Origin of the sequence: Melghiribacillus thermohalophilus (assembly GCF_004342905.1) — a bacterium.
Lineage (GTDB): Bacteria > Bacillota > Bacilli > Bacillales > Alkalibacillaceae > Melghiribacillus > Melghiribacillus thermohalophilus.
The window spans coordinates 1-56210 of record NZ_SMAN01000014.1; the positions used below are offsets into that span (position 1 = coordinate 1).

Annotated in this window: 62 protein-coding genes and 2 riboswitches (1 of these 64 running past the window's edge); of the genes, 42 read left to right on the forward strand and 20 right to left on the reverse strand. The window is 42.2% G+C overall.

Annotated features, from left to right (window positions below):
• The first annotated feature begins 321 nt into the window (after positions 1-321).
• A complete protein-coding gene (gene coaA, locus EDD68_RS09930) occupies positions 322-1281 on the forward strand; it encodes a type I pantothenate kinase (RefSeq protein WP_132372206.1) in 960 nt (319 codons plus the stop codon).
• Positions 1282-1398: 117 nt separating this feature from the next.
• On the opposite strand, the gene EDD68_RS09935 is transcribed toward coaA, so the two are convergent.
• Entirely contained in the window at positions 1399-1860 is a 462-nt protein-coding gene (locus EDD68_RS09935) for a YndM family protein (protein ID WP_165902134.1), read from the reverse strand.
• Between the two features lie 136 nt (positions 1861-1996).
• Here EDD68_RS09935 and EDD68_RS09940 point away from each other — a divergent pair, with 136 nt between their 5' ends.
• Positions 1997-2212 (forward strand): YozQ family protein, encoded by a 216-nt coding sequence (locus tag EDD68_RS09940; RefSeq protein ID WP_132372101.1) that lies wholly within the window; start codon positions 1997-1999, stop codon positions 2210-2212.
• Positions 2213-2448: 236 nt separating this feature from the next.
• Here the strand turns inward: EDD68_RS09940 and EDD68_RS09945 are convergent, their stop codons facing one another.
• The 3 genes from EDD68_RS09945 to fosM all read right to left on the reverse strand — a co-directional run bounded on the left by EDD68_RS09945 (position 2449) and on the right by fosM (position 5040).
• Positions 2449-3210: an alpha/beta fold hydrolase gene (locus EDD68_RS09945; protein WP_132372102.1), complete on the reverse strand. Its 762-nt coding sequence runs from the start codon at positions 3208-3210 to the stop codon at positions 2449-2451.
• A gap of 318 nt (positions 3211-3528) precedes the next feature.
• Complete coding sequence (locus EDD68_RS09950; protein WP_132372103.1) at positions 3529-4341, reverse strand: DUF2935 domain-containing protein; 813 nt, start codon at positions 4339-4341, stop codon at positions 3529-3531.
• Positions 4342-4617: 276 nt separating this feature from the next.
• Positions 4618-5040: a FosM family fosfomycin resistance protein gene (gene fosM, locus EDD68_RS09955; RefSeq protein WP_132372104.1), complete on the reverse strand. Its 423-nt coding sequence runs from the start codon at positions 5038-5040 to the stop codon at positions 4618-4620.
• A 233-nt stretch (positions 5041-5273) separates the two neighbouring features.
• Between fosM and EDD68_RS09960 the strand changes: the two genes are divergently transcribed.
• The 7 genes from EDD68_RS09960 to EDD68_RS09990 all read left to right on the forward strand — a co-directional run bounded on the left by EDD68_RS09960 (position 5274) and on the right by EDD68_RS09990 (position 10778).
• Positions 5274-5963, forward strand: a complete 690-nt coding sequence (locus EDD68_RS09960; RefSeq protein ID WP_132372105.1) for a class I SAM-dependent methyltransferase — start codon at positions 5274-5276, stop codon at positions 5961-5963.
• Positions 5964-6075: 112 nt separating this feature from the next.
• Positions 6076-6288: a zinc ribbon domain-containing protein gene (locus EDD68_RS09965; RefSeq protein WP_132372106.1), complete on the forward strand. Its 213-nt coding sequence runs from the start codon at positions 6076-6078 to the stop codon at positions 6286-6288.
• A 597-nt stretch (positions 6289-6885) separates the two neighbouring features.
• Entirely contained in the window at positions 6886-7716 is an 831-nt protein-coding gene (locus tag EDD68_RS09970) for a basic amino acid ABC transporter substrate-binding protein (RefSeq protein WP_424399165.1), read from the forward strand.
• 71 nt (positions 7717-7787) lie between these two features.
• Positions 7788-8444: an amino acid ABC transporter permease gene (locus EDD68_RS09975; RefSeq protein WP_132372108.1), complete on the forward strand. Its 657-nt coding sequence runs from the start codon at positions 7788-7790 to the stop codon at positions 8442-8444.
• A complete protein-coding gene (locus EDD68_RS09980; protein WP_132372109.1) occupies positions 8441-9163 on the forward strand; it encodes an amino acid ABC transporter ATP-binding protein in 723 nt (240 codons plus the stop codon). Before EDD68_RS09975 ends, EDD68_RS09980 begins: the two co-directional genes overlap by 4 nt.
• A 135-nt stretch (positions 9164-9298) precedes the next feature.
• Positions 9299-9748: a GNAT family N-acetyltransferase gene (locus EDD68_RS09985; protein ID WP_132372110.1), complete on the forward strand. Its 450-nt coding sequence runs from the start codon at positions 9299-9301 to the stop codon at positions 9746-9748.
• Between the two features lie 220 nt (positions 9749-9968).
• Positions 9969-10778, forward strand: a complete 810-nt coding sequence (locus EDD68_RS09990; protein WP_132372111.1) for a ZIP family metal transporter — start codon at positions 9969-9971, stop codon at positions 10776-10778.
• A gap of 165 nt (positions 10779-10943) precedes the next feature.
• Here the strand turns inward: EDD68_RS09990 and EDD68_RS09995 are convergent, their stop codons facing one another.
• Complete coding sequence (locus EDD68_RS09995) at positions 10944-11237, reverse strand: 4a-hydroxytetrahydrobiopterin dehydratase (RefSeq protein WP_132372112.1); 294 nt, start codon at positions 11235-11237, stop codon at positions 10944-10946.
• Positions 11238-11368: 131 nt separating this feature from the next.
• Between EDD68_RS09995 and EDD68_RS10000 the strand changes: the two genes are divergently transcribed.
• Both EDD68_RS10000 and EDD68_RS15545 read left to right on the forward strand, forming a co-directional pair.
• A complete protein-coding gene (locus EDD68_RS10000) occupies positions 11369-11641 on the forward strand; it encodes a YkvA family protein (protein WP_132372113.1) in 273 nt (90 codons plus the stop codon).
• Positions 11642-12073: 432 nt separating this feature from the next.
• Complete coding sequence (locus tag EDD68_RS15545; protein ID WP_243646829.1) at positions 12074-12214, forward strand: aspartate/glutamate racemase family protein; 141 nt, start codon at positions 12074-12076, stop codon at positions 12212-12214.
• 113 nt (positions 12215-12327) lie between these two features.
• On the opposite strand, the gene EDD68_RS10010 is transcribed toward EDD68_RS15545, so the two are convergent.
• Complete coding sequence (locus EDD68_RS10010; RefSeq protein WP_132372114.1) at positions 12328-12924, reverse strand: hypothetical protein; 597 nt, start codon at positions 12922-12924, stop codon at positions 12328-12330.
• Between the two features lie 92 nt (positions 12925-13016).
• Between EDD68_RS10010 and EDD68_RS10015 the strand changes: the two genes are divergently transcribed.
• Positions 13017-13538, forward strand: a complete 522-nt coding sequence (locus EDD68_RS10015) for a DNA topology modulation protein (protein WP_132372115.1) — start codon at positions 13017-13019, stop codon at positions 13536-13538.
• Between the two features lie 199 nt (positions 13539-13737).
• A complete protein-coding gene (locus EDD68_RS10020; RefSeq protein ID WP_132372116.1) occupies positions 13738-14613 on the forward strand; it encodes a sulfite exporter TauE/SafE family protein in 876 nt (291 codons plus the stop codon).
• A gap of 65 nt (positions 14614-14678) precedes the next feature.
• Here the strand turns inward: EDD68_RS10020 and EDD68_RS10025 are convergent, their stop codons facing one another.
• Entirely contained in the window at positions 14679-15932 is a 1254-nt protein-coding gene (locus EDD68_RS10025) for a GNAT family N-acetyltransferase (RefSeq protein WP_165902135.1), read from the reverse strand.
• Between the two features lie 191 nt (positions 15933-16123).
• Between EDD68_RS10025 and EDD68_RS10030 the strand changes: the two genes are divergently transcribed.
• The 5 genes from EDD68_RS10030 (at position 16124) to EDD68_RS10045 (ending at position 20821) form a co-directional block, all read left to right on the forward strand.
• Positions 16124-16993 carry a GNAT family N-acetyltransferase gene (locus tag EDD68_RS10030; RefSeq protein ID WP_165902136.1) on the forward strand — a complete coding sequence of 290 codons (870 nt, stop codon included), beginning with the start codon at positions 16124-16126 and terminating at the stop codon, positions 16991-16993.
• A 245-nt stretch (positions 16994-17238) separates the two neighbouring features.
• Entirely contained in the window at positions 17239-17790 is a 552-nt protein-coding gene (locus EDD68_RS10035) for an NADPH-dependent FMN reductase (RefSeq protein ID WP_132372119.1), read from the forward strand.
• A 340-nt stretch (positions 17791-18130) separates the two neighbouring features.
• The gene (locus EDD68_RS15665; RefSeq protein ID WP_341540276.1) at positions 18131-18220 is read left to right on the forward strand and encodes a putative holin-like toxin; all 90 of its coding nucleotides are present in this window, start codon (positions 18131-18133) and stop codon (positions 18218-18220) included.
• 428 nt (positions 18221-18648) lie between these two features.
• Positions 18649-19569: a hypothetical protein gene (locus EDD68_RS10040; RefSeq protein WP_132372120.1), complete on the forward strand. Its 921-nt coding sequence runs from the start codon at positions 18649-18651 to the stop codon at positions 19567-19569.
• Positions 19570-19591: 22 nt separating this feature from the next.
• On the forward strand, positions 19592-20821 hold the full coding sequence (locus EDD68_RS10045) for a polysaccharide deacetylase family protein (protein ID WP_132372121.1): 1230 nt from the start codon (positions 19592-19594) through the stop codon (positions 20819-20821).
• A gap of 113 nt (positions 20822-20934) precedes the next feature.
• Here the strand turns inward: EDD68_RS10045 and EDD68_RS10050 are convergent, their stop codons facing one another.
• Positions 20935-21738 carry an aminoglycoside adenylyltransferase domain-containing protein gene (locus tag EDD68_RS10050; RefSeq protein WP_132372122.1) on the reverse strand — a complete coding sequence of 268 codons (804 nt, stop codon included), beginning with the start codon at positions 21736-21738 and terminating at the stop codon, positions 20935-20937.
• Between the two features lie 122 nt (positions 21739-21860).
• Between EDD68_RS10050 and EDD68_RS10055 the strand changes: the two genes are divergently transcribed.
• On the forward strand, positions 21861-22262 hold the full coding sequence (locus EDD68_RS10055) for a GNAT family N-acetyltransferase (RefSeq protein WP_243646830.1): 402 nt from the start codon (positions 21861-21863) through the stop codon (positions 22260-22262).
• Between the two features lie 30 nt (positions 22263-22292).
• Positions 22293-24131: a translational GTPase TypA gene (typA, locus tag EDD68_RS10060; RefSeq protein ID WP_132372124.1), complete on the forward strand. Its 1839-nt coding sequence runs from the start codon at positions 22293-22295 to the stop codon at positions 24129-24131.
• 84 nt (positions 24132-24215) lie between these two features.
• Here the strand turns inward: typA and EDD68_RS10065 are convergent, their stop codons facing one another.
• From EDD68_RS10065 to EDD68_RS10075, 3 genes are all read right to left on the reverse strand, one after another.
• Positions 24216-24989: an enoyl-CoA hydratase gene (locus tag EDD68_RS10065; RefSeq protein ID WP_132372125.1), complete on the reverse strand. Its 774-nt coding sequence runs from the start codon at positions 24987-24989 to the stop codon at positions 24216-24218.
• Positions 24990-25208: 219 nt separating this feature from the next.
• Positions 25209-26750, reverse strand: coding sequence for a fatty acid--CoA ligase (locus tag EDD68_RS10070; RefSeq protein ID WP_132372126.1), 1542 nt, complete (start codon positions 26748-26750; stop codon positions 25209-25211).
• A 681-nt stretch (positions 26751-27431) separates the two neighbouring features.
• Entirely contained in the window at positions 27432-28664 is a 1233-nt protein-coding gene (locus tag EDD68_RS10075; protein ID WP_165902138.1) for a helix-turn-helix domain-containing protein, read from the reverse strand.
• A gap of 485 nt (positions 28665-29149) precedes the next feature.
• Between EDD68_RS10075 and abc-f the strand changes: the two genes are divergently transcribed.
• The 10 genes from abc-f (at position 29150) to EDD68_RS10125 (ending at position 38079) form a co-directional block, all read left to right on the forward strand.
• The gene (gene abc-f / locus EDD68_RS10080; protein WP_165902139.1) at positions 29150-30766 is read left to right on the forward strand and encodes a ribosomal protection-like ABC-F family protein; all 1617 of its coding nucleotides are present in this window, start codon (positions 29150-29152) and stop codon (positions 30764-30766) included.
• A 31-nt stretch (positions 30767-30797) separates the two neighbouring features.
• Positions 30798-31268 (forward strand): GNAT family N-acetyltransferase, encoded by a 471-nt coding sequence (locus EDD68_RS10085; protein ID WP_132372131.1) that lies wholly within the window; start codon positions 30798-30800, stop codon positions 31266-31268.
• Between the two features lie 47 nt (positions 31269-31315).
• Positions 31316-31423: riboswitch (TPP riboswitch) on the forward strand.
• 88 nt (positions 31424-31511) lie between these two features.
• Positions 31512-32090, forward strand: a complete 579-nt coding sequence (thiT, locus tag EDD68_RS10090; protein ID WP_132372133.1) for an energy-coupled thiamine transporter ThiT — start codon at positions 31512-31514, stop codon at positions 32088-32090.
• A gap of 39 nt (positions 32091-32129) precedes the next feature.
• Positions 32130-32942, forward strand: coding sequence for a Cof-type HAD-IIB family hydrolase (locus EDD68_RS10095; protein ID WP_132372135.1), 813 nt, complete (start codon positions 32130-32132; stop codon positions 32940-32942).
• Positions 32899-33426 carry a hypothetical protein gene (locus tag EDD68_RS10100; protein ID WP_165902140.1) on the forward strand — a complete coding sequence of 176 codons (528 nt, stop codon included), beginning with the start codon at positions 32899-32901 and terminating at the stop codon, positions 33424-33426. Before EDD68_RS10095 ends, EDD68_RS10100 begins: the two co-directional genes overlap by 44 nt.
• 53 nt (positions 33427-33479) lie before the next feature.
• A riboswitch (cobalamin riboswitch) is annotated at positions 33480-33666 on the forward strand.
• Between the two features lie 159 nt (positions 33667-33825).
• The gene (locus EDD68_RS10105; protein ID WP_132372137.1) at positions 33826-34818 is read left to right on the forward strand and encodes an ABC transporter substrate-binding protein; all 993 of its coding nucleotides are present in this window, start codon (positions 33826-33828) and stop codon (positions 34816-34818) included.
• 14 nt (positions 34819-34832) lie between these two features.
• Positions 34833-35900, forward strand: a complete 1068-nt coding sequence (locus tag EDD68_RS10110; protein ID WP_132372139.1) for a FecCD family ABC transporter permease — start codon at positions 34833-34835, stop codon at positions 35898-35900.
• Positions 35901-35904: 4 nt separating this feature from the next.
• A complete protein-coding gene (locus EDD68_RS10115) occupies positions 35905-36675 on the forward strand; it encodes an ABC transporter ATP-binding protein (protein WP_132372141.1) in 771 nt (256 codons plus the stop codon).
• Positions 36676-36829: 154 nt separating this feature from the next.
• A complete protein-coding gene (locus EDD68_RS10120) occupies positions 36830-37180 on the forward strand; it encodes a hypothetical protein (RefSeq protein ID WP_132372142.1) in 351 nt (116 codons plus the stop codon).
• Positions 37181-37260: 80 nt separating this feature from the next.
• On the forward strand, positions 37261-38079 hold the full coding sequence (locus EDD68_RS10125; RefSeq protein WP_132372144.1) for a DUF368 domain-containing protein: 819 nt from the start codon (positions 37261-37263) through the stop codon (positions 38077-38079).
• Positions 38080-38534: 455 nt separating this feature from the next.
• Here EDD68_RS10125 and EDD68_RS10130 read toward each other — a convergent pair whose 3' ends face one another.
• Positions 38535-40328 (reverse strand): M3 family oligoendopeptidase, encoded by a 1794-nt coding sequence (locus EDD68_RS10130; protein ID WP_132372145.1) that lies wholly within the window; start codon positions 40326-40328, stop codon positions 38535-38537.
• A 407-nt stretch (positions 40329-40735) separates the two neighbouring features.
• On the opposite strand from EDD68_RS10130, the gene EDD68_RS10135 reads away from it, so the two are divergent.
• Positions 40736-41266, forward strand: coding sequence for a hypothetical protein (locus tag EDD68_RS10135; RefSeq protein WP_243646831.1), 531 nt, complete (start codon positions 40736-40738; stop codon positions 41264-41266).
• 148 nt (positions 41267-41414) lie between these two features.
• Here the strand turns inward: EDD68_RS10135 and EDD68_RS10140 are convergent, their stop codons facing one another.
• The 3 genes from EDD68_RS10140 to EDD68_RS10150 all read right to left on the reverse strand — a co-directional run bounded on the left by EDD68_RS10140 (position 41415) and on the right by EDD68_RS10150 (position 43965).
• Positions 41415-42131 (reverse strand): class I SAM-dependent methyltransferase, encoded by a 717-nt coding sequence (locus tag EDD68_RS10140; RefSeq protein ID WP_243646835.1) that lies wholly within the window; start codon positions 42129-42131, stop codon positions 41415-41417.
• 119 nt (positions 42132-42250) lie between these two features.
• Entirely contained in the window at positions 42251-42946 is a 696-nt protein-coding gene (locus EDD68_RS10145) for a VOC family protein (RefSeq protein ID WP_165902141.1), read from the reverse strand.
• A gap of 26 nt (positions 42947-42972) precedes the next feature.
• Entirely contained in the window at positions 42973-43965 is a 993-nt protein-coding gene (locus EDD68_RS10150; RefSeq protein ID WP_207902573.1) for an LLM class flavin-dependent oxidoreductase, read from the reverse strand.
• A gap of 175 nt (positions 43966-44140) precedes the next feature.
• Between EDD68_RS10150 and EDD68_RS10155 the strand changes: the two genes are divergently transcribed.
• On the forward strand, positions 44141-44395 hold the full coding sequence (locus EDD68_RS10155) for a stage VI sporulation protein F (RefSeq protein WP_132372152.1): 255 nt from the start codon (positions 44141-44143) through the stop codon (positions 44393-44395).
• 82 nt (positions 44396-44477) lie between these two features.
• Positions 44478-44606 (forward strand): hypothetical protein, encoded by a 129-nt coding sequence (locus EDD68_RS15600; RefSeq protein WP_279388254.1) that lies wholly within the window; start codon positions 44478-44480, stop codon positions 44604-44606.
• Between the two features lie 139 nt (positions 44607-44745).
• Here EDD68_RS15600 and EDD68_RS10160 read toward each other — a convergent pair whose 3' ends face one another.
• Complete coding sequence (locus tag EDD68_RS10160) at positions 44746-44844, reverse strand: YjcZ family sporulation protein (RefSeq protein ID WP_132372210.1); 99 nt, start codon at positions 44842-44844, stop codon at positions 44746-44748.
• A 246-nt stretch (positions 44845-45090) separates the two neighbouring features.
• Here EDD68_RS10160 and EDD68_RS10165 point away from each other — a divergent pair, with 246 nt between their 5' ends.
• The 5 genes from EDD68_RS10165 to EDD68_RS10185 all read left to right on the forward strand — a co-directional run bounded on the left by EDD68_RS10165 (position 45091) and on the right by EDD68_RS10185 (position 49475).
• Positions 45091-45645, forward strand: a complete 555-nt coding sequence (locus EDD68_RS10165) for a short-chain dehydrogenase (protein ID WP_132372154.1) — start codon at positions 45091-45093, stop codon at positions 45643-45645.
• A gap of 214 nt (positions 45646-45859) precedes the next feature.
• Positions 45860-46153 (forward strand): hypothetical protein, encoded by a 294-nt coding sequence (locus tag EDD68_RS10170; RefSeq protein WP_132372155.1) that lies wholly within the window; start codon positions 45860-45862, stop codon positions 46151-46153.
• Positions 46154-46247: 94 nt separating this feature from the next.
• On the forward strand, positions 46248-47147 hold the full coding sequence (locus EDD68_RS10175; RefSeq protein WP_424399166.1) for a cysteine hydrolase family protein: 900 nt from the start codon (positions 46248-46250) through the stop codon (positions 47145-47147).
• Between the two features lie 217 nt (positions 47148-47364).
• Positions 47365-48039 (forward strand): ABC transporter ATP-binding protein, encoded by a 675-nt coding sequence (locus EDD68_RS10180; protein ID WP_243646832.1) that lies wholly within the window; start codon positions 47365-47367, stop codon positions 48037-48039.
• Between the two features lie 35 nt (positions 48040-48074).
• Entirely contained in the window at positions 48075-49475 is a 1401-nt protein-coding gene (locus EDD68_RS10185) for a hypothetical protein (protein ID WP_207902571.1), read from the forward strand.
• 27 nt (positions 49476-49502) lie between these two features.
• Here the strand turns inward: EDD68_RS10185 and EDD68_RS10190 are convergent, their stop codons facing one another.
• Entirely contained in the window at positions 49503-50114 is a 612-nt protein-coding gene (locus tag EDD68_RS10190; RefSeq protein WP_132372162.1) for a class I SAM-dependent methyltransferase, read from the reverse strand.
• A gap of 138 nt (positions 50115-50252) precedes the next feature.
• Between EDD68_RS10190 and EDD68_RS10195 the strand changes: the two genes are divergently transcribed.
• Complete coding sequence (locus tag EDD68_RS10195; RefSeq protein ID WP_132372163.1) at positions 50253-50732, forward strand: MarR family winged helix-turn-helix transcriptional regulator; 480 nt, start codon at positions 50253-50255, stop codon at positions 50730-50732.
• A gap of 17 nt (positions 50733-50749) precedes the next feature.
• Here the strand turns inward: EDD68_RS10195 and EDD68_RS10200 are convergent, their stop codons facing one another.
• Positions 50750-51847 (reverse strand): SDR family oxidoreductase, encoded by a 1098-nt coding sequence (locus EDD68_RS10200; protein ID WP_132372165.1) that lies wholly within the window; start codon positions 51845-51847, stop codon positions 50750-50752.
• A gap of 205 nt (positions 51848-52052) precedes the next feature.
• Between EDD68_RS10200 and EDD68_RS10205 the strand changes: the two genes are divergently transcribed.
• The 3 genes from EDD68_RS10205 to EDD68_RS10215 all read left to right on the forward strand — a co-directional run bounded on the left by EDD68_RS10205 (position 52053) and on the right by EDD68_RS10215 (position 54420).
• Positions 52053-52301: a glutaredoxin family protein gene (locus EDD68_RS10205; RefSeq protein ID WP_132372167.1), complete on the forward strand. Its 249-nt coding sequence runs from the start codon at positions 52053-52055 to the stop codon at positions 52299-52301.
• Between the two features lie 81 nt (positions 52302-52382).
• Positions 52383-52859: a YppG family protein gene (locus EDD68_RS10210; protein WP_132372169.1), complete on the forward strand. Its 477-nt coding sequence runs from the start codon at positions 52383-52385 to the stop codon at positions 52857-52859.
• 274 nt (positions 52860-53133) lie between these two features.
• Positions 53134-54420, forward strand: a complete 1287-nt coding sequence (locus tag EDD68_RS10215) for an MFS transporter (protein WP_243646833.1) — start codon at positions 53134-53136, stop codon at positions 54418-54420.
• 216 nt (positions 54421-54636) lie between these two features.
• Here EDD68_RS10215 and EDD68_RS10220 read toward each other — a convergent pair whose 3' ends face one another.
• Positions 54637-55491 carry a DegV family protein gene (locus EDD68_RS10220; protein ID WP_132372171.1) on the reverse strand — a complete coding sequence of 285 codons (855 nt, stop codon included), beginning with the start codon at positions 55489-55491 and terminating at the stop codon, positions 54637-54639.
• Positions 55492-55510: 19 nt separating this feature from the next.
• On the reverse strand, positions 55511-56210 hold the 3' portion of the coding sequence (locus EDD68_RS10225; protein WP_132372172.1) for a DMT family transporter. The gene runs 227 nt beyond the window's last position; only the last 700 of its 927 coding nucleotides appear in the window; its start codon lies beyond the right edge, outside the window; the stop codon is at positions 55511-55513.

Here is a 56210-nt window from a genome sequence, read left to right on the forward strand (position 1 = left end):
TGCGTATTCGCATGGAATGTCAGCAACCAGCCTAGCATTTGAAAGCAATCATACGATAGAGGAAGAATCAAGCACATTTTGTTGCGGAGAACCAAATTTTACATAATACGACTAAATCTTTCAATAAATTGCGAATAATTTTACGATTTTGCATTCTGTCTTCAGCCTGTCTGTTAAAGGGTTTAAATCTTTAAGCCCAATACCTCCGGGTCGATAGGGTTTGATGAAAAGGCCATACATCAATGATTTTGTTATTATGTATTGGTAATCATAAAGGGAAGTGAATCAAGTATAATTGACCGGAAAGTTGAGGGAATCATCATGGAACAGAATCAGCCCAATTTAGAGCACTCACCGTTTATTACATATGTAAGGGATGAATGGGCGGAATTAAGCGGGAACATAAAAGTACCGATTACCCGTGAAGAATTTGAAGCATTAAAGGGAATAAATGAGAATATTTCGTTAGAAGAGGTATCTAAAATATATTTACCCCTCTCGAGACTATTGAATTTATATGTGACGGAAAAACAATCCCTTCATCGGGAAACGAATCAGTTTTTCCAGCGAAACCACCGAAAAGTGCCCTTTGTCATTGGAATTGCCGGCAGTGTTGCGGTCGGAAAAAGCACAACTGCTCGCTTGATTCAAACCCTGTTATCCAGGTGGCCGAACCATCCGAAAGTGGATTTAGTCACAACCGACGGCTTTTTATATCCCAATCAAATTTTAAAAGAACGAAATCTGATGAATCGGAAGGGGTTTCCGGAAAGCTACCGGACTGGGAAATTAATTCAATTTCTGGCGAAAATCAAAGCAGGAGCTGCCAGGGTAGAAGCACCGGTTTATTCGCATTTATATTACGATGTGTTGCCCTCAAAAAAGCAGATTGTTGATCGGCCGGATGTTTTAATTGTTGAGGGAATCAACGTTCTTCAAGTAGGGAAAAGCAAAAACAGCAGACATATTCCAAGTGTGTTTGTTTCAGATTTTTTTGATTTCTCCATTTATGTAGATGCGGATGAAACAGACATTCAGCGCTGGTATGTGGAACGGTTTATGATTTTGCGGGAAACCGCTTTTAAAAATCCCAACTCATATTTTCACCGCTATTCCCAACTGACCGATGAACAGGCAGTCGGTAAGGCAACGGAAATATGGAATGAAATCAACCGTAAAAATTTAGTCGAAAATATTTACCCCACAAAAAACCGGGCCGATTTAATCCTGCAGAAAGGAAAGGACCATTCGGTATCCAGGATCAAATTGCGCCGGGTATAAAGAAGATTGACTGTCCCGTTTTGTGGGCTGCACTGAATGAGTCGCTTCACGACAGAAGCGTTTTAAGGAAAGGCAAATGGTTAGTGACTAAGACCAAAAAAAGGAGTGAGATGGTCCTCACTCCTTTTTTTCGTTTTCATCTATATCCGGAACAACTTCATCCGCTGTTTCCATGGAATAGCTTTCTTTTAGATTTGCCCCCCTGTTGTCGGGTGTTTCCTCATTGTTGAAAAATTCATGATGATTGACTAAATATCTGTGAAAATAAATTTCGGTAATACTTAGGACTGTTGCAGCCAGAAGAGAAGACGTCACTGTAGGAGCGAAGGCTGGATCTACAAACGCTTCTTCCAGAAACCAGATGAGAAAGAAGGCGAGGGTAAAATCCATAATTGTGGCCCCCGTGTTGGTAGCCCGTTTTAAAATGATCAGGTCTCCGATTACATATGCAACTACCCCTGTGATAAGTGAAATAAGAACAACATTTTCCATGGAGACACCAAATGCTAAACCTAATGTCAGGTATATGGCTATAAAACCGATGACCAACTTCAAAAGCAAAGCTTTAATGTGGTCCATAACATCCCCCTTTAAAAGAAGTTTTTTTTTATTTTGAACCATTCAGGAAGAATTATTCTCTGGGCAAGAGGATTAGTCAGCATAATTCTTGGCAGCCGGCAAACAATAGATATAAACGAGGTCAGGAGGTAAACCAATGGATCAAAAGAAAAAGGGAAAACCTTCATTAGCCGAAAAAAATTATGATCCGGAGGACTATAACAGAAAAGACGAAATGTCCCGGGGCCTGGCTATAACCCATGAGCAGGCCAGTGACACATTAACGGAAGGAACCATTGATGGGAAAATTGAACGTTCAAGTGGAAAGAGAGAAGACCTTTCCCGGGAAGGATTTGAGCAAGAAAAAAAATAGATGGAAAACCCTTGCCTGTATACGGCAAGGGTTCTTTGGTACAAGATGCACTTCATGTTGATTAGCCAAATAGGGTGAAAATATTCTCAGTGAGGATAGATGCTTAATGTGACGCGCACGTTTGGTAAATACTGCCACATTTTTTAGCAGGTATACATGGAGCGGATAAGCAATTATCGGCATGACAAAGGGAAATTTTAAAGCAATGTATCTTTTACTGACTCCGGTAGAAAATGTTATACATATTCCTTCACAAATCTTCTGATTAGCTGATTAAAGGTATACCATTGTCTGGACGGAATCTGGTGGGAGACTCCTTTCAGAATGGTTTTATACAGATAAGGGCATCGTTCATTTAAATAATCGTGCTTTAAAATCCATGGGCTTCTTGTTCCGTAAATCGTTAACAGAGGGACTTTGATCAGATGAAGCAGATCATAACAGTCATACATTAACGATTTCTGGTAAAAATCACGCCAGATGGAAGGCTTTGTTTTAAGCATATGAAGATACAGTTTGTTTTGAATTTGTCTGTCACTTGTGTGACTTTTGGCCAGAACCTGTGCCAGATATTTATGAGACATCTGAAGCATTTTTATGCCCAGCTGAAAATGAAGTTTTAGCATCCTGGTATTTACCCGCGGAAATCCACCGGATAATATCACAGCCTTTGTATGTTCAGGATAGCTTAAGGCGAACTGCTGGGCCACTGTTCCTCCAGCAGAATATCCGCAAATAATTGCCCGCTGGATGTTTTCTTTGTCTAAGATGCTCTTAATTTCGTCAGCGTATCCCTGGATGGTAATTTCATTTTTCTGGGTGGCTGAATCTCCGTGACCGCTTAAATCTGGAATCAGCAGACGAAAGTCTTTCGATAAAGATTCCTGAGAGAGAAACACTTTTCTCCCCATGCCAGGCGGATGAATCAAGACGATTGACAGTCCTGTTCCCCGATCATCATAGATCAGCCTTTTATGTTCGAGTGATATTTGTCCCATAAAACAATCCCCGCTTTTTTAATTGATTCGTATTTTGTCTCGGCTACAATCGCTAGTATGGCTCAATTATTCCGTTTTTAGTCAGGGAAAACTTTGTTGGGACAAAAAAGCGGACTCCTTAAAATATCTGCATTCGGCTTACACGCTAAATGGGCAATTGCTCCTCCGTGTATTCATCTCTCAATCAGCTGTTCCATTTATTGAGTACATGTTTGATAAAGGAGTCCAGGGTTTTCTGGTATCTGCATGGATCAGGACGTTTAATCCTGATCTGTTGTCGTATTCTCTGGGTTCGACATTGATTGATGGTACCTGTATTTAATGGGGGTCGATTGTACGTGGTTTGGACGGGTCACATTCCGGAAGAGGACTGCCAGTGGATTCGGCAAGCTTGATTAAATAATAGCATTCTTCCCTTGACATGTGATCGGCCATTAAACCTGAAAAGGTGCCCAGGACAGTTTCATTTAATTCCATTTCTTCGATTTCATGCAAAAACCCCCTGAAAACCGCTATTTTCATTTCCACTTCATTGTTAAATCGCTTCAAAGCCGGAAATGTCTTCAAGCTGGTACGAAGATATCCCGTTAGTTCGGTTGCTTTCAAATAAAAGTTTTCAAAGTGTTTGACGAAGGATTGGCTTTTGTCCCGAAGACGTTTTTCCACGCCGTCGAGTTCATCATGTATCGCACCTGCATGACCGGCGGCATCCAGCAGCCAAACAAGATGATGATGGAGTTCATGAAAAACGGGGGGGATTTTTTTTTCCTTCAAATAGCGGATGATCAGTAAGTATTCATCCAGCTCATTCACCATATGATTAATAAAGGTGGGGGAGAGGTGAATACCAATTTTGCCCTGTAAGTGGCGTTCCATAATGGACAGTTTAAATTCCCGAAACTCCCTCGTGGCATGTTCTGTCTGGCGGGTTAAATGAGTCCATTCAGCAGGCTCTATTGTCTGTCGGGCCTGATCTAAATACGTGTCGTAAGTATTGACAAATGATTTTGCAATGTGAAGTTCTGCTGCTTCAGAGGGGAAAAGGGAATCCCGGATGAAACGGGCATGATCGCCCATAATCTGAAGCCAGAAAGTATGTTCAAAGGACGCACTTTCTTGAAAGGATTTCAAATGTCTAAACCTCCCTGCCAATTGTCTTCGCTCCCATTATATTCTTCACAGGGATTGTCTTAGTAAATATTTATGAAAAGGCAAGCAGGTATCTGGCACCTCAATGTGGACTGCGTTATTAAGCTGGTCGTCCTTTTCTCTTATCAGCAGCTGCTCTTCAGATGTCGTCCGGCAGATATACTTTTTCTGTTTTAATAAAAAAAGTGGTAATCCTTTAAAAATAAATTAGGGTGACGTCTATTCAGAATAAATCACATTGTTCAGATGGGTTGCTGTTTAATCGAAAAATTGAATATGTGGTTTTTCCTCTCTGTAATAATGTAAGCGGTCCTGGAGTGTACCGGTGTGGAATTCGAATTTATGTCCGTCCGGATCGGTAAAATAGATTGATTTTTTGTCCTTTTCATGTCTTTTTCGGCCAGGAAGGATATTTACGTTTAAGCTTTTTAAAGTCTGTAGAGCCTTTTCAAAATCTTTTTCGTCAATGGAAAAGGCGATGTGGGTGTAGGAATGGTTGATTTCATTTCTTGGGATATCTTTTTCTACATTCAGTGCAATCCACAGGCCATTGAGGTCAAAATAAGCAGTGTTCTTTCCTTTTAACAGCAATTTAGCCCCAAATACGTTTTGATAGAAATGAATGGAGCGTTGAAGGTCAGAAACAGAAAACAGCAAATGATTGATCCCTTTGATATTCATCATAACCTCCTATGGTTTACAAGATCATCTTATACATTCATTTTACCACGAGATCAGAAAAAGTGCCTGCCCTGTCGAATGAGAAAATGGGATGTCATAATCGAGGAATTGGTTGAGATATCCGTAAAATCAACAAGTTAAGGAAAAGATGTTTCGATAGGTGATAGGCACACCTTATGCATGTGGTATGATAGTGGAAATGAAAGAACTGGTTTTTCAAGGGGGATAGAATCATGACAAATACCTTTGACTGGCACCGGGAAGCGGAAAAAGCCTGGGATGAACGCGCCTCATACTGGAGTCAAAACAGCCAAAACATGTGGGATCATGGCAGCCGGAAAACGATTATTCCATTTGTTCAGCAATACGTTCAAAAAGGGAGTAAAGTAGCGGATATCGGCTGTGGAGACGGGTATGGTTCCTACAAACTGTTTAAGGCAGGCTATGAAGTGGTTGGTGTTGACATTTCTAAGGAAATGATTGAACGGGCCAATCAGCGAACAGGGGATGAAAAACTATCTTTTGTCCAGGGCGATCTAGTTGAACTACCCTTTGCAGCGGACACGTTCGATGGAGTAATGGCTGTTAATTCGCTGGAATGGATTGAAATACCCGTTCAAGCACTGCATGAACTGAAGCGGGTGATCAAACATGACGGACACCTCTGTGCTGGTATTCTTGGCCCAACGGCGAAACCACGCATCAACAGCTATCCGAGGCTGTACGGTGAGCCGGCTGTTTGTAATACCATGATGCCGTGGGAGTTTCAGCAGCTTGCGGAAGAAACCGGCTGGGAACTAATAGATGGGCACGGTATTTACAAGAGGGAAGTAAGAAATCAGCATTATCAGGATTTGCCCACAGAACTGAAACAATCCTTAACATTTATGTGGGTTTTTATGTTAAGAAATAAAAAACAATAAGGTGAAGCGGTATAAAATTTTTCAGGTTGAGCAAGTCTATTTTTCAATTGGTTTGAAACTTCAAGATTCCATTTTGCGTAGATGTTTTTATAAAAAAGAGGAGGGATTGATCATGGTAGATGATAACAGGGGATGTATAAAATGTGGGAGTACGAATGTGGGAACGAAAGAGGTGTCCATGACAGGTGCCGGATTATCCAAACTGTTCGATGTCCAGCATAACCAATTCACGGTCGTATACTGTAAAAACTGCGGTTATTCCGAGTTTTATAATAAAGATTCATCCACAGCCGGAAATATACTTGATCTCTTTTTTGGCGGATAGCATAAAAGCATGGGAGTTCAATTCCCGTGCTTTTTTTCGTGCGCCGGATGCCAGAAATTCATAATCAGAACCAAGCAATCCGAGGGTGCCGAATCTCCTGACAAAACCCTCAATATTCAGACAATTATATTTATGCACACCTTGATTTCTCCGGTATTTTTCGTCAACTATGGATCTATCCATCACAATATTCATATCAGATAGAGAGCGATTAGTACGAATATTATCGTATCAGCAATCGTAATATGAAAATATGAAATACCACCTTGTTATTTCTAAAAATTACCGCCAGATTAACCGGATAAAATATAAATTTGAAATTGCATTACTATACATTTTTATGTAAAATTAATATGAACTTTCGGTGCATGGAACAGAATGCTCCTGTGTTTTGATCCGTTCTTAACCGCCCCGTTTTCGCCATTTCTTTCAGCCGTTTTATATTCGAATAGATTCGATGTTTTTATTTTTTTCTTTATACTTTAATGCTGTGAAATTATAATTTGTCGAATTGTGCGAGCTGAAATATGTGGTGCAGGGAATAGGAGTTTGCACCTGTGACATTAAGTGAAAATAAGGAGGAACATTTACATGAAGATGAAAGGGAAGTTTTTATTTGGTTTTGCCATTCTTTTTGTAATTGGATTTTTGTCTGCATGCGGTACCGGGGGAGACAATAATGATGATAGCCAGAATGCAGATGGCAATGGGCAGAAAGAAACGTTAATCATCGGTACAGATGCGGCATTTGCTCCGTTTGAATATCTTGATAAAGGCGAAATCGTCGGTTTCGATGTCGATTTTATTGATGCTGTGATGACTGAAGCGGGTTATGATTATGAAATTAAAAATGTAGGCTGGGATCCTTTATTTCCATCGGTTGAAAATGGAGACGTAGATTTTGGTTTATCTGCTATTTCCATTACAGATGACCGTATGGAAACGTATGACTTTTCTGTACCATACTTTGAATCCAGATTGTTAATTATGGTTCCGGAAGGGTCAAACATTCAGAGTGCGGAAGATTTAGAAGGAAAATTAGTAGGCGTTCAAAATGGTACAACAGGCCAGACAGCCGTTGAAAAAATTCTTGGTGAAAACAATGAGAATATTAAAAAGTATGAAACAACTGCCGTTGCAATCATGGCGATGCAAAACGGTGATGTAGAGGCTGTTGTAACTGATAATACAGTAGCAGAAGAATATGTGAGCAATAATCCAAATGAAAAGTTTGAAGTAATCGAGGATCCAGAAAACTTTGCACCAGAATATTACGGCCTGATGTTTAAGAAAGGCAGCGATTTAAAGGCCGAGTTAGATGAAGCAATTAATGCGGTGCTTGACAGCGGGAAATATGCAGAAATCTATGAAGAATACTTCGGTTATGAGCCTGATGTAGAGGCACTTAAAGAGGCTGCACAGGAATAAAAAGTGAACAATTGCGTAACGTTTGATCTGCGTTACGCAATTTTCATTCCACTGAATAAAGGAGTAGAACGATGGATATTCGATTCGATGTCATACAGGATTATTTGCCCTATTTCCTTCAGGGAATGGGGTTGACAATCGGGTTATCTCTGATTGGAATTCTGATGGGATCCGTTATGGGCCTGTTTATCGCATTAGGTAAAATGACAAGGTTTAAGGTCATTCAATTCCCCTTTATCTGGTACATTAACTTTTTCAGAGGAACCCCCCTCTTTGTTCAAATCTTATTAATTCATTTCGGCGTTATGCCCATTTTTATGTCACCTGTTAATCCAATTGCCTCGGCAATTGTTTCATTATCTTTAAATGCGGCTGCATATATTGCTGAAATCTTTCGTGCGGGGATTCAGTCGATTGATCGGGGACAGATGGAAGCAGCACGTTCCCTGGGGATGAGTCACGTCCAGGCCATGCGATATGTGATTTTGCCGCAGGCCGTTAAACGGATGATTCCGCCGCTTGGAAATGAGTTTATTGTTCTGTTGAAGGATTCTTCCCTGGCTGCGGTCATCGCTGCTCCGGAATTAATGTACTGGGGGCGTGCCGCTTCAGGGGCCACTTTTAGGGTCTGGGAACCCTATTTAACGGTTGCGCTGATTTATTTAGTTCTTACCCTATCGTTGACTTATGTGCTGAACTATGTGGAAAGGAAGTTGGCGACAGAATGATCCAGGTACAAAATCTGAAAAAGTCGTTTGGAAGCCTTGAAGTACTAAAGGATATCAGTGTAAACATAAAGCCTCAGGAAGTGGTAGTCGTCATCGGACCATCCGGCTCTGGAAAATCTACCTTTCTGCGCTGCATTAACAAGCTGGAATCCTTTGAAGAGGGACATATTTATATCGACGGTGTGGATATTGCGGATAAAAAAACAAACATTAACAAAGTGCGTGAAGATGTCGGCATGGTGTTCCAGCAATTTAACCTGTTTCCTCACAAAACGGTTATTGAGAATATTATGCTATCACCGATGAAAGTCCGGAAGTGGTCTGAAGAAAAGGCTCGTCAAAAGGGAATGGAACTTCTGTCCAAAGTAGGACTGGGAGATAAAGCGGACGTTTATCCGGATTCTCTGTCAGGGGGCCAGAAGCAGCGTGTGGCAATAGCCCGTGCCCTGGCGATGGAACCGAAAGTCATGCTCTTCGATGAACCGACATCTGCTCTGGATCCGGAAATGGTCGGTGAGGTTCTCGGTGTTATGAAACAGCTGGCCAAAGAAGGAATGACCATGATTGTGGTTACCCATGAAATGGGATTTGCCCGGGAAGTGGGCGATCGGGTCCTTTTCATGGACGGGGGTTACATTGTGGAAGAGAACAAACCGAAGGAATTGTTCGGTAACCCTCAGCATGAGCGCACCAAAGCATTTTTAAGCAAAATTTTATAAGGATGTTTTGAATGGGTGTGACTGATATACGGTTGCATCCGTTATTACCTCACGTTGAAGAACATATATTCTGAATAAGCTTTGGAAGATAAAATCATTATTTAAAATATCCAAAAAAGAATGAGGCGACACAGTATGACCTGGAATTTTAAATCATTTGAAGAACTTTCAAAAGAGGAACTTTATGCAATTTTAAAAGAACGGGTGGATGTGTTCGTTGTAGAACAGGCCTGCCCCTATCCTGAAATTGACGGTTACGATGAACAGAGTTGGCATCTATATTATGAAGATCAAGGGGATATTGCCGCTTACTGCCGCTTGATTCCTGCAGGAGTCATGTATGACGAATCCTCGATCGGCAGAGTACTCGTTAAAAAAGAGTACCGGGGAAGCGGATTAGCAAGAGAAATGATGGGAAAAGCCATGGAGATTATGAAGAACGAATGGACTGTGTCAAGAATTAAACTCCATGCCCAGGAATATTTGAAGGATTTTTACGGATCCTTTGGATTTCTGCCGGTAACAGATGTATATCTTGAGGACGGCATTCCCCATATTGATATGATTTACGCCCAAAAGGAATAAGAATATAACTTTCTTCAAATATTAGACATATGGATGACCCCGGCACAGCAAGGTGTCGGGTTTTTTATATACAAAAGATTGGTCTAAAATTTTTAAAAACAAGTAAATTCTAATTGACATTTTTACAGATGATGCATATGATAGATGATAAAGTTGATCTTACGCAAAATAATTTGATATATAAAAAATAGATGAATCGGTCAAAGAAGGGAGCACAATCATGTTTAGCTGGTTTGCAGAATTAAACCCAATTATGCAGGCGTTTATCGGAACCCTGTTTACCTGGGGAATGACTGCTCTAGGAGCTGGGATTGTATTTTTTTCCAGGCGGGACCATCAAAAATTTTTAGATGCGATGCTTGCGTTTGCGGGCGGGGTCATGATTGCTGCCAGTTATTGGTCTCTCCTTGCACCAGCCATTGAAATGGCAGAAAGGGGCAGTCTTCCGGCGTTTGTTCCTGCTGTTGTAGGGTTTTTATTAGGCGGACTGTTTTTGCTGCTTGTGGATAAATTCCTGCCATTGCTCGAAAGCGACAAATATCTGAAGGAAATTAAAGATCGCAATGCGAAACATCGAACGGCCTTGCTGGTGTTTTCGGTTACCCTTCACAATATACCGGAGGGTCTTGCTATAGGGGTTGCATTCGGAGCGTTAGCTTCTGATTTTACATCGGCTACACTGGCTGGAGCCATCGCACTGGCTCTTGGGATAGGAATTCAGAACTTTCCTGAAGGTGTTGCCGTTTCCATGCCTCTTCGGAGGGAAGGACTTTCTAAACAAAAGAGCTTCTTTTATGGGCAATTTTCCGGAATGGTTGAACCGATATCAGCTGTGATCGGTGCACTGGCTGTTGTGTTCATTCAGCCCATTTTGCCGTACGCTCTAAGCTTTGCAGCCGGAGCCATGATCTTCGTCGTTGCAAAGGAAATTATTCCGGGATCTCTGGAAAAGGGCAATGTTCACCTGGCATCTATCAGTTTAATGATCGGTTTTGCCGTGATGATGACACTGGATGTGGCTCTGGGATAAAGGCTTGAGAAGATTTATATGGAAAACAGTTTGCATGCCGCTCAACGCATGTGCTCTGCATCAGAGCAATGGATATACTGGCCCGAATTATTTTCTATTCTTAAGAGGAAAGCCAGTCATGACAGGGGTCATGGCTGGCTTTATTCCATTTAGAAACAGCTAGCTCTATTTGAATTTCTGATAGATATCATCATACTGTTTAATTAAGTTCATATCCAGTTCTGTAATCCCTCCTGCCCGCCAGGATGTCAATTTTACCGTTATGACTTTATATTCAATGCTGATGAATGGGTGATGATTTACTTCTTCAGATAAATTCGCCAATTGATTCACAAAATCAATCCCTGTCAAAAATTCGGAAAAACGGAATCGTTTTACCAGCCAGCGGTCATCTTCCACCTTCCAGCCTTCCAGCTGCTTCAATTCCTCTTTGACCTGTTCGATTTGAAGTTTTTCCATTCCCGATCACCTCCTAATTCTGATTTCTACAAAGTACATCAAATCCCTCCCGTAAACAGGGGGATGTATTTGGCATCCGGGCAGAAGTATGATGTATTATAATAGGTACAGGAACCGATGAGGGGTGCAAAATGAATAGTTTTAGGAGACTGAAATTCATCCTTGCTTTTAGAAAATCACTGCCCTTTTTAAAAGACTTTTTTCTCTCAAGGGAAGTCAAAGTTTCGAAAAAAGCCATTTCTATATTATTGCTTGTCGGGTATCTCCTGTTGCCATTTGATGTTATTCCGGATTTTTTCACTGTAATTGGCATAGTGGATGATCTGACGGTTTTAACGTTGATTTTTAGTCAAATCGTGAAAATGGCTCCTGATACATTAAAAGAAAAATATCATCTGGAATAAAGACATTCAAACGTTGTCCATAACGGTAATGGGCGTGTTGATTTTTAAAAGGAGGTCTTCGATGTTTAATGGAATGTTTTTTGGCATTGTGTCTCTGGCCATTCTGATCTTTGCAGCTTTTTTTGGTTATGTGGCGTTTCTCGTTAAGCGAAGCAAAGATGAATAGCTTACATATGAAATGGAACCCTGGCCTAAGAGGCTTTCCTGAAAGCTGAAATACTGATGCTACTGAGTAAAGAAGATTTAAAAAGACGGTATATTAGGAACGAAATACACAATGGAGCAGGATTTTTTCTACAAGGAGAAACTGTGGAGCGGGGAATCGAAATAATCATCCCCGACTAGGAGCGTCTTTGTGTAAACAGAGTTATTATGTCAGGGAGTGTTTGATGAGTCCTCAAAAGAGGAGTATAAAAAATTATTCGAGACTTAGTGAGCCGTGGTGCTGAGGGAATCATTCTCGGTTGTACCGAAATCCCTCTTTTAATTAAAGAAGAAGATTCACCTGTTCCTCTCTTTGACACGACATGCATACATGCCAAAAAAGCGGTTGAGATGGCACTGAAAGATTAGCCGAGAGCCCTTCCAGAATATCAGTGGAAGGGCTCATGATTTCATAATTGAGGTGTCACTGGGAAAAGTGGGACGGTAAAAACGTCGGGGAAAATGTAGCCGATGATTGTACATTATTCAACGTCATCCCTGTCTTTTAGAGTGACTTTATATAAAATAGCCAGCTCTGAGTCTAGAACGTCTTCTGGAAATTGTCCGTTATCAGCGTGAAAACCAGTTACGGTATGGTTGTTTGTTCCCTTCCAGCCAACAAGATACACGGGCTGATCTTTTTCAAGAGTGACCTTTTCAGTTAAAAGATTGCCGTAAGTCGAACCCGATACGTCTGTTACATAGGAAGTAGATCCAATTCCGCCCGGAGAACCCCAGGTAATCATGGTTTCCTCTGAAGTCGGATAATCCATCATTCCGAACGAGACGATCTCATGATCAAAATCACGATCAATCAGGCCAAAGGTTTTAGAGCCGCCGTCGGGTTTGCCATTTTTATAGATTTCCACTTCAAATACTAGATCTTCTGTTTCGCTGATCTTTCCATGTAATTTAAAATATTCAATAAAGGATATACCGGTTTTGGAAACGAGTGTTTTTTCCTCTTCTGATAGTTCATATGGTTCAATGGTTATGGATTTCTCTGGCTGTTTTTCTTCGCAGGCTGTGAATATACTGATCATGAAGAATAATGTAAACCAGATAAAGGTTTTTTTCATTTCGTATGACCTCCCGGGTACATTTTATCATTAAATCATATATTCTCACACCATAGAGAATGAGGCAGAGCAGTTGTTGAAGGGGTGATGATATGAAGAAAATATTAATTATTGGTTCAGGGGGTGCCGGGAAGTCAACAATGGCCCAGGAGCTCGGTGAAATCCTGAATATAGAAGTCATCCATCTGGATGCGGTATTCTGGAAACCCGGCTGGGAACCAACGAAAAGGGAAGAGTTTGTGAAAAAATTAAAAATTCTCATGGAAAAAGATCAATGGATCATGGACGGTAATTTTGGGAGTACCCTCGATCTGAGGCTGAAACGAGCGGATACCGTGATTTTCCTTGATTACTCCAGATTTCTCTGCGTTTATCGGATTTTGAAAAGGAGATGGATGTATCATCGCAAAACGAGACCTGACATGGGAGAGGGGTGCAAAGAAAAGCTTGACTGGGAATTTGTGAAATGGGTATGGGACTATCCAAAAAAGAAGAGACCGGATATATTGAACAAATTGCGTCAAGTGGAAGACGTTAAACAGGTCATTCACCTTCGCTCCCCGAACGAAACAGCAGAATTTTTACGGTCCCTGGTCCACAAAGGGGGAAAATGAAGCGTGAATCGGAGTGATTTTTTAACATGATGCGCAACATTAGAGAAAGGGACGGCATGAATCCAGGTTTGCAATTGTAAACGATATAATGTTATAACGATTAACATAATGAAAACCGTGTGAACCATTTGTCATCTAATTTAGATAGGAGTATAATGGTGAATGCTAGATACGTAGCAGGGTATATTGGAGGCGCATAATGTTGGAGCTCATCATGTTTTTAATCATCGGTATGGTTATTGGGATATTTTCAGGTTTTTTTGGGGTTGGCGGTGGCTTTATTTTAACCCCGATTCTTTTGCTTTCAGGGTATTCCCCTGTCATAGCTATAGCAACAAGCCTGTTGTATACGATTGGAACATCGGTTTCAGGTGTGCTCGTACATTTTCGGTTAAAAAATATCCAATATAAAATAGCTACCGTGGTGGGATTAAGCGGGATAGCTGCCACTCAGGTTGCCCATCCATTTGTGATGTTTCTTGAGAAGATGGGCTGGGATGTATGGCTTATTCCGGTTTTTTATCTGATTTTGCTGGCTTATTTTGCTTTTTCGATGCTGAAAAAGGACAAGACATCAGAAAGTTTTTCTGTAGATCGAATTGATTTTTCCCCATCCCTGTTTAAGCAAATATGGATAGGCTTCTTTGGCGGGTTTATCTCCACATCTCTGGGAGTCGGTGGAGGCTTCGTATTAGTTCCTCTATTGATTACTTTTCTTGGAATGAAACCTCGTCAGGCAGTAGGTACAAGCCTTCTGGGCGTGTTGTTTATGGTTTCAATAGGGTTTATAACTTATGCGATCCATACACCAATCAATTACTGGGTTGGCGCGGCATTGATCACTGGTGCATTAATTGGCGGTCAGCTTGGAGGGAACTTGACCACCTATTATCGAAATAAAGAAATCCGAAAACTGTTAGGAGCACTATATATCTTTACATGGATCAGTCTCGTCTTTAAATTGTTGTCATGGAATCTGGCCGGCCTGGAAATTTTAATTGTATTTTTCACTTATTTGCTCATCCGGTTTGCGATCAGGTTTTTAAACAGAAAACAATATATAAAGAGTCAGTAGTACCATGACATATTAAAAAAACAGGATGCCTGCAGTGGATATGGCATCCTGCTTTTAATATGGTGTTAAAAGCTTGTCAGGCAGATTGGCTTTTGGTGGGAGAAAAAAATGTGCTGCAATGTTTCGGCATAAGATTGATCAGAGATTTCGGCAAGCCCATACCAGTACAGCTTTTCAAAGGGGACAGCCCCCATCAGGAGGGAAGAAAAGTCTGCGATATCGAGCTTAACTTCCACATCTCCTTTTGCCCCGGCCATCACAGTTGGGTAGCCGTTATGGAAATAAACCGTAACTTCTTGATTGTTTTTCGGGAAAAAGGTGTCGGTAATCTGGAAGGTGACGGTACAATCAGCTCCATTAAAGTTATGATTTTGTAGATCATTGAAAATTCGTTCAGCATCGATCACTCTGTACATCACCCCTGTCCCTGCTGTACTCGTTTCATGAAACACAGACGGTATCAGGCGACCGGAATCATTGCGGGGGTCGGACAGCAAAAAGTGAACATATTCATCCTGTGTATCCAGGACGATTCGGTTGATTTGATCTTTCTGGGTATGTAAGAACGTGCAACATTCATGAAAGGCTTCCCGGTTTAAATAGACCCACTCCTTGATTTCCATGTCATTGACGAGAAAATTTTGATCATCGGCCTGTTTAAAAGAAAAAACAAGATAGCCTTCCAATTTGCCATCCTTTTCAAAGCCAATGACCTTTGTTTTATGATCGGTAAAGTATTTCTCTAGTTCATATTCACGTTTTTCAAAACAGCCATGGGTGCGGTCAGCATACTGATTATAGCATGCCACTGTCCGGGGCAGGTCTTCCATCGTTAAATAGGTTAAATGGCTTTTGTCTCCTCTGTAGGGGAAAGAGGAAGGTTTAACCCGATATCTGTATTGATTGGTTCCGAACCCAAAACCCATTTTTTTATAAAAATCGGGACGGAAGGGATATAAAGACACCATATGAACGCCTTTTTGATGATAGAAGTCCATGAAATATTCCAGCATTTGTTTCGCGATTTTTTCTTTTTTGTAGAGGAGATCCACCCCTACCATGCCGATGCCGGCTGCTTTTATTTTTTCCCGATGATAGGTCATGGAAAAATCATGAAAGCGCATAATGCCTTTTAGCTTATTTTGATCATAATATCCGTAATAATGAATGAAAGAGTTGTTCATCTGAACCTCTTTTAGCCGTTCAGCCAGTTTGTTCTTTGCTTCCGGGGAATCTGAGGCCAGTGCCGGATATGCTTGATCAGCAATGGTAACGAGATCAGAAAAATCATCCGGGGGAATCCGTTTGATAGCTGCCATCATTTCACTCCTTGCGGGAAAAAGGTTATATTTAATTAAAGGGATATTTCACCAAAATGTCAAGGTGCCTGTCATCCGTCGGATTTAGTCAATGAGAAATGTGGATTTCTTCCGATACTATAAACTATTTCGATGGATCGATCATTCGGCAGATGACAGGCTCCATCATCACATGAAAGGGGAGGGTTATGTTGAATATCCAGCCGTTATCATCATGTACATTTGACCAGGTGCTCGAGGTCTGGAACAGAGGGTTTGAGGGATATGCGGTTAATGTTCACTTAAACCTTGATCAATTGTTGACTCGAATGGTTTATGAAGGAAAATTTCCGGAGCATTCCTTTGTAGCGATGGAAGGGGATCAGCCTGCAGGTTTTGTATTCAATGCCATTAAAGAAATTAACGGCAGGAAGCTGGCATGGAATGGGGGAACCGGCATCGTTCCTGAAAAACGGGGAACCGGCATCGGCAAAAAGTTGATTCAAACATCTCTGGATTATTATCAGAAACAGGGTGTACATACGGCATACCTGGAGGCTCTGAGGTCAAATGAACCTGCCATCAACCTTTACAAAAAAATGGGATATATGGTAATCGATCATCTTGACTTTTTAGAGGCAGAGAGTTTATCCGAAACTGATTTCGAGAATGAAGCTTCTGGGTTAATCATTAGAGAAGAACCCTGGGAAAAAGTGCAGCATCTCCCTTTTACTGAGAAAGATATTCCCTGGCAAAATCGGAAAGAAAACATACCCGATGGCAGATCCTATGTTGTCTATGAACAGAAAAGGCCTGTCGCTTACTATTTATCGAGAACAATTTTTAACAACCTGGGTGACATCCAGGGGGTCGTTCTTTACCAACTGAGCGCAGATGAGGGAAGAGAAAATATAGAAGAAATTGTAAAGTTTGCATTGAAACAGGTTTTCCGGCCAGAGGTCAGATCGTGTAGACGCCTGATCTCCAATTTCCCGAACAAAAAAGAAACCATTTTATCTGTTATAAAGAACATAGGTTTCGAAACCAAACTTCAGCAGGTTCACATGAAAATTGAATGGTAGCAGAGAAAGATCAGGTGTACATGCACCTGATTTTTTTTAGAGAAAATGTCTTTACCATGGGTAATCAGGAAGTGAGAAAATTTCGATGCTGGCCCAAATGTGCCTAGTATTTGACTTATGCATGTATTACTGATTTAAAATGGAATAGAGTGTGTAAACTGAAAATAAGCAGACTGTACCGGGCACACAACAAAAGTCTATACAGTAGGCTAATTATGAGAATGCAGGAAAGGAGTTATATTCTTATGAAAATATTACTAATAAATGGGACTATTATTGGGGGAGGGAAGACGAATACTCTTTTACATGAAACCAAAACATACTTACATCAAATTCGGGATGATGTAGAAACCGAACTCCTCGATCTGCAGAATTATTCAATGGAATTTGTTGATGGCAGACCGTTTGATCAATATAATGAAGAAACACGTGAAGTGATTGAAAAAGTGACCAGCGCAGATGGATATATTTTTGCAACTCCAATATTCCAGGCTTCCATACCGGGAACTTTCAAGAATATGTTTGATCATATTCACCCTGATGCATTGCGTTACAAACCCGCGGCAATTGTTGCTAATGGCGGGACTTACCAGCATCATCTCGTCGCAGAAAATCAGTTAAAGCCTATCCTGGATTATTTCCGCTGCCTGATTGTGCCAAATTATGTATACACCCATACAAGCCATTTTTCTGAACAAAACGAACTGATTGATGAGGATATTCAAAATCGTCTGAAAGAACTGACCCGGGTATTTAGTGCATATTTAGACATGGGTAAAAAGTTAAAAGCGGAATAACAAAAGGGTCTGAGGAAATTTAATCCTCAGACCCTTCAATTGTATGTGAGAAATTTTTTAACCCTGTCTGGCTCTGCAGCGGCCATGTATGCCCTTCCAGAGAGACTGGGGATAGGAGCGTGTGAGCGCATGTTAACCAGCGCTTTTTATAAAGGATCGGCTTTGTCCTGAAACATGCATCCAAAAATTTGCCTCCCAAAGGGGAGTAGTATAATATTCCTGATTTAAAAAAATACATAAAAATGTATTACAGAACATATGTTCGTATATTATAATAGAGACAGGCATTCGTTTTGCAGGGTGGTGTGGCAGGTACTCCCTTATGAAGGGAGGTCTGCCGGTGAAGATGGAATTGCTTCTGCTTCTTTTTGCGTTCGGAACCTTTTTGTTGCATCTGATCAAGCTAATCATCGACATCACAAAAAAGTAAGAAGCCACCCTGCCTGGCCGTAGGGTGACTTCTTTTTTCGGTTACCAGCTATAGGCCTGCCGCATCATCGCGGAACGACTGCCTTTCGTCAGGGGTGTTTCTTCACCCCTGATTTTTATTTTATGGCTGAAAAATGGACTTATTCCTGATTTTATCATCTATCTGGCTTGATTATACACTATGCAGGCAGCTCAGTTCAATGGAAAAATAACGCTTGACATGATATCCTGCTAAATTATCCTGAATTTCCTCTTCCTTCATGGCGAAGATGTGATAGGAAAACATGCTAATTATTACCTGATTCCATTGACAGGATTGGGTATATATATTAATATTTGTTTAAAACTGTCAAAATCTTTTGGATACTGTCGAAAGCATGGAGATCATATAAGGTCGGATGAAAAGGTGAGTGAAAAGGAGGATGGATAATGAGCGGAACGGCTAATAAAGAAACTTTAAAGGAAGAAGTGCTAAAGGAAATAGCCAGAGGGTCTTCCTACCATAGTGCAGTCAGTCAGGTCAGTAAAAAGCATCACGTCAGCTTTATGAAAACCTTCGTGACGAATTTGCCAGGATTTATATCAAAAAAGGGTTCGGTTAGCACAGCACCAGAAATGAAGGATTCCAATCCTATGGAAGAGGTGAACGTCGTGGAAAAAAATGAAGAAAAACAGAACGAGGCGAACCATGATTTTGATAGTCTCAACCTAAAAGGAAGGGATAACCCCTCAATGACCGCTTATACGCTTCAGCTGGAAAATGGTGAGGATCATGTGGCAACCAATCTATTAAATCAGGTAGAGGCGATCATCAAAGACAGACAGTTTCTCATGAAAAAAGTAGACAAGCTCGAAAATGAGGTTGACTATACAAAAGAAGTTGTGGAACAGCTAAGAAGGGACAAATCAGAGCTAGAACAAAAAATATCTGACAAAAATGAAGAAGTATATCAGATTGAAGAAAAGATGGCTGAACAGCAAATGAATTACAATCAGCTGGTGGAAGACTATAAGAAATTGCAGGCACAGTATTCCAGCAAAGTGAAAGAATTGAACGAGAAAAATAATGAAGAAAAGCGCAAATATCAGAAACTGGATGAGGATTTTGAAAAATATCGCCAGGAAGTTAATCAAACAATCACAAGTCTGGAAGCAAAAATCAGAAATCTTAAAGTTGAAAATGAAAATATCCTGGATAAATATCACCAGGCTCTTAATGATAAGCTGCAGCTGATCCAAAAAATTGATGACTTTACGGCCAATTTATCCAGTTTTTCAGGTTTGAAGAGTGAACCGGATGACAACGATTCTCCCAAGCCGAAAAAACCAAACATCAGTGTTGTAGAATAATAGCTTAGAAGAGGTTGTGTATATGGAATACAATTATACTCCACGGCTAATGGAACTGACATCCTGGTTTAGAGATGAGGAAAACCGGTATTTAATCATTAAATACAAACTGCATGACACTTCTGTCCGGTTTCGCTGGAAGGTTGACCGGACGACCTTTGATCATTTGCTGAAATTGATTGAACATTTTGGTGAGAAATGCCGATTCCAGCTATCGTTCATGTCCAGATGGAATGCCGAGGGGAATTACTATCAAAGTTATTTGTCGGTTATTCAGGGCAGCAAGCTCACGCGATTATCATTTAGATGTTCCAGTGAATATGCCGAAAATTTGAAATGGCTGGCAGAACTTCAGGATCTCAGTGATTTAATGGGCAATCACGGAATAGAGGAACATGTTGCCGATACATACATAAGTCCTAAAACTGCCCCAAAAAAAAGAAAAAAAATGATAACAGCACTAATTACAGTTGCGTGTGCATCTTTTATATCCATTCATCTATTCACCAAACAAAGTGTTTTTTCCCAACAGCCGACAGAAGGAGTCCATATCCACAGTCAAAATATGTCCCTGCCAGCCAACCTGCAAAAAAAACAGAACATCGCTTTACTGGCTTCAGTTCAGACAGATACCGTAACCACGCTTGAAACAGCCAAAGACTATACTGACAAACAACAAACAAGTCCATCTGATCAAATTTTTAGAGTGGCCGACGGAAAGGTGGCTTTAACTTTTGACGATGGTCCTTCTGCCTATACCGAGGAAATTGTCCAGATCTTAAATAAGCATAATGTGGAAGCTAGTTTTTTCTTTGTAGGCAACCGTGTTCACCACTACAAAGAGTCGGTGAAACTAGTGCATAATCATGGATATACGATTGGTATACACGGACATACACATACATTATTGTCTTCCTTAAACAGGGAACGCCAAAAAGAAGAGATCGTCAATGCTAAGAGGGCAATCGAAGCTATTACCGGTGAAGAGGTCCGTTATCTCCGCCCGCCATATGGGGGATACAACAAGGATACTCTTGAAATTATGAAAGAGCAGCAACTGCAATTGGTGCAATGGAATCAGGACCTGAAAGATTGGGGGATCGAGGCCAAAGATGAATTAATGCAGCGTTTGCATCATTCAAACCCGAGCGGGGGGATTTATGTTCTGCATGAAACAGCTGTTACCGTTGAAGCCCTTGATGAAATCATTCAATATCTTAAGGAACAGGGGCTAATCCTGGTCGGTCTATAGAGAAATAACCTCTTGTTAATATTTAAGGGGTTATTTTTTATTTTATGTTCTACGTTTAATCCCCAAACCATTTTGGTGTTTATCAATTTAAAAAGTGTGATACCTTTATTAGTTTATCTTTTTAAATTATCCATTTCTATTAACATATAATCCGTAAACTCCATCAATATGCCTTCCCACCCATCAACTGCTCCGTTTTGACCTGTATAATGACTCAGTGCGTATCTAACAAGGGGATGATAAGAGGATGGGATTACCTGCAAGGCCCATTCTCCAGCTTCTTTTTTGGAACTGACCACTTTTTCCTTCAGGTAGTACAGAACCCGGCACAGGTTTAAGGTATAATAGACAGGATTTTCCTTTATATGAGTTCGTGCATCTTCCACGTCATTTAAAATGGATTCCAGGTAGTATCGTTCTTCAATCGGTTTAATTACTTGTTTGATTGGTTTTCCGTATAGGGTTTTGCCCCGATGATAAGTGACAAAAATATGTGCAGCTAAATCCGGATCTAAGCCATTTTTGCATAAAGCCCCTTTTTTAAGGTATGGTTCCCGGTACTGATTTGAGTAATGCAATTCAAATGGAGTGGGATAGGAAAAATGCTGGACTGTTTGTGTTGTGACAATGCTCATTTCCACTCCCCGCGGGGGAAGGAACGATTCGAGGTTCATCAGTCCTTCAATCATTTTTGTCATAATAGGTTCATCTAACTTTTGATTGACAACTACAAGTAAATCGATATCGCTTTTTAAGGGATGAAAGCCATTCATGGCAAGCGATCCATGTAAATAGACCCCTTCCAGTTGCTGCTTTAACGTGTATTTGAATACCTGCACAAGCTGGTTTAGAACCATTTCTATTTTCATATTCGGAGCCCATCCTTCTTTTTTTATATCAAGAATATTATAAATCATGAAAAATAGAAAGGAAGACAGGAATGATCAAAAAGCTATCCTTAACGGATCAAGAAATGGATCAGGTACTGGATCTTCATGAAGCCATTTTTGGAGAAACAGATCGAAAAGAATGAATGGAAATGATCCAGGAAAGGAAAAATCTGCTGATATTAGCCTATGTTCAGCAAAGTCTAGTGGCTGGTTACAAAATTGGCTATGAAACTAAAAAAGAACGGTTTTACAGCTGGCTTGGCGGTGTCCATCCGAATCATAGAAATAAAGGCATTGGTTCAGCCCTGATGGCATATCAGCATGAGTACTGCAGATCAGAAGGATATCAAACCATTGAAACAAGAACAAAAAATAAATGGAAAGGCATGCTCATCTTAAATTTAAAACATGGATTTGATGTGATTGGTACCTATACGGATGAAAAAGGGGACCCAAAAATTATATTGCGAAAAAATCTTTTGAGAAAAAACAGCATGCTCCAGTATGACATAAATATCTTGTTTCCTCCTTGTTTATGCTATAATAGATGAGTTAATTTGAATGTTAAAGGAGAATGCTGTATGCAGCACAGGGAAGATATACGCAATATTGCTATTATTGCTCACGTTGACCATGGAAAAACGACGCTCGTTGATCAGCTGCTCCGCTACGCCGGTACCTTTCGCGAAAACGAACAGGTGGATGAGCGTGCCATGGACTCCAACGATCTGGAGAGGGAACGGGGAATTACGATTCTGGCCAAAAATACGGCTATTCAATATAAAGATACCAGAATCAATATTCTGGATACTCCCGGCCATGCGGATTTTGGCGGGGAAGTGGAACGGATTATGAAAATGGTGGATGGGGTTCTGTTAGTCGTGGATGCCTATGAAGGCTGCATGCCCCAGACACGTTTTGTGTTAAAAAAGGCACTGGAACAGAAGTTAACGCCCATTGTGGTGTTAAATAAAATCGATCGTCCCAATGCTCGGCCCGAGGAAGTGGTGGATGAAGTATTAGATCTATTTATTGAACTGGGAGCGGATGATGATCAGGTTGATTTTCCAGTGGTTTATGCTTCCGCTCTGCAGGGGACATCAGGCTATGAAGCGGATGATCAGCAGGAAACGATGGAACCGATTTTCTCCACCATCCTGGAACATATCCCGGCTCCGGTGGAAAACAGTGACGAGCCGCTGCAGTTTCAGGTGACTCTGCTGGATTATAACGAATATGTCGGCCGGATCGGGATCGGCCGTGTTCATAGAGGAAAAATCCGTGTTGGTCAGCAGGCAACTTTGATCAAAAAGGACGGTTCCCATCATCATTTCCGGGTAACGAAATTGTTCGGGTTTATAGGTTTAAAGCGTATCGAGATTGAAGAGGCACTGGGAGGAGATATTGTGGCTGTAGCCGGCATTGATGGGATTAATGTAGGTGAAACCATCTGTCCTCCGGATCATCTGGAAGCCCTGCCACTTCTGCATATTGACGAACCGACACTGCAGATGACCTTTCTGGTGAACAACAGTCCGTTTGCGGGCAGAGAAGGAAAGTTTGTCACGGCTAGAAAAATCGAAGAACGGCTGATGACCCAGCTGGAGACGGATGTCAGCCTGCGGGTAGAACCCACAGAATCTCCTGACGCCTGGATCGTGTCCGGAAGGGGAGAACTTCACTTATCCATTCTGGTGGAAAACATGCGCCGGGAAGGATATGAACTGCAGCTGTCCAAACCACAGGTTATTTTGAAAGAAATCGATGGGGTCACCTGTGAGCCGGTCGAACGGGTACAGGTGGACGTTCCAGAAGAATATACGGGTTCCGTCATTGAGTCTCTGGGTACCAGAAAAGGAGAAATGCTGGATATGGTTAACCAGGGAAATGGGCAGGTTCGGCTCGAGTTTAAGGTTCCTTCCCGGGGATTAATTGGCTATGCCACTGAATTTTTGTCCATTACCCGTGGCTATGGTATTTTGAATCACACCTTTGACCGCTATGAACCAGTGCTGCAGGGCCAGGTTGGGGGCCGGAGACAGGGTGTCCTCGTTTCCCAGGAAAACGGTAAGGCTACCACATATAGCATAATGCAATTGGAAGACCGGGGAACGATTTTTGTAGATCCTGGAACAGAGGTCTATGAGGGCATGATTGTCGGAGAGCATAACCGGGAAAATGACTTGACCGTAAACATCACAAAAGAAAAACACCTAACCAACATTCGTTCCGCAACAAAAGATCATACGATAACCATTAAAAGCACCCGAAAGCTGACCCTGGAACAGGCGATTGAATATCTGAATGATGATGAATATTGTGAAGTCACACCTGAGTCCATCCGTCTTCGAAAAAAAATCCTAAACAAATCCGAGCGGGAAAAAGCTCAGAAAAAGAAAAAGCAAGGAAGCAGTGTATAAACGAATGATAGCCCTGGCCATGCGCCAGGGCTCAGTTATTTCTCTCACCATTCATACTAAGAGAGGGGTGCTTGCCTCTTCTGTTTAGTTTCCTTTAAAGTTCGGCTTTCTCTTTTCAAGGAATGCCTGAATTCCCTCCTGATGATCTCTGGTCATACGCATCTTGCTTTGTCCCTTTGTTTCTTTGTCGAGAAAATCCGCCAGTTTTGGTTTATAGTATTCCGCATAGATCGACTTGGTTTCGATCAGAGCTTTTAAAGGAGCGGCCTGCAATTTACCCGTATATTGACGAATCGAATCGGTAAAGTCTTCGGCTGTAACAGCATCCACTAATCCAGCTTCAAGTGCCTCACTGGCTGTCATCATTTTTCCTTCCCAGATCACCTGTTTGGCACGGACCGGTCCAAGGCGCTGTTCCAGAAAGAAATGTCCCCCGCCATCGGGGATGAGGCCGATGCCGATAAAATTCATGGCCAGTTTTGAATTTGGTGATGCTATAATGTAATCAGAAGCCAGTGCAAGGCTGAAACCAAGTCCGGCTGCTGCACCATTTACAGCGCTGATTGTGATCTTTGGAAGAGTATAGTATGTCAGCATCATCTGTTTAATCATATTCATAATTTCCGTAAAACCTTCCTGATCAGCTGACTGAAGCATAGTTTTGATATCTCCGCCTGCTGAAAAGGCTTTTCCGGCACCGGTTAATACGACAATTTGTGCATCACTTTCGTGTACTTCTTTTACTTTTTCCCGCAGCTGTGTTAACAGATTGTGGTCCATCGCGTTGAGCTGCTCTGGACGGTTTAAGGTAATGGTAGCTATATTTTTTTCGTAAGATAATAAAACGGTTTCAGACATTTCTCTCACCTCGTGTTTTCACTTTTGTCCCAGGATTGATCATGAAACAATGGTTATGTTATAGGTGACGGATATTCATATCATCTCCAATTTTCCATAAGGATAAGACCCAAAACGTGTTGTTCGGCTTACTATGTTTTCGACAAATCCTTCCTGAAGTCCTGCCGATACCGAAAAAGGGATAAGCAGTGCTCTAGAAACATGAATGAGAGATCGTTTCTATTCATCCTGCCGCAATTTAAATTTTTGGATTTTACCGCTGGCATTACGGGGCAGTTCGTTTACAAAAACATATTTCCTGGGACGCTTGTAATCGGCTAGCTTGTCATTGTTTTTGCAGAAGACTTCCAGCTCTTCATCGGTTATCCCCTGATTTTTGGCAACCACGTATGCGACCACTTTTTCGCCCCAGAGGTCATCCGGTTCACCGATCACGGCTACATCGATCACGCCTTCATGTTCGTATAACACATCCTCAACTTCACGGGGATAAACATTTTCCCCGCCGCTGATGATCATATCATCGACCCGATCACACACATATAGATAGCCTTCCTCATCCATATAGCCCAGATCCCCTGAATGATACCAGCCTTTATACAAAGCGTTTTCCGTTGCGTCTTCCCGATTATAATATCCGGTCATCATGCAGGAACCACGTACAATGATTTCTCCGATCTCACCGGGAGGGAGAATATCGTCGGGTTCAGAAGGCCCATCTTCCTTTGGCTTGACAATACGAATTTCATGATTAAAGCATGGCTTGCCTGCAGAACCGGATTTGGTCAGCTGTTCATGCTCATATAAGAAGGTGATCGCCGGTCCCATTTCGGTCATGCCATATGCTTGCACAAGGTCAATGCCAAGTTTATCTTTGCAGGCCCTTACTAAAACAGGTGCCATTGGAGCAGCTCCATACAACCCAAGTCTCATGGTAGAGAGGTCGAAGGTATCCAGGTTTTGCTGAAGCATCATGTTCCACATGGTCGGCGCACCGAACATAACCGTGATGTTTTCATCTTCTATGGTTTTCAATACCTGTTTAGGGTCGAAGTGGTGAATAAGAACATTTGTAGCCCCCACATGAATACGCGGGAAATAGCAACAATGTAGTTCAGCACAATGAAACATCGGAGCACAGGATAAACCTTTATCTTCTGAAGTTAGCTTCATCGCTGCGACACAAATCAGACTTTGTTCTACCATATCACGGTGTCTGTGCATCACGCCCTTTGGACGTCCGGTAGTTCCAGATGTATACATGATGGCATAGGTGTCGTCTTCGAAAACATCAATGGAAGGACGTGTGGCCGGGGCTTTGCTGATTCGATCATAGTAGTTCACAGCGTAGTCCGGAGTATCTTCATCCACATACCAGAATGAAATGGCTGAAAATTCTCCATGGACAGCTTTGACTTGTGGTTCCAGAGCTTTTTCAAACAAAACGACTTTTGGAGCGGCATCTTTAAAGATGTAGGAAATTTCGTTGGCTTTTAGTCTGAAGTTAATGGGGTTTATTATGGCGCCGATTTTTCCGCAGGCAAAAACGACAGTGGCAAGTTCAATGGTGTTGAACAAATAGGTGGAAACCACATCTCCTTTATCGACTCCTGAGGCCATGAGGGCATTGGCCAATTGGTTGACTTCCTGGTCGAATTCTCTGTAGGTCAAACGAACACCCTTGGTTACGTCTACTATAGCTTCTTTTTCAGGATAGTTCTGAGCTGTCAATTCTAACAACTTTCCAGTTGTTGTGTACAAAAAATCCCCTCCTATCAATTATGAATGATTTCATCTTCTAATATATTAGTTTTTCATGACTAGAATTCCTTTTATATTTCAGAATATTATAAAAATAATGGACCTTTGAAACGCAATGAAAAACATACTAAGATTAGTGGGTCATGTCATCGACAGGTACCAATACCCACTATTTTTCTTTTTAGGATATCGTGAGAAGTGAAACAAAGCCCGACCAGAGCCTCAAGGATTAAGAATCGGAATAAAAAACCGGGCTTCTTCACTTCATTTTTGAATCAGGTTTAAGTATGTTGGGGCCATAGAGCTCGTGTATAGGAAATTGGAATCGAAATGAATGGTGAAGATCTTTCATGCAAACAAAGAGGAGAGGTCATAAAATGGGAACAGTAATGGCTTTTGATGTCTCCCTGGGGAAGAGCTTTTAAGGCTGGGACAAAACTTCGATAATGAAATGTCCGAACTATATTCAATCATCACATGAATTCGTTCGGAAATTAAATGCTCTGCTTTCCGCAGAAACGGCATAAGGATCTCTAAAGCAGCTCATTCTTCACCGCCTGCAGGATTTTTGGCTCGTGCTGTTCCCGCAGGGGTTCTACGCATCTTTGACTGGGCAAATTTTTAGCAAAATTGTTGTTTTTTTGCACCATCCATTCCTTTATTGTTCCAGCCTTCTGTATTCTAGGTATACAGTTTCTGATAGATGGCAGCGGCATTTTTGTACTGCCGCTTTTGAAAATAAATATCTCCTAATAGTTTGACGATATCTTTATACTCTGACTTTTCACCGCTTTCCTCAAAGTAAGAAAGGATGTTTGTTTTTAAGTTAAAAATAAACGTTTCATCAAATAACGTATGATTGATCTTTTGTTTCAGAATATAAAATTTGTACATGTATTTTTGATTTCTGTGTCTTTCAGCCAGTTCCATGCCTTCCTGGACAAGTCCCAGTGCTTTATTCCTCTCGTTCAGTGCGTGGTAAGAGGAAGCTATTAAAAATAGGGTATTTATCTTTTCGGCATGATTCTTTTTTAGTTTTAGGGCTTTTTCCAGATATGTTAAAGCCTGATGATAGTTTTTCCTGTTGAAATAGATATATCCGAGATTATGATAGACTTTAGGCAGTACACTTCGCTGAAAGTGGCTTGTTTTTTTCGGGAGCAGCTTGGTCAAGTAATCTTCTGCGATATCAAATTCTCCTAAATTGTTATATTGGATGCCGAGAAGGAGATGGCAGTCGGTAATTCGTTCGTAAAACAGCATATCCTGATACATTTCAAGCGCCTGCTGGGCGTAGATAATCCCCCGGTTCAATTCCTGTTTTTTACTGTAAATCATGGATAAATAAAAAAATAGTTCAGGATCGTTAAAATGGAGAGTCCTGTACGTTTCTTCGGCCTTTCTCATACACGTCATGGATTGATCCAGTTTGTCAGTTTTTAAAAAAAAGATTCCGGAAAATTTGTAATAATAAAAGCTATATTCGGCATTTAAAAGGTCCTCCATTTGCCTGAGCTCCTGAAAAATAGTCCGTGCTTTGTCCAGGTCACTGGTAAACAGATGATATCGGAATAGAAACAAATGGAAGAGGATTTCGCACTGGTGATTGGAAGAATGGGATATTAGCGGTTTGATCTCACGATATAGATGATCGGCAGATTTCCGGTCTTGATGCTGGATATGTCTGTGCCATTGATACAGCATTTTTTCCAGTTTTTCATCGTCTTCTGCATTTGTCTGTGTCAGATCTATCTTGAGACGACGGCAGATGAGTTCGAGAATTTCGTTACTTGGCTCTACCATCCCGTTTTCAATTTTACTTAAATAAGATACAGAACATATCCCTCTGGCCAGCTCTTTCTGGGTCCATTTTTCTTTCTGGCGATAATATTTAATTAGGTTTCCCATCTCCATATATACCATATCCTGTCAAAAAATAATGTTTTTAACCTAGTCATATTTTATCAAAAGTGCCTGTCACTTGTCGAAAAATATTGGTAAAAGAGAAAACAGGAAAACGATTTGTACACTACCTCTATTCGGGAAAATCTGTCTATTTATGAAGGTTGCAATCCATATGGAGATATGGTTTAATTTGGATAAGATCTTATATGCAGGAGGCTCAATCGCAACGTGGAAAATAACACGTACCCGTCCATGAATTAAATAGGAATTGGCGGCATCTCTTGTAGATGCTTACGGGATACGTGTGTCTGAAAATCAGTTTTGATAACGAACCATATCATGATTATTATTTGTTTATATATATTGGGTTAAGTGATTCTCGTAAGTAAACGCGCAGGTAGATGCCTGCGCGTTTTTTTGTACCTGAATAGAATAGTTGGTTATATGTACTCGGAATTTTTTAAATAGGCTTGTGAGGTGATTGGATGCTGGTCATGAAAGCAAAAAACTTAAGAAAAGAAATAAATGGAGAACGGTTATTTGAGTCGGTAAACTTTGAAGTCCATCAGGGAGAACATCTTGCATTATTCGGGAAGAACGGATCGGGGAAAACAACTTTACTTAAAGGCCTTCTGGGTCAAGAAACCTTTGACGAGGGGATAATTCACAGAAATATCCCTGTCACTCAATGGGGATGGCTTTCGGCTTCCATCCCTGCTTACCCGCAGATGTCTGTGAAAGAGTATGTGCTGACAGGGATGGATGAATGGTATCAAGCTAAGAAGAATCTGGGCCGGTTGCAAAAGAAACTGGAAAAACAAACATCAGAAGAATTACTGACTGCATACGAAACGGCGTACAATCAATTTATCAAACTGGGGGGCTATGAGCTGGAAGTTGAGGCGGAGAAACAATTAAACCAGCTGTCCGTAGACCCGACTTTATGGAGTACGTCATTACATCAGCTTAGCGGCGGTCAAAAAACAAAGGCCCAGCTGGCAAAAATTCTTATTCAAAACCCTGACTTTCTATTAATGGATGAGCCTACCAATCATCTGGATCAGGATTCATTAGTCTGGCTGGAAGACTGGGTGAAAAACTATCCGAAGGCCATTTTGTTTGTATCCCACGACCGTTATTTTCTGGACCAGACGGCCCATGCTATTGTCGAGTTGAGACATGACGGGGTAAAGCGTTACCCGGGTGGATATACAGCATTTCGCACACAAAAGGAAATAGAACGCCGTGAACAGGCAAGGACCTATAAAAAATACGAGCAAAAAAAGAAAGAAGTAGAGGAGTCGATCCGGAACTACCAGCAATGGTTCCAAAAGGCACATAAAGATGCGGGGCAAAATGACTTTTTGCGTTCAAAAGCAAAAAAGAATGTTTCTAGACTCCATGCGAAGGAATCGGAGCTGGAACGTCTTGAAAAGAAGATGGGTGAGAAGCCCCGGGTGGAAAAAGGGCTGAATGTCAGTCTGGAAGGCAGTGAATTCTCCGGACGCAAGCTTGCAGCTATAGAAAATCTCACGTTTTCTTATGGTGAAAAAGAGATATTAAAAGAGGTCTCCCTGACAATCCAGCGTGGAGACCGCATCGCTATTACCGGACCAAATGGTGCGGGTAAGTCGACGCTCTTAAAATTATTGGCCGGAAAGTTGTCCCCTGATACGGGCGACGTTCGTCTTAATCCGCAAACCAGAATGGGCTATTTTGATCAAGAGCTAGAAATGTTAAACCGGGAAGAGACTTTATTAGACAATCTGCTGTCACTGCCTGACATGACTCAGACAATGGCCCGAACGATTCTGGGATCGTTTATGTTCAGAAGGGACACCGTGCATAAAACGTTAACTAGCCTGAGCATGGGGGAAAAATGCCGGGCCGCTTTTATTAAATTGTATTTCAGCCGGGCAAACCTGCTGATACTGGATGAACCGACAAACTTTTTGGACATATCGGCCAAAGAAACCATTGAGGAAGCACTGATGGGTTATCCAGGTGCCATCATCTTTGCCACTCATGATCGATATCTTGTAAAAAAATTAGCCAATCGGGTACTGTATTTAGATAAAGGGGGCCTGTCACTTGTCGAATTCGATAAGTGACAGGTACAGATTAGGGGAGGAAGAGATCTAAATGATTATAGAAAAGATCAGCCATCAAACTGCAGAAGGGGCAAAAACGGTTATTCTTGAGGGTTTTAGTGAATATTTTTCAGAAGTAAGAGAAGATTTTAACCCGGATCTGCACGACATTGTAAGCACATACTCCCAAAAGGGGTACATCTTTCTGGTTGGACTGATAGATCAAAAGGTTATTTGTACCGGAGCCTTAATAAGGGAAGATGAACAGACTGGACGTATGGTGCGATTGTCTGTAGCAAAAGCATACCGCAGGCAGGGACTCGCCAAAAGAATGATTGAGGAATTAGAAAAACAAGCGTTTATATTGGGGTATAGCAAGATAGTTATTGAGACCACAAGAGGTTGGGAAAAACCCATTCGTCTATATCTTGATTTGGGTTACCAGATTGACTATACGACCTCAGATCAGGTGCATTTTGTGAAAAAACGGCTTTCCACTGATCAGAAATTTTTCGACAAGTGACAGGTACCATCCCTTCATGTTAAAATAAAGCTAAATGAATATTAGCTTCTGCCACAAAGGGGAGCCGGAAAAGCAGGCTGAGAGTGAACGGTAAACGTTCTGACCCTTTGAACCTGTAAGTTAGTACTTGCGTAGGGATTGTGGTGTGAACTGCTTGAAAAAGAAAGAGAAACTAGAGATTAGAGCAGGGCATCCTTACGCCCTGCTTTTTTCTATGCCTGATCATAAAGAGGAGGAACCAGAATGAGAAAAACAAATCTTCTATTTTTAGTGGAAAGTGCGATATTTTCGACACTGGCGTATATTCTGGATCTGTTTTCCATGTTTTTAACGTCAAGATTCTGGCCCCAGGGTGGATCCGTTTCCATTGCCATGCTTCCCATCTTCATTATTTCCTATCGCTGGGGACTGAAAGGCGGATTATTTTCCGGGTTTTTACTGGGGATGTTGCAGGTTGTTACAGGAACGGCCTATGTTGCCCAACCGGTACAGGGATTTATCGATTACTTCCTGGCCTTTGCGCTCGTTGGTTTTGCGGGAGTATTTGCCCGTCAGGTACAAGAAGGCCTTCAAAACGGAAATATAGTAAAATGGGCAACGTTTGCTGTATTTGGTGTCATTTTAGGAGGTTCCCTGCGCTTCCTCGCCCATTTTGTAGCGGGAATTGCATTCTTTGCTGAGTATGCGCCAGAAGGACAGCCGGTTGTCATCTATTCCCTGGTCTATAATGGTGGATACATGTCCATCAGCACGATCATATGCGCCATTTTGTCAGTAATGGTCTTATCCGCCATTCCGAAAAAATATTTTGCAACAGCGTAAACAGGTTGTTAAAAATCAGGCTGCAATAGCAAAACGTTCATGAATTTTGATAAACTAATGTTGAAAACGTCCAATAAAAAGGTGATGAATCCCATGATAAAGTGTATTGCCATCGACATGGATGGAACCTTATTGCAGCCGAATTTAACAATCAGCAAACAGGATCTGAAAGCTATTGTGGAGGCAAATAACAAAGGGGTTGATGTCATCATCAACAGTGGCAGAAGCTATGCCTCCATTCATTTTTTCCTGGAAGTGTATCAGCTTTCCATTTCTGCTGTTTCTTTAAATGGAGCTAATATACATAACGAAAAGAATACGCTGATCTATAACAGGCCGCTAAATGAAAGGGAACTTTCCCTTTCCCTTCAAGCTTTTTCACGTGCTCATTTTAAAATTATCAATTTGCTGGGTGGGGCCTTGAGGCTGGTAAATGGTCCAGTTTTACCAGAAAACCTGACAGATGAGTACATTGCATCTTTTGTCCAGGCATATAAAGACAACATTTATAAAATTTCTGCACTGGGGCGAGATCACGCATTGTCACAGGTATCAGCGGAGTTGAATGAATTTGAGCTTGCTCCTATGGACCAGAGTATCGAATTAACCGCTCCAGGTGTCAACAAAGGAACTGGCCTGATCAAATATTGTGAAGAAAAAGGGATCCATCCTGATGAAACGATGGCAATTGGGGATAATGGCAATGATGTCAGCATGTTTCATCAAGCAGGATTAGCTGTAGCCATGGGTCACGCAGATCAGGGGATCAAGCATGAGGCAGACGCTGTAACGAAAACGAACACGGACCATGGCGTTGCCTGTGCCATCAACAAATATGTTCTCCAAAGATAATGCAAAAGGAAAACAAGCCTATACACGTCCTGAATCATGCTGTGCAGAGGAGGCAAATGGGGGACTCTATAAATGGTTGTTTGTGGTCACAAGACAGACGAACACCATAGATAAAAAATATGCTATCATATACTGGAAAGCAATTACCGATGGGGGAAGAAGAATGGACATTACGCCTTTACAGAAAAAGACCTGGAGAAGATGGTTTGCAATAGAAGTCATTGTGAGGAAAGGCTTTCCATTTATTTTTCGATTGAGTCTTCTTTTTTTATTCAGTTTAATCGCCCTCGTTTTTTACATGGATTCCCTCAACAATGAATCCATTATTGTCATTGGCCTACCTGCAGTCTTTCTCATCTACGGTATTTTTCTTGTTTTGACCTGGAACTATATGAAACACCTTGCCAAAACATCTATGAAAAATCGGGAAAAACTTGGGCTGACCGAAAAAGAGTATAAGAAGTTGATCGATTTTCGGGAATGAAAAAGTTGACGGGTTTTGTAATTCGATTTATAGTAATCTTAAGATAACATTTCATATCGCCTCAGTAATCAGGTGTGACAAGATGGATTGTCACTTAAAAGGGAAGACCGGTGAAAATCCGGCGCGGTCCCGCCACTGTAAATGGGAGCGACCTAAAAGATGCCACTGTTCAACCGAATGGGAAGGCTTTAGGGAGCGATGATCATGAGCCAGGAGACCTGCCTGATTGCAAGAGCTGATTTCCTTCGGGTCAAAGGAAAGGCTTCACGTCGTGTATGCTTTTCATACGGCTTTCCATGCCTTGATTTCTTAGAAGGAAATCAAGGCATTTTTTCATGCGCATTTCGGCGTTTGATTCCCTCCTGACCCGAAAACAAAACATTTAAGGAGGATTACAACATGAAACAAATCAAGTCGCTATTTTTATTATTTTTAATGACATTTTCTCTAATTGGCCTCGCAGCATGCGGGGATGACGAGTCATCATCTGAACAGGAACAGACGGATGACCCACGACAGGAAGAACATGCAGCAGAAGAAGACAGCCAGACCGAAAAGGAGGCGGATTTTCCGGTTACGTTAACTGATGACTCCGGCACAGAAATGACGATTGAAAAAAAGCCGGAGCGAATCGTTTCCGTGATTCCAAGTTCCACTGAAATCGCCTTTGCCTTAGGACTGGGTGATCAAATTGTCGGTGTTTCCGACCATGACAATTACCCGGAAGAAGTGAAGAATATTGAAAAAATAGGGGGACTGGAGTTAAACTTTGAAAAAATTGTTTCCCTTGAGCCGGATCTGGTGCTGGCAAATACAGCCAATGGTGAGGCCATTCAACAGATGCGTGATTTAGGTTTGAATGTTTTGGTGCTGGGTGCACAGAACCTGGAAGGGACCTTTGAAAATATTTTGTTAACAGGCAAAGCTACTGGGACATCAGAAAAGGCTGAAGAGGTAGTAAACCAGATGAAAGCCGAACGGGATGAAGTGATCAACCTGGTCAGTGAAATACCAGAAGAAGAACGGAAAACAGTCTGGATTGAGGTAGGACAGGATTTATTCTCTGTTGGATCAGGCACATTCTTAAATGAGCTGGTTGAACTGGCAGGCGGAAAGAATATTATGGATGATCAGGAAGGCTGGCCTCAGGTTTCAGAAGAAGAAGTGCTCGAGCGAAATCCTGAAGTAATCCTTCTGACATATGGGAATTACATGGAGGGAGATCCGGTTGAAGCAGTGAAGAACCGCGAAAATTGGCAAAGTGTTACGGCTGTTCAGGAAGGACAGATATATAGTCTGGATGGCGATATGGTTACTCGTCCGGGCCCGCGTATTACCCAGGGTTTACAAGAAATTGCCAGAAGCCTCTATCCAGAAAAATTTAATCAGTAATTGGAGTTGTTCCCATGAAGCCATTCCAGCTTAACCGGTGGATCATAAAGCTCCTGATCTGGGCCCCGGTATTTGCGGTGATTCTCCTGTTCATCATGATGTTCAGTGTGTCCACTGGCAGTGCAGATCTGGACTTGAATACTGTGTGGTTTATTTTACTCTCAAAAGTTCCTTATATTGGCGCGACGGTTGAGCCGTCCTGGCGGGATAGTGCTGAAACCATTGTGTGGGATATCCGCATGCCTAGAATAATCCTCGGGGTTCTCGTAGGAGCTGCTCTGGCCGCATCCGGAGTGGTTTTTCAGGGGGTGCTGCGAAATCCTCTGGCAGATCCCTATATCCTTGGCGTTTCCTCCGGGGCAGCTCTGGGTGCTTCACTTGTCATGCTCTTCGGAATTGAACTGGTCATTCTCGGTCAGTGGACTCTTCCGATTGTGGCATTTTTCACGGGATTTATCACCTTGATTTTTGTGTATTACCTGGCCAGGGTAAGGGGACAGCTGCAAATCGAAACCCTCATACTTGCCGGTGTGATTGTACAGGCTTTTTTCGGGGCAGTCCTTTCCCTCATACTGGCCCTTTCTGAGGAAAAAATGCAGATCATTATGTATTGGATTATGGGGAGTCTCGCACTGACAGACTGGAGCTATAATAAAGTGATTTTTCCTTTTCTCATCGTTGGGCTTCTCGTGATCTGGTTCTTGTCCAGAGAGTTGAATATGCTCATTCTTGGGGAGGAAGCAGCACAGCATACCGGTGTCAATGTGCAGAGAGTAAGGGTCATCCTATTAATTGTGGCCTCGCTGATCACCGGTGCAGCGGTTTCCGTTTCGGGTACGATCGGTTTCGTGGGTCTTATTATTCCCCATATTATGCGGCTAATTTTCGGTTCAGACCACCGTCTGCTTTTTCCTCTTTCGGTTTTGGGAGGAGCCATTTTTATGGTGGGGGCAGATACGATTGCCCGTACAATTCTTGCCCCAAGGGAGTTGCCGATTGGGATCATAACAGCTTTTCTTGGAGCCCCGTTTTTCGGATATTTGCTCCGCAGGCGAAAAAACGGGTTTTTTTTAGGAGGATGATGGTATGTTACAGGTTGAATCGGTTTTCCAGAACGTAAACGGCAAACCCATTCTCGATCAGGTCAGTTTTCACGTTAAAAAGGGAAGCTGTTTTGGAATTATTGGGCCGAACGGATCCGGGAAAACGACTCTATTGAAATCGATATCAGGATACTACAGGCCTGTTTCCGGGACGATTCGGTTTCAGGGGAAAGAGGTTCATGAATTTTCCAGAAAAAAGCTGGCCCAAAAGATGGCGGTGCTGTCTCAGGAATCTCTTCCAAATTATCCGATCACAGTGTTCGATACCGTGTTAATGGGGCGTTATCCTCATTTGAAGTGGTATCAGCGGGAAGGAAAAAAGGATCTAGAAAAAGTAGATGAGATTCTTGAACTTACCAGTCTTACCCATCTGCGGGAACAAACACTGGATACGTTAAGCGGAGGAGAACGTCAGCGGGTAGCGATTGCCAAAGCTATGGCACAGGAACCTGAACTCCTACTCCTTGACGAGCCAACAACCTACCTCGATATCGGACATCAGATCAGCCTGCTGAAGCTCGTCAAGACCTGGCAAAATGAATCCGGCTTAACGGTCATCATGGTTCTTCATGATCTGAATTTAGCTTCTCAGTTTTGTGACCAGCTCCTCCTTTTGCATCAGGGAAAAGTTGTGAAAATCGGAAGCAGTAAAGAAGTGATCAAAAAGGATATGTTAGAAAAGGTTTATGAGACTATTCCGGAAATCATCCCTCATCCGAAAACCGATGTGCCCCAGGTCATATTGGGCATTTAATAGCTGAAGGTGTCCTTGACATGGACACCTTTTTTTAATAATGGGGGATCATTCCTGCTATCTGACCCTTTGATTTTTTATAAGAGGAGTTTATCGCCTTGAGGAAGCCGGATGGCCTCGCCGAGAAAGTGCCACCGCTCGAAAAAGAGTACTGATGACCCAAGGAGAGGGTGTGACGGCCCAAGGAAGCGTGCTGATGGCCCAAGGAGAGGGTGTGACGGCCCAAGGAAGCGTGCTGATGGCCCAAGGAGAGGGTGTGACGGCCCAAGGAAGCGTGCTGATGGCCCAAAGAAGCGTGCTGATGGCCCAAGAAGAGAGTGTGACGGCCCAAGGAAGCGTGCTGATGGCCCAAGAAGGGAGAGTGACAGCCCAAGAATCTAAGCTGATGGCCCAAAGAAGAGTGCGAATGGCCCAAAGAGAGGGTGTGATGACCCAAAGTGAGCGCGCAATGGCCCAAAGAGATGGAGAGACCGCCCAATCCTTTAATCTGACTCCCCAAATGTAGAAATACATCCACGAATAAAACGGTTTCTGTTAAAATACATGTATATGGATCAGGAATTTATATACAAAGGAGCTCAAAGAATGGAATGGAAAAATATTTACCGCGGAATGTTGATGGGGGCCAGTGACTTGATCCCTGGTGTAAGCGGAGGGACGATAGCGGTTGTACTAGGGATTTATGATCGGTTTATTGAAGCGATTAATGGGTTTTTTACCAAACAATGGAGCAAGAGTCTAAAATTTTTAATTCCCCTTGGTACAGGCATTATAGCTTCATTGCTCTTATTAAGCAGTTTGATCCACTGGCTTTTTGAACATTATCCTCACCAGTTACAGTTTTTCTTTTTAGGTCTTATTGCCGGTATATTACCATTTCTGTTTCGCGAAGCAGGGGTAAAAGAACACTTTTCCGGCTTTCACTACATATTGTTGCTGGCTGCAGCCATGCTGGTTGCTTCCATGGTCTTTTTTAAGGAGCCTGGTGTACCTGATATTCTCGATACGTCTAGTACGAGAACGTGGATTCTATTATTTTTCTCCGGCTGGGTAGCGAGCATGGCGATGATGCTTCCGGGGATCAGCGGGTCTTTTATTCTTCTGTTAATCGGTGTATACCCCACAGTGATGGCAGCTCTGAAGGATCGGAACCTGTTCTTGATCGGGATTGTGGGTGCAGGAGTGATCGTCGGGATTGTCATCAGCAGCAAAATCATTCAATATTTTTTGGTGTATCATCGGTCATCTACCTATGCTGTTATCATAGGACTGGTTGTAGGTTCCCTTGCAGTGGTCTATCCTGGAATGACCGATGGAATGGGTGCTATGTTTTTGAGTCTTCTCTCCCTCCTGCTGGGACTTGCAGCGGCTGTTAGTCTTGGTAAGCTTGAGTATAAACGATAGGATTAGGCACGATTTGAAATGAGAAGACAAATGGTTGAACAATCGTTTGATCAACATGACTGATGTTGAGGAGGAGAGGCTCTCTCCTGTTCCAGCAGACCACTTCAGAAGCTATTCAAGCGGTACAAAAATTGAAAAAGAAACCATGATCGAAAGCCATTAGCCCTCTGGAATGTAGGAATAGGGATTTATAATTTGGCCGCCAGACTCACCATGTTCCTGTGTAGGAACGGTGAACAGCCATGGTCGGATGCAGTCAGAGAATCGGGGCAAGCTTTTGGCCATTTTAACAAAGATATGCAAAACTCACTCGGACCTATTATAAAAAACGGACACAAATGCATTTAATCAAGCCGCTATCCACTTCTTTCAAGAAGGCGCTTTTCCCATCGTTTTAAGATTAGAAAAAAATGAAACAGGGCTGTCCCTTTTACGGTCAGCCCTGCTTGATTCTACTATTTGGTCAATGCTAAAAATTCTTCTGCATCCTTTATGCAAAGGCTAATCCCCTTTTCCCAGAAAGCTTCTTCTGTTAAATTCTCACCCAGATGTTTCATGGCTAAATCTTCTACCGTCATGACAGCGGTATCCCGGAGAAGGGCCTTATACTTTTCTTCATAACTTTCCCCGGACTCTAAAGCTCTGGCATAGATACTTAAAGAGAATAAGTAGCCAAACGTATATGGAAAATTATAGAACGGTACACCTGTAATATAAAAGTGTAGTTTTGATGCCCAGAACCGCGGATGTGTTTTCCCAAGTGCTCCAGCATAAGCTTCTCGCTGGGCCTCCTCCATCAGTTTATTTAATCGCTGGGCAGGAACCAGACCTTTTTTCCGCTCTTCATAAAATCTTGTTTCAAACAGGAAGCGGGCATGAATGTTCATAAAGAAGGCCACGCTGCGCTGCAATTTATCATCAAGCATCGCCACTTTTTCCTCTTTCTTTTCCGCTTCCCTGACTGCCGCATCGGCCACAATCATTTCAGCAAAGGTAGAAGCCGTTTCAGCTACATTCATGGCATAGCGGCGATTAAAGAGATGCATGGATTTTAAAGCATAGGAATGATAGGCGTGCCCCAGTTCATGGGCCAGTGTTGCCACATTGGACATCGTTCCACTGTATGTCATGAAGATCCGTGACTCTTCTGATAAGGGGAATCCTGTACAAAATCCCCCGGGTCTTTTTCCGGGGCGGTCTTCTGCTTCAATCCATGATTGTTCAAAGGCTTTCCTGGTAAAGGAAGATAGGTCTGAACCAAACTTTTCAAAATGTTTTAAAATAAATTGGGCACCTTCGTTATATGAAAGCTTCTTCGCTGTTTTCCCAACGGGTGCATCGAGGTCATGCCAGTCCATTTGTTCTTTACCCAGTAAACCCGCTTTTCTTTCTAAGTATTTGACAAAAGGCTTTTTATGTCTGGAAATGGCTCCCCACATGGCCTCGAGGGTTTCTGGCTTCATACGGTTATATTCCAGAGGCTCTTTCAAAATATGATTCCATCCCCGCTTTTCATACATGCTCAATCGAAAGCCGGCCAGATGGTTCAGAGTTTTAGCGAACAGGTCTTCTTTTTCTTTCCATGCTTCTTCTAGCTTTTCAAAAACTTCCTTCCGCACATCTGGGTTTTCATGGGACAGCAGATTGTTTGCCTGACCGATGGATAGGGTCTTATCTTCTCCTTCCACATTCACCCTGACGCTCATGCTGCCCACGATGGTATGATACATTTCTCCCCAACCATGATATCCGTCAACAGACAGGGATGCTATGAGTGATTCTTCTTCGGCAGAAAGCTTATCTCTGGCTTTTTTTCGCCATTCATTCAATACAAAGGACAGTTTTGAAAGGGTGTCATCGTTCAAAAGACCCTGCCAGACATGATCTTCTGTCAGGGCTAGTTTTTGCTGAAAGGCGTTAAAAGAAGTGCTAAAACGGGCATTGATGGTTGAAAGTTCATTTCTGAGCACGCCTGCTTTTTTGTCCGCCATATTCTGGGCTTCGAGACAGCTGACAAAAGCACTTGCCTGTGTTAGATTAGCCGTGATTTCTGTTGCCTGGTCAATGATTCGGTTGATATTTTTCACTTCATGTTTTCCCTCAGGGGTCGTAAAGTCCTGGACGAATCTGGAGAAGTCTTCAATCTGGCTTTTTAGCTGATCTACGTGGGATCGCAGCGCGGGGGAATCACTTCCTCCCGGAAAAATAGAATCCAGATCCCATACGTCGGAATATGAAGTAATCGTCATAAATCGTCCCCTCCCTGTATACTATTCATTTGATCCTTTTCATGGATACATGAGATGTAAACGTTTTTCCCATTATATCATGGTATTTCGTTATTCGAAATCGTTTTCAAGGGCTTCCTGAAAGGGTTGGCTGTCCTGATTATGGCCAGGAATAGATCTCGGCTTCCCGATGGTTGACGCTATTGATGTTAAAAGGGAGTATTGTTGTCAGTAAAGTGAAAAATCTCCGCCTGAATAGGCGGCATGACGACGGAATTGTCCCGGGCGACATCGCTGGTTCCTGGATGCTGATGATTTGTAGTCGTTTTATGCAAGGGTTCTGTTAACCGTAAATGTTGATATTTGAAGCCCGTTCGAAATATTAATATAATTATCAATAGAACAAACATTCGGAGGAGGTTTTAAGGTTGGGCAAAACAAGCGAAATGTTACTGAATATGGAGGTGAACAAAATCATTTCAAGAAAAGTTATTTCGGCATCTGTCTCTGGCTCTATGTTTGCTATTTTGTTAGGTCTCATCGTGCCAAATCCATTTGGTGAAAATCTTTCATCACTATCAAATTATTTATTTGCTGTTGTATTAGCCATACCTGTTTATTTGATGTATAGTTTCCCGGTGATTTTAATTTATGGAGTGTTAGCCTCTATCATTAGTGATAAAGTCAGTCAATTTAATTCTACAAAAATGAAAAATGGAAAGTCTGAAATATTTTTCTCTGGGATTTTGCACGCTGTTTTTGGTCTTATACTACTTTTGTATAGTTTAGGTGCTTCTATGTTGTTCTTTATTACCGATAGAGTCCTACAAAAGCAAAATAAAGATTATAAACCATTACAAGCCATTAAGAGTTTGGCAATTCCATTTGCAGTCTGGCTAATTTTTATGGGGATTGTATATTTAGAGCATATATTTACAGGGTTAAACAAGTATTGGTAGGGTATTCCAGATTTTTATATCATTTATCAACATTAAAGTTTAACAGAGCCTATGCAAAAAAAGAAAAATGGGTGGGTGTAAACTTTAAAAGGAGACAGTCCTTTAAACCATTAGCCGATACGCAACATGGAAGTTCTCTTGGCGAACACTATGTTCCCTGTTTGGATGCACGGTACACCCTGTAATCAAGCACTTGTTCATATTTTTTCATCATGTCGAGATGATCCAGCCAGATTTTTAGGGCTTCAAAACTTAGAGACCCGATATTAAAGTCGGTCAACTCCAGAGGGGGATGATCTGGGGCCTGAATGTTCTCCCGTTTCATTCCTGTAATTTCCTTAAATCCACAGTCCTTTAAAGCTGCTATCCATTCGTTTTCCGTCAGGACCCGGGTGATTCCGTATATGCGTCGAATATCTTTTTTTTCATATTCAGACAAAGAGGAATTAGATGTCATCTCTAGATCGAGGAGTACACCACCCTTTTTTAATACACGGAAATACTCTCTCAGCGTTAAAGATATCTCTGTAAATGCCGTGACTGACTCGGCGATAATGAAATCAAATTGTTCATCCGGAAAGGGGAGACGCTGAACATCTCCCTGTATCAGCTCAATGTCAAGCTGTTCCTTGTTAAACCGTTCTTTTGCTTTTTCAAGCATAAGGGGATGGAGATCCAGAGCACTTACCTGACATTTATATTGTTTAGCCAGGTATTCTGATGTTTTTCCTGTACCGCAGCCAACGTCCAGCACCCGTTGATGTTTTTCAATCTCTTCGGGTTCTAAAATTTTTTTTGTTAAGGAGAATCCCCCGGGGTGAGCACTGCTGATGCCGAATTTTGCCAGAAAATCGATATATGACATGTTATTCAATGATACGTCCCCCTTGAATCGTTCTTCTCTATTCTATGGTCCAGAGGTGTTGCAGGTTCAACAACCATAAAAAAATAGGTGCCCACCCAGCGGCCAGCACCCAATTGTATTTATCTAAATGTTAAATCGTCAAATTTCGCCGTTAAACCTGCATGCTTAACCAGTTGAAGAAAACCATTTTCTAGATCCCACTCTGCCTTCCAGTTTCCCTTTTCCGTTTCAATAAACCTGGCATCCTTGAGCATATAGATTTCCTGCAAACGGTGCGCCATCTCTTTTATATTTTTTACCCCCATTTGGATGTGTGAAAACTGGACCTCATTGACAATATTGATCTGAGGGGGATGATTTTCACCATCCTCCCATTCAATTAAAAAAGGGAGGATGTTGTATTTGAGATCATAATCGGGAAAAAGCATGCGCCATTTCATGACCGTTCCATCGGGCCGTTTTCTTTGTCCCGGAAACGGTCCGTGATAGGGGATGTGGTTTGTGTCGTAATGGTCCAGAAACTGATCCATGTGCTGCGTTCTTAAAGCAAACTGAATCGGACCGTAAAACCCTCGGCCGCTGGCATATCCGACATGTTGAATGAGGGGATTGTCAGATGTTTGCACTTTTTTCTCGTCTTCGATACCGATCCATTCGATATAACATCGGTTTTCCATAAAGGATAGGTAGTTATAGGTCCCCCACTGTTCATGATGGCCTCCTTTTGTGGTGATCAGTCCGTGTTGAATAGAGGCATGCTCCTGATCCAGTTCAGGGTTTTGTGAAAAAATAACAAGATGATCAAAAGCTAACATGTTTCCCATCCTCTCATGACGTGAGATTATTGAAGATTAAAAACACGGGCAAGCAATTCATATGACTTCATCCGTTTTTCGAAAGGAACCGCAATGGTATTGACAATGACTTCGCCAACCTCGTAAGCTCTGGCCAGCTTTTCGATTTTTTCTTTCACCTGCTCGGGGTTGCCCACAATCATGCGTTGACGGTTATATTGAACCCGTTTTTTCTCAAAAGGAGAATAAGAATATTGTCTTGCTTCTTCCGGAGAAGGAAAGTAATCATGAAACTGCCCATTCTCAACCCGCAAAAGGGCTAAATCTAGACTCGATGCGAGGTATTCCGCTTCCTCCTCGGTTTCACCACAAATGACAAAAATGGCTACACTGCCACGGGGTTCATTCTGGTGAATGGATGGCTGGAATGATTCGTAATATTGTTTCATGGATGTTGCTCCGCTTTCACCATTGATGAACTGGGCATATGTATACGACGTTCCAAGTTCGGCTGCCATCATCGCGCTTGTTCCGCTGGACCCGAGCATCCAGATGGAAGGGACGTTTTCTCCCAGTGGAGTTGCCTGGATTTGATAGGTCGGATGCTTCTCGCCATGCAAATAGTAAATGAGTTCCTGAACCTGTTTTGGATAGTCTTGAACATTCGGATATTTCCCCCTATTCAGGGCGTAATTTACACCAGGCATTCCTCCCGGGGCACGCCCGATTCCCAGATCAATACGCCCCGGGTACAGGCTTTCAAGAACTCGAAATACTTCTGCTATTTTATATTCACTGTAATGGGGAAGGAGAACACCTCCTGTTCCTATACGAATATGATTCGTATGAGCGGCCAGATGAGCAGCCAGTATTTCCGGGGCCGAACCCGCTAGACTTTTTGTGCTGTGGTGTTCAGATACCCAGAATCTCGCATATCCGAGTTTTTCGGCCCACTGAGCCAGTTCCGTGGTTTGCTGAAGGGCGTCAGAGGGAGTCTGATTTGGAAGCAGAGGTGACTGATCCAGCACACTTAATGTGATATTCATTTTAAACACCCCATTCAAGTTGGTTATGTATGATTATTTTTCCCCATCTTTGATATTTTTTCAAAGATTCTGTTTCATGGTTTTTCTGTAAATCTGTTTTAAACCCCCATACCCTCCAGACCTTCCTCTCATATCATACAAAAGAAGACAAAAGGAGGGATGTTTAACCATGAACGATCTCTTTAAAAAAATTGAAAAGCAAACCGGGGTAAATATGAATGATGTTCTCCGATTGGCCAATTCCCTGGAAGGTGCTGATTTACACGATGAAAGAACTGTCCGGAAGCTGGTGAAGCAAGTGGGAAAAATTGCCGGCAAAAGGGTTACCAAACAAACCGAAGACATGATTGTAGATACCCTTGTTCATAAGAAACAGATGCCTGATATGTCGACGATTTCCAAAATGGTTGATAAACGAAGATAAGGGTGGAAATAGGGCATTCCAGATGCCCTATTTTTCTATATAAGAAAAGAGTGATCAGGGCACTTTCACCCCTGCCAATCACATGATCAGGCAGATCAGTCAGATCAGTATAGACTGTCTTTGCCGGGTACAGTTCTTCAGGGGGGATGTCCAGCTCGATCACCCACCCCTTCATAAAATGAAGGAACAAGAATCCCGGGTCTATCGCTAGTTGTCCAGCTCGGGCCCACTAACCCTCCATGCCTGTCATTGAGGAAGCTTCCCCCCGGAGAACCTTCAGTGGCTTTTGGGGCAAGGCGGTTGAGCTTGTCCAATGATCAAAAGGGGGAGACGCTTTCCCCCTCAATGATTTAATAATATCCATACCCCCAGGCTGCCCCGACAATAATCAGTAAGATGAACAGGACCACAATCTGGGTAAATCCTCCGTGATAACCATATCCGCCCATTCCATTCACCTCCATTTCATTTACTAGTATCATATGGAGGTTTATAATCAAGTGTCTAGGCTCCTGTACCTGATTTGGTGTATTCCGTTAATTATTTTGTCTATATCAGGTGCGATTTTGAATTTTTTCTGACATAACAGCGTGTTTTTTTATTGTGGAGCGGGGATGAAACAGGAAAATGATGAGAGATATCCAATTAAGATGTATAATCAAATTTAATATAAAATATCATAAGGGAGTCATAAAATGAAACGAAAACATGCACTGGTTGTAGGTGGGACAGGGATGTTAAGTGATGTAACCCTGTGGCTTGTAAAAAAAGGATATGAGGTTTCTGTGATTGGCAGACGGAAAGAACGGTATCACCAGCTGATGCAGAAGGCGGAACACCCCGAGCGTATATCCAGTATTCTCGTGGACTATCACCATACGGATGAACTGAGAGACAAGTTGATGGAAGCAATTGATCAGAGAGGTTCATTTGATTTGATTATTGCCTGGATTCATTCCACTGCTAAAGAAGCCATTCCTGTGATTATGGATGCGCAGAGCCGATCTGGAAGAAAAAGGAATTTTGATTTCTTCCATGTCAAGCAATCTCAGGCTTATTTTACCAACCATATGCCGGAGTGTTTGCCCATATGTAACTATCATGAAATTTTTCTCGGTTTCAAAATCGATGGGGGACATTCCCGCTGGCTGACTCACCGCGAGATTTCAGAAGGAGTGATGGACAGTGTTCACCACGGTCGGGAACAAACCATTGTAGGACAGGTGGAACCCTGGGAACTCCACCCGTAAGAAACGGGTGCCAATGAAATAGGGAAGTTATGTCTGCGGGGCCATCATACATTTGAACCCCTGCTGACAAGGGGGGCTATTTTTCCATGTTTAAATGTACATTGATATCTGTTTGATTTGCCGGAAAAATGAAACGTTTTCATTATTCAAACGTCTAATTAAATGCAATATATCCTGGAGGAAGGGGTGACTCGTATTGGGGCTGGACGAGTTCATGAAAATGGTCGAGCCGTATGAGCTGGTGCAGGTCAAGCACCCTGACGGAAAAAAATATGAATTCTTTTTTCACAGAAGCCGTTTTCCTACCGGCAAAAAAAATGTACTTTCAAAAGTAACAGAACTGAAGGACGGCACGCTGAGCGGCTATATTTATGTAGGTCATTTGCCTGAATATGATCACCATCCAAAGCGGACAAAAATGGGCTACCTTCCAATTAAACATTTTACCGCAGATCAATTAGAGAAATTATTAAAAAAAGTAACAGAAAGGTGCCATACATACATGTAAGGTGCTGCCAGACGGGCTGCACTTTTTTTTATGCTTGCTTTCAAGAAATGGTATAGTAGATACAAAAACAGGGGAGGTTTACGTTGTGTTTAACATGCCTTTTGAAAAATGGAGAAACGAACATCCTGCAGGAGAACCCCGGGTACATTCATTCAGAGAGCTGTTGGAAATGGTACAGAACCAGAGTATCAGAAAAGCTACAGCGGATAAAAAGAAAGTTTTGCTTCTGGCCATCGATATGCAGAATGATTTTATGGATGGTGGAGCTCTCGGAGTTCCAGGAGCCAGGAAAGATGCCGAACGGTTAAACCAGTTTATTTATGATCACTTTGAAGACATCACCCATATCATGGTATCCATTGATACCCATAAGCCGAGGCAAATATTTCACCCATGCTGGTGGGAAGATTCCAGAGGCAATGAACCGGAACCACTAACCATCATACATGATGAAGATGTGGAGCAGGGAAGATGGAAACCCCGGTACTTTGCTGAAGAAAGCAAACGGTATGTCCGGAAACTGGAAGAAACGAGCAAAAAACAGCTGTGCATCTGGCCGTATCATTGTCTTCAGGGGACTTACGGACATGCGCTGGAAAGCCAGTTTGCCGCGATGGCTTATCTTCATTCTGTTTTGCGGGAATATGATCTGAAAACAGTTGTCAAAGGGGAGGACCCGTTAAGTGAAATGTACGGAATCATAGAGCCAGAATATAGTGAAAAGGATTTGACCCGTAGAGATGTCATCAACGAGGTAAAACAGTACGATGAAATCATCATTGCTGGAGAAGCGGCATCCCACTGTGTGTTGGAATCGGTCAATCAACTTTGCTCGCACCTGGAAAATAAGGGTGACCTGCTGGAGCATACGTATATACTAACCGATTGTATGAGTTCTATTCCCGGATTTGAAGAGGATACAGAAAAGGCTTACCGGAATCTGGAAAGAACCTATGGAATTAAGCGTATTACCTCGGCACAATGGGGGAAATAGTGCGGTCATCTGGCTTTTCGTTATTCCATTTACAAAAATGAGGAGTGATAAGGGGGGGCGGATCTGGAATTATTTGGCCCTGTATAATCCGACGAGTTCATTTGATGACAGCTTTCCCTTATCACAGGTGTTACATTGAAACTTTTTCATCCTTCATTCGTAAAGAAAGACAAACCTGTGATAAAGGACGGATAGAGATATGGAGCGCTGTCTGCTTGTGTCAGATGTTGGTGTATCAATGAGAGATGAACGGATTCTAAAAGACATATCATTTCAGGTGAATGCGGGTCAAATCACAGCTTTAATTGGTCATAACGGAGCCGGAAAGTCAACGGTAATGAAAACGATTATGGGATGGCAGAAAAAAAGCAAAGGAAAAATCATGATTCAGGATAAGGATCTGGATGAGGACTATCTCGCGTATAAGCGATTGTATTCGTATATTCCCGAAGAGCCCATGCTGCTGTCGGAATTAACCGTTTATCAACATTTTCAGCTGTACGGAAAAAGCTACAGAATTGACGAGAACGCATTAAATCAGAAAGTGGACCGATTGGTTTATAGGTTTGATATTGAGGACAAGATGAATGAATATCCCGAAGCGCTGTCTAAAGGGATGCGTCAAAAGGTGCAGTCCATATGTGCCCTACTCCCGGATGTTCCTTTGCTGCTCATTGACGAACCTTTTATGGGGCTAGATGTCTATTCGGTTGATGAGTTGCTTGATGAGCTGAAGGAGAGAAAGAAAAAGGGCACAGCAATCCTAATCACCAGTCACCAGCTGGATAAAATCAAAGATATAAGTGATGAATATGTCATGTTAAGAGATGGACATGTGTATGAGTCTGGCAAGATTGATCGCTTAGCAGAGTTAAAAAGGAGAAAATCATGATGAGGGAATATCCCATTTTTCACACCTATATCTGGATGAAAAAGAAAAGATGGGAGAAAAAAATCAAGATATACCGCCAGGTCTTTCATTTATTGTTTGACTGGACCATTTCGGTTTATCTGGCACTGTTTGCTGTCCCTGGACTGATCATCCTGCGGGACTGGATTCACCAGTCCGTACTGCTTACAGCTTTTTTCTCCTCTTTCACTATAGAATGGGTGGTTATTTTTTTTCTGGGATGGGTTGCCCTTCAAACTGTACATAGTTTTCGGGATCCGGGAGTCTATATATCCAGTTCGGAATATCAGTTAGGTCTGCTACCTTATCCAATGAGGAACGTTTGGTTTTATGCCTATCTGGAACAGGTAATTTATTCGATCCTGATGACTGTTGCCTTATTCTCACTGCTGACCCTGTTGACACCACTGGATTCTGCAGTGGTAATGCTTATATCCATTTCTTTTTTAATCGGAAAAACGTCTGGAATTCTGGTGAAATGGCGTCTGTTTCAATTGAACTTGTTCACAAAAGCATTGATTGTTGCCCTTGTCTATCTGGTCCTTTTTGCCTTGCGCATCCTTTTCTACTTTTTAGACCTTCCAGTTTCCTGGCTGCTTGGGGGAGGATGGCTGCTGGTCATGTTTGCGGGGCTGTTGCTTTTCTATCAACCTCTCTACAACATCGACTGGGGAAAAGTGGTCAGCTACAGCGATGCCAGAGTCTGGCGGATGTGGATTGTGCAACAAATTACGAAAACCCATGTCAAACCGGCACGCCGCTATCAATTTTTACAGAGGTTTTTTCAGGGGGAGCGAGCTCGAAAACCGTTTCCCTATGAGATGTCTGCCATCAGCTTCCGAATGTGGCGCTCTTATTTAAAAGACCAAATGGAGCCTATTTTACAATCGGCCGGTGCCGTATATATTGCAGGAGTTGCATTAAACCTTCAGGGGAACTGGGGAGCGGGAATCGGGCTTGCTGTCGGCATTTTCATATTTAACCAGATGGCTTCTGCCGTTTTTATGTCTCATTTTTCCCGTTCATTTATGTTTGCCATCCCATGGGAAGTGGCCGGATGGGCTCAATCGTTTCGGAAATGGTATGTCTTTGCGGTCGTTATGTTTCTTCCTCTTGTTGTCTGGGGGTTTGATCATCATCATTTTATGCTTATGATAACTGCTACTTTCCTGATTATGGTCTGGATGTATTTGGATTTGCAGCTGGCCATTTCAGGGAAATTTAATAATTGGTTAAACCGTTCATGGGATAATGGCCCAATCCATCTGGCAAGGGGAACCGGATTTGTTTCCCTTGCGGTCAGTGGAATTTTCCTGTGGGGAATCTATATGGCTGTTCCATTATTATTCCTGCTGATTATCAGATCCAGCTGGCTGAGCAAAAGTTGGTTCAGCATGGGAAACGACAATGTTGCATAACGGGATCTTTCGCCGCGAAAGATCCCGTTATTTTTTGCAGACCGCGATACCTAAAGGGTAGTGTACGTTTTCACGGGGAGGTTCGATTAACACCCCTTTTTGGCCGTAAAAGAATGTTTCCGTATAGCCCTTGAAAAGAACCCAAAATTCTTCTGGTGTTAACTGATGCACATGAAAAGGAGACCCGCATGGCTTGCCTCTCCCCTTCCCAAAAGGCGTGGATACAATCAGGGTTCCCCCTTCTTTCAGCAGGTTAAAATAATTGGCTAAAATTTTTTTTTCTTCTTGAATATGTTCAATCGTTTCAAAGCTGACAATGACATCAAATCCTCCCAATTCTTCCGGCAGATTTGAATCAGTGGCATCTTTAACGAGAAAAGTGGATTTCGGGTGATAATATTTTCCCTTTGCATATTGAATCACATTCGGATCAATATCAATTCCAATTACTTCATCAATTTTATTTTTTGCTTTTTTTGCGATCAGATGGGTTCCGTACCCGGCCCCGCAGGAGAGGTCGAGAACCCTTCCATGGACATAATGCAAAGCAAATTGATAACGGGCAATATGTTCTAACAATAGATGGTTCATAGGATCCATAAATTCAGGAATGACTCGTTCACCGGTATCATCCAGCAAAAAAAATCACCGCCTTCATGATTATTGTCTACAATATTATGCCATAAATCAGACAAATGTCGAATAAGATGTGTTTTTGACAATCGTTTTTGATTCACTCTATAATAGGTTTAACCAAGTGGCAAAGGCGGTCTGACCATGAATGAGCATGAATATCAAAAGAAGAAACGTGATCCTTCTTTAAAGCTGTTTGTTGTTTTGTCAAAAGCCTATCGAACAGTGATTGATCTTTCAAATGAAAACATTTTAAAACATGGTTTAAACCCGACAGAGTTTGCTGTTCTAGAACTTTTATACCATCAGGGTGATCAGCCGCTGCAAAAAATCGGTGAGCGGATTCTCCTGGCAAGTGGCAGCATTACCTACGTTGTGGATAAACTTGAACAGAAAGGTTATCTGGAGCGAAAACCGTGTCCAAATGATCGGCGGGTCATTTACGGATCCATTTCGGAAAAAGGGAGAGAACTGTTAAATAAAATATTCCCTGAGCACTGGTCTAGAATTGAGCACATTACAGGAGGGCTGTCTGATCAGGAAAAAGAGCAGGCCATTGAGCTTTTGAAAAAACTCGGTCTCTATGCAAGTCAATTCAAAGAAGATCAGAACAGTCAGTCATAGATTTGTGGTCATTGGCCCTATCGGATCAGGATATGCCTGTCAGGGTCTTTTTCATGTTCTTTATAGTATGAGACGATGTTGGGAAGAATGGTCTGAAAATCCGGGCATTCAATGTTGCTGTCTCTGAGTCTCTTACGGGCATTGGAAGGGTCAAACTGGCATTGATTTGTAAAATAGTCAAGGGCTTCTTTTTCAACCCTGAGCCACTTTCTGATGCCGGGAATACTTAAAAACATTTTTGCGGTCATCGTGGGAAGGATGAAGGTGGGAGTTTGGTTTAAATATTGATCCATAAACATGGCGTATAATTCCCTTGCTGTGTATGGATTGGGATCAGTCAGATGATAGGTTTCACTTTCTTTTAATTCCAGGTGGGCAAGGTAAACCGTTGCCTGAATAACATAATCAATCGGAACGATATTGACTGTTGCATCGCCTTTGCCGATATACGGTATAATCGGCAGAAAACGAAGCTTTTGGAACATATTCAAGATAAAGTAGGGCCCGTCAAATTTTAAGGTTTCCCCTGTTTCTGAATGTCCCACCACAATTCCGGGACGGATGATTGTTACAGGCAATTCTTTAGCGAGCGACTGGACGTACCGTTCCGCTTCATATTTCGTTTCTTCATAAAAATTTTTAAACCCTGTATGATGCTCGAGATCGGTTTCATAGACGGTATCCTGCCGCTTTCCTGCAACGTAGGCAGTGCTGAAATATATATAGCGTTTCAGCTGGTTCAGCATTCCGATAAAATCATTGACGTTTCTTGTACCCTCAACATTGACTTCCCATGCCGGCTGGAAAGGGACAGCCAGGTCGTAGATGGCTGCAAGGTGAAAAACATGACTTACTTCATTCTGGAGTTTTTCCAGATGTACCCCGCTCATATCCAGGTTGTTTTTTGTAATATCCCCGGGAATCAGTTCAATCTGCTCTTCGGAAAAATTGATTTCTTCCACCAGTTTCCTGAGAGATTCTTCAGCCTTCGTCATCATGGATGGCAAAACAAGGGCATAGATTTTTTCCACAGGCTGTTCGGTAACAAATAATTCCTTGATTAAATATGTAGCAATATAGCCCGGATACCCGGTAAAAAAGTATGTGTTTCCCATTTTAACACCTCCTGGATGTTTTTTAGGTTTACATCCACTTCTCGTTCGTTCATTGTGGTGAGGATGATTTTGTAGAACTGTTTCGGCGGCATCTCCTTATTATTATATTCTCTGCTGGTCAAGAGAATCCCTTTTTCCTGTTTGACTGTTCACTGGAGAGGGTATTGGATAACGAGACGAAGGTGCAGATTGAGGTGATCAGACTATGGATGAAAGGAAAGCGGTTGTATATACGAGCGAAAATTGTGCCCAGAGTCGAAAGGTCATACAGTTTCTGGAGCATTATCAAATTTCTTATGTGGAGAAAAATGTAACCGGTAATGAGAAATATCTTAAAGAACTTCAGGATCAAAGCATTTACGGAACTCCGGTCGTCTATGTTAATCAGGTGTACATTCAGGGATATCAGAAAAACCGGCTTGCAGCAGCATTTCATATTGATATAAATGACTAATTCCAGTAGCTGAGCAGGAACAACAGCCCCCTTGATCATCATACGTTATAAAAGGGCGATGATTAGGGGAGGTGTTCATTTATGCCTGGTCCAGGGGATCAATGGCAGGGTATGGGTATTCCATACCATCCTTTTGTGGGTACTGGCTTATCAGCTCCAAATCCATCGAGCTGGCAAGCTACTGGAATGGGGAACCAAGGCTGGAACATGCCAGATCTGTCTGCGGTGAATCAGATGTTTTCTGAAATCACGAAAATGCCTGGTTTCAATCAAATGGATTGGTCAGCTCTGATCAACCAGAGTGCAAACCCGGGCTCAGCTCCCTATCAATTTTTTCAGAAACCCCCTCAGCCTTTTCCCTCTGAGTTTGGAACCTCGCCTTATGGAGGGGCTAATCAACTGATGAAGGGGGGAGGCCCTATCTTAGCTTCATTTATGAATGAGGATGGGCAGATTGATTTTGATAAATTGTTTTCTACTGTAGGACAGATGGTATCAACCGTTAACCAGCTTACCCCTCTTTTAAAAGGATTCAGTTCGCTGATGAAAGGTATGTAACAACTCGAAGACAGGTGAGAGCACCTGTCTTTTTTACGTATAAAGCAATGTATCCCTTTTCTCACAGGGAAAGGAGTGTGACCCGCCCAAAATAGATGCCGATTGCTCAAAGAGGTGCGCTATCCGTCTCAGGAAAAAGCTGAACGGTTTTTTTATAAGTGAAGAAAAACACAAGGGACAGGTATGTAAAAACCTGACTGCTGTCATAAATTGTGGTAGAATAATCTTCATTGAAAAAAATTCGTACCGTATTTCGTATTAGAGGTGACCATCATTGAACCAGGCAAAGGTTAAAAAAGCCCCCGTATCAACCCCGTTTTACTATGGCTGGGTGATTACGGCAGTAGCAGGAATGAGCCTGTTTTTCTCCGGACCAGGGCAAACCTATTCGGTTTCTATTTTTATAGATTACTATATAGAGGAATTTGAATTCTCAAGACGCTACATATCTGGGCTCTATTCAATAGCTACCCTGGTTGCAGGGATTTTATTATTTATCATTGGCAGGTATGTGGACCGCATGGGTCAACGGACAGTCATGACGGCTGCCGGAATTCTCCTCGCCCTCACATGCTTCTGGAACAGTTTTCTGACGGGGCCAGTGATGATGTTCATGGGGTTTTTTATGCTCAGGTTATTTGGACAGGGTTCTATGACGCTGTTGCCAAATACCCTTGTTCCCCAGTGGTTTTTTAAACGCAGAGGAAGAGCTCTCAGTATAATGGCGATTGGCGGTTTTTTAAGTTCAGCCCTCTTTCCGCCTGTAAATGCTTTTTTGATTGACTGGATGGGGTGGCGTCTAACATGGGTGTTCTGGGGCATTATGCTGCTGGTTATGTTTGTACCATCAGCACTGATCTTCGTCCGAAACCGTCCTGAGGATATTGGGGAAAAAATTGATGGGCAAAAGTCGGTCGAGCATAAACAAAAGTCTTCTTTGCATGTGGAAATAGAAGAAAAAAACTGGACATTAAAACATGCCATGAAAACAAGGGCGTTCTGGCTTATTCTATTTTGTGTGAGTGTTCCAGCCCTCGTAAATACAGGAATCACCTTTCATCTTGTGTCTATGATGGAGGAGAAGGGACTGACTACCGAAACAGCAGCAATCGTTCTATCGTTAATGGCAGTCATCGGTTTCCCGGTAACCTTTGTGACAGGATATCTAGTCGACCGCTTTCAAGTTCATTATATTTTGATGATGACCTTTGTCGGTCACATTGCGGCCATAGTGCTCTTGTGGCAGGTGGAAAGTGTAGCCGGTGCGATCGTGTACGGTATTTTGTGGGGAATGATTAGTGGATTAGAACGGATTGTTTTGAATATCGTATGGCCGAACTATTTTGGACGGGAACATCTGGGCAGTATCAAAGGCATTGCTCAAACGGTGATGGTTTTAGGTTCAGCTTTTGGCCCTCTTCCCTTTGGAATCTTTTACGATACATTTGGCGGATACGATGAAATCTTGTTCGTCATGATTGGTCTCCCCCTTCTGGCAGCTGTTTTTGCTTTTATTTCGCCCAAACCTTCTTTTGAAAAATATCATTCTGAACATGCATAAATGATAAGAAAGGGACTGGGACAAGATTTCAGCAGGTAATCAAAAATCCGAACGTTATTCAATGAATGGGTTCGGATTTTTGATCATATAAGAAAATGTAAAACTTGAGTTTATGACAATCCTTCCCGTTGCCCTGTACCTCAAATCTTTGGACCAGTCAGCTGCTATGAAAGCCCTCCTGGCAAGGAGGGCTACAATAAAAGTTCTATTAGTCTTTTAGTCTTTGAAAAAGGCGATGACAATTCCGCCTTCTGCAGCATAAGTGGCGATTAACGGACCCATTTCCACCATCATGGAATCGTTAAAAGGATATTTTTCTTTAATTTTTGTCAGTATGGACTGAGCTCTTTCCGGAGCCCTGCAGTGGGACATAGAAATCGTCTTATTTTCAAAGTGTCTGGCATATTCTCCAATCTGTTCAATAAAACGACGGATGGATTTTTTGTCTCCCCGGACTTTTTCTGATACCTCAATGGTCCCTTCTTTACTGGCATTCATCAGCAGTTTGATGTTTAATGTTTTCGCTATTGCTCCTTTGACTCGGTCAATTCTGCCGCCTTTAACGAGGTTTTCCAGGTTTTTTAGAATAAACAGTGTAGTGGTTTTTTCAATTTTTTCTTTCATGTGTGTGACAAGCTCCGAAAAAGTAAGACCTTCTGTTATTTTTTCACCGGCTTCTTTCACAAGAAGAGCAATCCCGGATGTGGCCGTCTTGGTATTTAACACTTCAATTTGCCTGTTCGGCTCTTCTTCCAGTAGCATCTGTTTCCCGATTACAGCATTCTGGTAGGTTGCGCTTAACCCTTTGGACAGAGAAAGCATTAAGATGGGTTTGTCCGCTGGGATCCGTTTATACGCTTCATAAAATGCCTGTGGTCCTGGAGCCGATGTTTTTGGAAGTTCATCCGTTTCTTCCATTTTCTTAAAAAAATCCGGCAAGTCAAGGTCAACCCCTGGTCTGTACTGTTCATTGCCGATTTGAATATGGAGCGGAATCATTTTTACCTCATATTGTTCTTTCAGAGATGATGTGAGATCAGCGCCCCCATCAGTCAAAATTTGAATATTCATCATCATCACCCTTTAATACTCATTTTTTGTTCATATCGCTAACCCTCTTTTTTGAGAGATAAGCTTTCCTTTTTTTGCTTGTACTGAATATAAACATCATGAGACCAAAAATCACAATAGATCCACCCAGTAGCTGAAACCATGTGACCATTTCCCCGAGAACAAAATAGGCGAGTATGGAAGCTCCGACAGGCTCAAACAAAATTCCCATCGTAATCGTTGAGGAACTGACCCATTTTAAAGCCCAGTTAAACAGAGTATGACCGAAAAAGGTTGGAATAATGGCCAGAGCAAAAAACACGAGCCAGTGATCGCCTGAATACCCAAAGAAAGGTTTATCCAGGATGAGATTGTAGATGAGCAGTGTCAGGGAGCTCATGCTATAAACGATAAAGGTATAGGTCATTAGCGAAAGCCGCTTTCTCACATCCTGTCCCAGTAAAAAATATCCCGTAACCATGACGGCGCCGAGAAGGGCAAGGATGTCTCCAAATAAAGCCATACCGCTGATTTGAAAATCTCCCCAGCTGATGAGGACGCTTCCTGTAAGGGCGATGAGCATACTGAGCACAGCCCCGGCTGAAAAGCGTTCCTGAAAGAAAAAATACGTGCCTAAAAAAGCAAAAATGGGCTGCATCGTCACAAGCACCACTGAGCTGGCTACCGAAGTAAAATTCAATGATTCAAACCAGAGAATAAAATGAAACGCGAGGAAAACT

What these genes read in the sequence shown, in the direction of transcription:
- coaA (WP_132372206.1), top strand. Translation starts at nt 322, where the DNA reads ATGGAACAGAATCAGCCCAATTTAGAGCACTCACCGTTTATTACATAT.
- EDD68_RS09935 (WP_165902134.1), bottom strand. Translation starts at nt 1,860, where the DNA reads ATGGACCACATTAAAGCTTTGCTTTTGAAGTTGGTCATCGGTTTTATA.
- EDD68_RS09940 (WP_132372101.1), top strand. Translation starts at nt 1,997, where the DNA reads ATGGATCAAAAGAAAAAGGGAAAACCTTCATTAGCCGAAAAAAATTAT.
- EDD68_RS09945 (WP_132372102.1), bottom strand. Translation starts at nt 3,210, where the DNA reads ATGGGACAAATATCACTCGAACATAAAAGGCTGATCTATGATGATCGG.
- fosM (WP_132372104.1), bottom strand. Translation starts at nt 5,040, where the DNA reads ATGAATATCAAAGGGATCAATCATTTGCTGTTTTCTGTTTCTGACCTT.
- EDD68_RS09960 (WP_132372105.1), top strand. Translation starts at nt 5,274, where the DNA reads ATGACAAATACCTTTGACTGGCACCGGGAAGCGGAAAAAGCCTGGGAT.
- EDD68_RS09965 (WP_132372106.1), top strand. Translation starts at nt 6,076, where the DNA reads ATGGTAGATGATAACAGGGGATGTATAAAATGTGGGAGTACGAATGTG.
- EDD68_RS09970 (WP_424399165.1), top strand. Translation starts at nt 6,886, where the DNA reads ATGAAAGGGAAGTTTTTATTTGGTTTTGCCATTCTTTTTGTAATTGGA.
- EDD68_RS09975 (WP_132372108.1), top strand. Translation starts at nt 7,788, where the DNA reads ATGGATATTCGATTCGATGTCATACAGGATTATTTGCCCTATTTCCTT.
- EDD68_RS09980 (WP_132372109.1), top strand. Translation starts at nt 8,441, where the DNA reads ATGATCCAGGTACAAAATCTGAAAAAGTCGTTTGGAAGCCTTGAAGTA.
- EDD68_RS09985 (WP_132372110.1), top strand. Translation starts at nt 9,299, where the DNA reads ATGACCTGGAATTTTAAATCATTTGAAGAACTTTCAAAAGAGGAACTT.
- EDD68_RS09990 (WP_132372111.1), top strand. Translation starts at nt 9,969, where the DNA reads ATGTTTAGCTGGTTTGCAGAATTAAACCCAATTATGCAGGCGTTTATC.
- EDD68_RS09995 (WP_132372112.1), bottom strand. Translation starts at nt 11,237, where the DNA reads ATGGAAAAACTTCAAATCGAACAGGTCAAAGAGGAATTGAAGCAGCTG.
- EDD68_RS10000 (WP_132372113.1), top strand. Translation starts at nt 11,369, where the DNA reads ATGAATAGTTTTAGGAGACTGAAATTCATCCTTGCTTTTAGAAAATCA.
- EDD68_RS10010 (WP_132372114.1), bottom strand. Translation starts at nt 12,924, where the DNA reads ATGAAAAAAACCTTTATCTGGTTTACATTATTCTTCATGATCAGTATA.
- EDD68_RS10015 (WP_132372115.1), top strand. Translation starts at nt 13,017, where the DNA reads ATGAAGAAAATATTAATTATTGGTTCAGGGGGTGCCGGGAAGTCAACA.
- EDD68_RS10020 (WP_132372116.1), top strand. Translation starts at nt 13,738, where the DNA reads ATGTTGGAGCTCATCATGTTTTTAATCATCGGTATGGTTATTGGGATA.
- EDD68_RS10025 (WP_165902135.1), bottom strand. Translation starts at nt 15,932, where the DNA reads ATGGCAGCTATCAAACGGATTCCCCCGGATGATTTTTCTGATCTCGTT.
- EDD68_RS10035 (WP_132372119.1), top strand. Translation starts at nt 17,239, where the DNA reads ATGAAAATATTACTAATAAATGGGACTATTATTGGGGGAGGGAAGACG.
- EDD68_RS10040 (WP_132372120.1), top strand. Translation starts at nt 18,649, where the DNA reads ATGAGCGGAACGGCTAATAAAGAAACTTTAAAGGAAGAAGTGCTAAAG.
- EDD68_RS10045 (WP_132372121.1), top strand. Translation starts at nt 19,592, where the DNA reads ATGGAATACAATTATACTCCACGGCTAATGGAACTGACATCCTGGTTT.
- EDD68_RS10050 (WP_132372122.1), bottom strand. Translation starts at nt 21,738, where the DNA reads ATGATTTATAATATTCTTGATATAAAAAAAGAAGGATGGGCTCCGAAT.
- EDD68_RS10055 (WP_243646830.1), top strand. Translation starts at nt 21,861, where the DNA reads ATGATCCAGGAAAGGAAAAATCTGCTGATATTAGCCTATGTTCAGCAA.
- typA (WP_132372124.1), top strand. Translation starts at nt 22,293, where the DNA reads ATGCAGCACAGGGAAGATATACGCAATATTGCTATTATTGCTCACGTT.
- EDD68_RS10065 (WP_132372125.1), bottom strand. Translation starts at nt 24,989, where the DNA reads ATGTCTGAAACCGTTTTATTATCTTACGAAAAAAATATAGCTACCATT.
- EDD68_RS10075 (WP_165902138.1), bottom strand. Translation starts at nt 28,664, where the DNA reads ATGGAGATGGGAAACCTAATTAAATATTATCGCCAGAAAGAAAAATGG.
- abc-f (WP_165902139.1), top strand. Translation starts at nt 29,150, where the DNA reads ATGAAAGCAAAAAACTTAAGAAAAGAAATAAATGGAGAACGGTTATTT.
- EDD68_RS10085 (WP_132372131.1), top strand. Translation starts at nt 30,798, where the DNA reads ATGATTATAGAAAAGATCAGCCATCAAACTGCAGAAGGGGCAAAAACG.
- thiT (WP_132372133.1), top strand. Translation starts at nt 31,512, where the DNA reads ATGAGAAAAACAAATCTTCTATTTTTAGTGGAAAGTGCGATATTTTCG.
- EDD68_RS10095 (WP_132372135.1), top strand. Translation starts at nt 32,130, where the DNA reads ATGAATTTTGATAAACTAATGTTGAAAACGTCCAATAAAAAGGTGATG.
- EDD68_RS10100 (WP_165902140.1), top strand. Translation starts at nt 32,899, where the DNA reads ATGGCGTTGCCTGTGCCATCAACAAATATGTTCTCCAAAGATAATGCA.
- EDD68_RS10105 (WP_132372137.1), top strand. Translation starts at nt 33,826, where the DNA reads ATGAAACAAATCAAGTCGCTATTTTTATTATTTTTAATGACATTTTCT.
- EDD68_RS10110 (WP_132372139.1), top strand. Translation starts at nt 34,833, where the DNA reads ATGAAGCCATTCCAGCTTAACCGGTGGATCATAAAGCTCCTGATCTGG.
- EDD68_RS10115 (WP_132372141.1), top strand. Translation starts at nt 35,905, where the DNA reads ATGTTACAGGTTGAATCGGTTTTCCAGAACGTAAACGGCAAACCCATT.
- EDD68_RS10120 (WP_132372142.1), top strand. Translation starts at nt 36,830, where the DNA reads ATGACCCAAGGAGAGGGTGTGACGGCCCAAGGAAGCGTGCTGATGGCC.
- EDD68_RS10125 (WP_132372144.1), top strand. Translation starts at nt 37,261, where the DNA reads ATGGAATGGAAAAATATTTACCGCGGAATGTTGATGGGGGCCAGTGAC.
- EDD68_RS10130 (WP_132372145.1), bottom strand. Translation starts at nt 40,328, where the DNA reads ATGACGATTACTTCATATTCCGACGTATGGGATCTGGATTCTATTTTT.
- EDD68_RS10140 (WP_243646835.1), bottom strand. Translation starts at nt 42,131, where the DNA reads ATGTCATATATCGATTTTCTGGCAAAATTCGGCATCAGCAGTGCTCAC.
- EDD68_RS10145 (WP_165902141.1), bottom strand. Translation starts at nt 42,946, where the DNA reads ATGTTAGCTTTTGATCATCTTGTTATTTTTTCACAAAACCCTGAACTG.
- EDD68_RS10155 (WP_132372152.1), top strand. Translation starts at nt 44,141, where the DNA reads ATGAACGATCTCTTTAAAAAAATTGAAAAGCAAACCGGGGTAAATATG.
- EDD68_RS15600 (WP_279388254.1), top strand. Translation starts at nt 44,478, where the DNA reads ATGATCAGGCAGATCAGTCAGATCAGTATAGACTGTCTTTGCCGGGTA.
- EDD68_RS10160 (WP_132372210.1), bottom strand. Translation starts at nt 44,844, where the DNA reads ATGGGCGGATATGGTTATCACGGAGGATTTACCCAGATTGTGGTCCTG.
- EDD68_RS10165 (WP_132372154.1), top strand. Translation starts at nt 45,091, where the DNA reads ATGAAACGAAAACATGCACTGGTTGTAGGTGGGACAGGGATGTTAAGT.
- EDD68_RS10170 (WP_132372155.1), top strand. Translation starts at nt 45,860, where the DNA reads ATGAAAATGGTCGAGCCGTATGAGCTGGTGCAGGTCAAGCACCCTGAC.
- EDD68_RS10175 (WP_424399166.1), top strand. Translation starts at nt 46,248, where the DNA reads ATGCCTTTTGAAAAATGGAGAAACGAACATCCTGCAGGAGAACCCCGG.
- EDD68_RS10185 (WP_207902571.1), top strand. Translation starts at nt 48,075, where the DNA reads ATGAAAAAGAAAAGATGGGAGAAAAAAATCAAGATATACCGCCAGGTC.
- EDD68_RS10195 (WP_132372163.1), top strand. Translation starts at nt 50,253, where the DNA reads ATGAATGAGCATGAATATCAAAAGAAGAAACGTGATCCTTCTTTAAAG.
- EDD68_RS10200 (WP_132372165.1), bottom strand. Translation starts at nt 51,847, where the DNA reads ATGGGAAACACATACTTTTTTACCGGGTATCCGGGCTATATTGCTACA.
- EDD68_RS10205 (WP_132372167.1), top strand. Translation starts at nt 52,053, where the DNA reads ATGGATGAAAGGAAAGCGGTTGTATATACGAGCGAAAATTGTGCCCAG.
- EDD68_RS10210 (WP_132372169.1), top strand. Translation starts at nt 52,383, where the DNA reads ATGCCTGGTCCAGGGGATCAATGGCAGGGTATGGGTATTCCATACCAT.
- EDD68_RS10220 (WP_132372171.1), bottom strand. Translation starts at nt 55,491, where the DNA reads ATGAATATTCAAATTTTGACTGATGGGGGCGCTGATCTCACATCATCT.